Source organism: Enterococcus sp. FR204 (assembly GCF_031143325.1).
Lineage (GTDB): Bacteria > Bacillota > Bacilli > Lactobacillales > Enterococcaceae > Enterococcus_B > Enterococcus_B faecium.
In genome coordinates, this window is sequence record NZ_JAKZIW010000009.1 from 1 (window position 1) to 57671 (window position 57671).

Here is a 57671-nt window from a genome sequence, read left to right on the forward strand (position 1 = left end):
CAAAAATACCTGCCACAAGAGACAATTTCTCTTGTGGCAGGTATTTTTTTGTATGAAAAAGTAAATAAATTTAAGAGGCTATGAAAGAGCCACCTTGTATCAAGGAATAAGAACAAACAAAAATGGCTTCTCATGTTTTTCATTTGTTTTCTCTCATATTCAGGACAAGGTGCTGATTTCATAACCTCTTATTTATTCTTCATCTGGTGTCATTACCATTGGCAAAATCATTGGATGTCTTTCTGTACGTTCGAATAAGAAAGGCTGAAGCGCGCCAGTCATCGCTTCTTTCAATTTATATTCTGAACAGTCAGGTCCATTCAAACATTCTCTTAAAGCGTGGAATAAGATTCGCTGAGCTTCATTGATCATTTCTCCTGATTCTCGCATGTAGACAAATCCACGAGAGAGAATATCTGGACCAGCCAAGATTTCTTTTTTCTTGATATCCACTGTCGCGACAGCTAATACAAGACCTTCTTCTGAAAGCAGGTGACGGTCACGTAAAACGACATTACCAATATCACCGATCCCGCTACCATCGATATACACATCTCCAGCCACAAAATGCCCAGCAGGACGCGCAGAATCGCTAGTTAACGCTAAAACATCGCCATTTTCCATGATGAAGCAGTTTTCTGCAGGAACACCTACATCTTGTGCTAGAGAAGCATGTACTTTCAACATGCGGAATTCTCCGTGGACAGGAATAAAATATTTTGGCTTCATCAAACGAAGCATTAATTTTTGTTCTTCTTGTCCACCGTGACCGGAAGTATGGATGTTATTGATTTTTCCGTGAATCACTTCTGCACCAGCTTCAGACAGCAAATTGATCAAATGATTGACACTTGTTGTATTACCAGGAATAGGTGAACTTGAAAAGATCACTGTATCGTCTGGCTGGATTTGGATTTGACGGTGAGTACCATTCGCGATGCGGCTCAACGCGGCCATCGCTTCTCCTTGAGAACCTGTACATAGGATCATCGTTTCATTGGCAGGCAAGCGATTGATTTCGTGTGCATCTACAAATGTGCCGTCTGGAACTTTGATATATCCTAAACGTTGACCGTTGACGATGGCATTTTCCATGCTTCGTCCGAAAACAGCGATTTTACGACCAGTTGCCACAGCGGCATCTGCTGCTTGCTGCAAACGGAAGATGTTAGAAGCAAAGCTGGCAAAAATGATACGTCCTTCGATTTTTGAAAAGATCTTCAAAATAGAATGCCCAATCGTTTTTTCTGATTTAGTAAATGTTGGAATCTCAGCATTTGTACTATCAGATAAAAGGCACAAGACTCCTTCTTCCCCGATACGAGCCATTTTATGCAAGTTTGCTGGTTCGCCAACAGGAGTGAAATCGAATTTGAAGTCTCCAGTCGCTACGATATTTCCAGAAGGTGTTTTCACCACGATCCCTAATGCATCTGGGATACTATGGGTCGTTCTGAAAAAGCTGACAGAAGTCTTTCTAAAACGGATGATCGTATCTTCATTGATCTCATGGAGCTCTGCATCTCGAAGCAAGCCATGCTCATCTAATTTGTTTGTGATCAACGCTAATGCGAGAGGACCAGCATAGATAGGAATATTTGCTTGTTTCAGCAAGTAGGGTATTCCGCCGATGTGGTCTTCGTGCCCGTGAGTAATCACCAAGGCTTTTATTTTGTGTAAGTTTTGTATGATGTAGCTGTAGTCGGGAATGACATAGTCAATTCCAAGTAAATCGTCTTCCGGGAATTTGATCCCGGCATCAATCAAAATGATTTCATCTTGGAATTGTACCCCATACGTATTTTTCCCGATTTCACCTAATCCACCAATAGCAAAGACGCCTGTCTCGTTATTTTTGATGGAAAGTTTCATATTAAAACTCCACTAATGAGAAATCAGCATTTTCTTTTTCGTACTCTAGATGACTTCCTTCTAGAAGTTGAACGAATTCAATATTGTATGGGGTATTTTCTTCCACACGTTGGCGAGCGTCTACATCGCTTTTTGCCTCAATGTAAAGAGATTTTGTTTCTTCCCGTTTAGGGTTGCGTACTTTTGTTTCTTGATAATAAACTTTATAGATCATTGTTTTGTCTCCTTTATCTGCGTAAAGCAGTGATTTAGCTAGTTGATTTTTTTAGACAACACAAAACGAGGGGACAAGCCACCTGGTTTTTCATATGCTTTGACTAGAATACTGGATTCGAGTCAAAGAGACAAGCCTCGTTTTTGCTTATCTGTTCGGATATTTTTTCAACCGTACCTTCTGTATAAAAAATATACAACAATTAATTGTTATTCTAGCATAAAACAGCAAATAAGTATAGAAATCAACTAGATTGAAAGAAAAAATCAATGTTTATCATCCCGCTATAATCATAATGACTTTTTTATGAGAGAAGTGTTCTATTAATAGGCTCGTTGTGCTATCATTTTTAGTAATGAAAATGTAACAAAAGATTAAAAGGAGATGAGAAAGTGAAACTAATGTGGCATTATACCATGCGTTATAAGAAATTCTTGTTTTTCAATTTCATATGCGTATTTGGTTTTATTTTGATTGAATTAGGACTTCCTACGATTTTAGCACGTATGATCGATGTAGGAATCCGCAATGATGATTTTGATTATGTGAAGCAACAAGGGATATTTATGATCGTTATTACTGTAATCGGTATTATTTTGAATATCTTGTTAGGTTATTTTGGTTCGAGGATTACGACTAATATCGTAGCAGATATTCGAGATGATTTGTTCGAAAAGATCCAAAGTTATTCGCATCAGGAATACGAAAATCTAGGCGTATCTTCATTGATCACTCGTACAACAAACGATGCTTATCAGATCATGTTGTTCCTGCAAAATATTTTACGTATCGGTTTTATGGCACCAATGATGTTCATTGTCAGTTTGTACATGGTCATGCGTACAAGTGTGACACTCAGTTTGTATGTAGTAGGTGCATTACCTTTACTATTATTGGCAGTCGTAGCGATTGCTAAGGTGTCTGAACCGTTATCTAAAAAGCAACAAAAAAACTTAGATAAAATCAACAGTATCTTGCGGGAAAATCTTTCAGGATTGCGTGTGATTCGTGCATTCGTCAATGAAAAGTTTGAAGAAAAACGTTTTGCTGTAGTCAATGAGAATTATGCTTCTAGTTCAAAAAGCTTATTCCGTTTGATGGCTGTTGCACAACCGGGTTTTTATTTCTTATTTAATATCGTAATGGTATTGATCATCTGGAGCGGGGCAGTGCAAATCGATGCAGGCGAGCTTCGTGTAGGAGATTTGATTGCGTTTATCGAGTATATATTCCATGCCTTGTTCTCATTCATGTTATTTGCCAGTGTGTTCATGATGTATCCAAGAGCAGCTGTTTCAGCTGGACGTATCCAAGAAGCCCTAGATGCCAAACCTTCGATTGTAGAAGATCCAAAGGGTATATCTGATACAAAAACTAAAGGGTATATCGAATTTCAAAATGTAACATTTGCTTATCCAGGCCATTCGCAAGAACCAGTGATTCGAAATGTCAGTTTTACAGCCTCTCCAGGAGAAACCGTTGCTTTTATTGGAAGTACCGGTAGCGGAAAATCTACGTTGATCCAATTGATTCCTCGCTTTTATGATGTGAGTGAAGGAAAGATCTTGATCGATGGAGTAGACGTGAGAGATTATCGGCTAAGCAAGTTGCGAGATAAGATTGGGTTTATTCCGCAAAAAGCGTTGCTATTTACTGGAACGATTGCAGATAATTTGCGATACGGGAAAGAAGATGCTACGCAAGAAGAAATGGAACGTGCAGCTGAGATTGCTCAAGCTTCAGAATTCATTTCTCGAAAACCAGATGGATTTAATGAACATTTATCAGAAGGTGGTTCCAATTTTTCAGGTGGACAAAAACAACGATTGGCAATAGCCAGAGCCATCATACGCCGTCCGGAAATCTATATTTTTGATGACAGCTTTTCTGCATTAGATTATCAAACGGATGCGAAGTTACGTGCTCGTCTGAAAAAAGAAACGACAGAATCTACTGTATTGATCGTAGCACAACGTGTGGGAACGATCATGCATGCAGATAAGATCATCGTATTAAATGAAGGAGAAGTCGTCGGTATGGGGACGCATCGGGAGTTGTTGGAAAAATGCCCTATTTATTATGATATTGCCGCTTCTCAATTATCAAAGGAGGAATTAGCATGAAAAAAACCTTTTCTTCCTTAAAACGTTTAGCTCGATATATCAGACCGTATCGTGGGACTTTTCTTTTAGTAATCCTATTTACAGTTCTGACAGTGGCTTTCAACGTGGCTTTGCCATATGTTACAGGACTTCCTACTACAGAAATCAGCCGTAATATTGCCAATGGCGAATCAATCAATTTTTCTTATATATTCAAATGTCTCATTTGGATCACAGTTGTTGGAATAGGGTATTGTATTTCGCAATTACTTTCTGGTGTTTTGATGACAAATGTCGTTCAAAGTGCCATGCATGATTTGAGAAGAGACATAGAAGAAAAAATCAATCGTCTTCCGGTTTCATATTTCGATAAAAACCAGCAAGGAAATATTTTGTCTCGTGTGACGAATGATGTAGATGCAGTCAGCGGTGCTTTACAACAAGCTTCTATTGGTATCGTAAATGCGATATTGGGAATTACGTTGGCTGCAGCAATGATGTTTTATATCCAGCCGATGATGGCGTTGATCTCTATGATCATGATTCCAACATCGATCTGGATCTCAAAACGAGTGATCAATGCTTCGCAGAAATATTTTCAAAGCATGCAGAATTCTCTTGGTGAGCTAAACGGCTACGTCCAAGAAAATATGACAGGTTTTAGTGTATTGAAAGTATATGGACGCGAAAAAGAAACATTGGAAGGATTCAAAAAAGTTAATCACAGCTTGAAATACTTTGGGTTTCGTGCAGCATTCATTTCTGGCTTGATGATGCCTCTAGTTCAATTAACTGCCTATGCTACTTATATTGGTATGGCTGTTCTAGGAAGCTTTTATGTTATTACTGGGGCGATCGTTGTCGGTCAACTACAAGCATTCATCCAATATATTTGGCAAATCAGTCAGCCAATGGGGAACGTGACACAATTGTCTTCAGTTTTGCAAAGTGCATCAGCGGCAACGAAACGTGTATTCGAGATTTTAGATGAGCCAGAAGAAAAAGAAAACAAAGTAGATGCTTCACTGCCAGAAACGATTTTAGGAGATGTGACATTCGATCATGTCGATTTTGCATATGATCCGAAGAAACCATTAATCCAAGATTTGAATTTTGAAGTGAAAGCTGGTCAAACCGTAGCTGTGGTCGGTCCGACCGGTGCCGGCAAGACGACATTGATCAATCTATTGATGCGTTTTTATGACGTAGACAAAGGAGCAATAAGGATTGATGGAATCGACACCAAATCAATGAGTCGCAGTGATGTGCGTTCGCTATTTGGTATGGTCTTGCAAGATGCATGGCTTTATCAAGGAACGATTGCAGATAATATCCGCTTCGGAAAGCTTGATGCAACAGATTATGAAGTAGTTGATGCTGCGAAAACAGCAAACGTAGATCATTTTATCCGAACAATGCCAGATGGATATGATATGGCCATCAATTCTGAGGGAGACAATGTGTCTTTAGGACAAAAACAGTTGCTGACGATTGCCCGAGCAGTGGTCTCCGATCCTAAAATCTTGATTTTAGATGAAGCAACAAGTTCAGTAGACACCCGTTTAGAAGCGTTGATTCAAAAAGCAATGGATCGCGTGATGGAGGGACGGACAAGTTTCGTCATCGCTCACCGTTTATCGACAATCCGTGATGCAGATCTGATTCTAGTGATGGATCAAGGTCAGATCATTGAAAAAGGAACGCATGAGAGTTTATTGGCACAAGGTGGATTTTATGAAAAACTGTATAACAGCCAATTTGCTGAGGAAGCAGAATAAGTCATATAAGAATAAAATAGTTTAAAACTTATTTTTTGTTCTCTATTCTTGATAATGGTAAAGTAAAGTTATCAAGAAAAGTGAGGACACGGAGATGGAACAGTTTTTAAATGAAAAAATTACTGAAGCCAAAAGAGAAGTTGATCGTTTAACGCACGTCTGTCAGACGAAGCCTTTTGATTCAGCTGATTTTTTTGAAAATGAGTTTCAAATCGAACGCTTGGCAGCACAAATAGAAGTGTACGAATTAATTTTAAAAAAAGTAATAGAAGAAAATATAGATGTACAATAAAAACAGGTAAAACGTCAGTTACCAGATACTGTAAATAGACATCTGGCCTGAGCAGGTTTTATCTGTTTTTTTTTCTTATGAAATAAATATATGCTATGATACCTTTATTCAATAGGATTAGTTTCTACAAAAAATGAAAGGAGAAAAATAAATATGGAACGGTTTATAGCATCAAATGCCACAGTGATTGGTGACGTGACATTGTCAGAAGATGTGACGATCTGGTATCAAGCTGTTTTACGCGGGGACAGTAATTGGATAAAAGTAGGACAAAGAACGAATATCCAAGATGGTACAATCATCCATGTCGATCATGATGCACCTGTAGATATTGCGGAGAATGTGACGGTAGGACATCAGTGCATGCTACATGGCTGTACAATCGAAAAAGGGGCGCTGATCGGGATGGGGACCACGATATTGAATCATGCGGTTATTGATGAGAATAGTTTGATTGGTGCTGGATCATTAGTAACAGAAGGAAAAGTTATTCCTCCTAATGTCTTGGCTTTTGGTCGCCCAGCTAAAGTGATCCGTCCTTTGACAAAAGAAGAAATACAAAAAAACAAAGAAAACATCCAGCATTATGTCGAGATAGGTCGGATGCATGCGCAAGGAAAATTCAAGGAGCAAAGATAGGCAGTAGCATCCATAAAATAAAAAAGGATGGTCAGTTTGAGTTGACCATCTTTTTTTATTTGGTTTAGATAAGAGAGCTTAAAAAAGCTTCCTTTGAAACAGATTAATTTAATGAAGAACTGTTTTCCATGACTTCATCGATCAATCCATATGCTTTTGCTTGTTCAGCTGTCATATAGTTGTCACGATCTGTATCTTTTTCAATCACTTCAAGCGGTTGTCCAGTGCGTTCAGCTAAAATTTTGTTTAAGCGTTCGCGTGTTTGCAAAATATGGCGTGCCGCAATTTCGATTTCAGTTGCTTGCCCTTGAGCGCCGCCAAGAGGTTGATGGATCATGATCTCAGCATTTGGTAAAGCAAATCGTTTACCTTTTGTACCAGCTGTCAGCAAGAAGCTTCCCATTGAAGCAGCCATACCCATAACAATTGTTTGGACATCTGCTTTGACAAAGTTCATTGTGTCGTAAATAGCCATACCTGCTGTAACTGAACCACCAGGAGAATTGATATAAAGATAGATATCTTTTTCAGAATCTTGAGCGTCTAAGAAAAGCAATTGGGCGATGATCGAATTAGCAAGATCATCTGTTACTTGGCCGCTTAACATGATGATACGGTCTTTCAATAAACGTGAGTAGATATCGTAAGCTCTTTCACCTCGTGAAGATTGTTCAATGACTGTAGGAATTAAATTCATAATAGAGTTCCTCCTTGATTTCGTTTAGAAATAGTGTACCATAATTTAGTTTCTAATACCTAAAATGTAGTATACATTTTTGGTCAAAAAAGGTCAAATAAAAAACTTAGGCAAATTAGTCGCATAAACCCGCTTTATGGTATGATAAGCAGAGAAACAAAACAAGGAGGAACAACAGATTGATAGTTGGTATTACTGGTCTTATCGGAGTGCTGACAGGTGCTGTAGTTGTCTATATCGGCATGATACTGCAAATGCGTCACTTGGAAAATAAAGAACAGCGTAGACGTGAATTGGAATTGAAAGTCAAAGAAATCGAGACGCTGAATCAATTAAATAAAAAGATCAACGAGATCTTGCAGAAACGGACAACGCTGATGGAAGAATATGTCAGCTTTGATGCATTTGATGATTGTTATATCACGATTGACGATTTTGCGTATCTCCAATCATTTTCAGCGCAAAATAGTTTTTATTTGCCAAATTATATTTTAGACGAGCTATTTAAGAATATCTCCCATCGAAAAGTGATTTTATCTCCAGATGAAACAATGAAGATTGGTGGATATGCTTATAAAGGCGGACGCGTGATTTTAGAGAATTTTACGGATAGTCTGACTGAAATGATCAATGAAAAAAAAGCTCAGTTGAAGACTATGACGCGCCAGCCGATTGGTTTCTTCTCGAAAGATGATGTTTGGAGCTGATATTTTGAAGCATTGCCGTTGCACATGAGAGCGTGGTAATGCTTTCTTTTTTTCTTAATGATACAATAGAACTGAACGGAGTGAAGAAAGATGTTACAAATCTATGCCCATCGCGGAAGCAGTGGCACCCACCCAGAAAATACGCTTCCTGCATTTGCAGAAGCTGTACGAGTAGGTGCAGATGGTATCGAACTAGATGTCCATCTAAGCAAAGATGGTTATTTGATCGTTATGCACGACGAAGAAGTGGACCGGACGACTAACGGTAAAGGGCTGATTCGAGAAAAAACATTGGAAGAACTCAAAAAATTGAATGCAGGAGGAAAATTCAGCAAAGAATTTCCAGCAGCTAAAGTTCCTGAATTGAGAGAAGTGTTAGGACTGCTTCTCCAAAAAAATTACCGAGGGATGCTAATGATTGAAATTAAAACTGATCAGTATGAATATCCCGGTATCGAAGAAAAATTAGCCGAAACATTAAAAAGTAGAGATTGGCCTTTTCAACATGCATATTGCAGCTTTCATTTGGATTCTTTGGAAAAAATCGCGTTACTGGAACCGGAGATACAGCTGGACTTATTGATGAGTACTTCTGATAAAAAGGTCCAACTAGCAGCAGAAACCCCTTATATAGAAGGAGTATATCCAAAAAATACTTGGTTGTTCGAACATCCAGTCCAGGCAGCTGATTTTCCAAAAGCAATTCGTGCATGGACGATTAACGATGAAGAAGAAATGGCCAAATGTCAAGAACTCAAAATAGATGGAATAATAACTGATTTTCCGGAGAAAGCTCTTCGGTGGAAACAATCAACGAAAAGTAGGTAAAATATGGAAAAAGTATTAGTGATCGTCGGTCCGACAGCAGTCGGTAAAACAGCGCTAAGTGTGGAACTCGCACAACTATTTGGAGGAGAGATCATCAGCGGTGATTCATTGCAAATCTATAAAAATCTGGATATCGGTACAGCAAAAATCAAAGAAGAAGAGATGAATAATGTTCCGCATCATTTGATTGATGTGATCGAACCTACTCAACGTTACTCAGCCGCTGATTTTCAGCATTCAGGTCGCCAATTGATTACCGAGATTGCGAACCGAGAGCATCTACCTATCATCGCTGGTGGCACGGGTCTGTATATCCAATCCCTTCTATACGATTACCAGTTAGGGGCGACAGAAGAAGCGAATCCTGAGATTAGAAAAAAATACGAAACGTTAGCTGAAACAATTGGTTCCCAAGCATTATGGAATCAGTTGAAAGAAAAAGACCCGGCAGCTGCTGAGAAAATCCACTGGAACAATCAACGCAAAGTGATAAGAGCTCTGGAAGTTTTAGAGACGACAGGACATAGTATCACGGCACCTAAAGAAGAGCCAAAGCAATTGTATGATTACCTCATGATTGGATTAGATACGAAGCGTAGTATTCTTTATGAACGAATCAATCAAAGAGTCGATTTGATGTTAGCAGAAGGTTTAGTAGCAGAAGCGCGTAAGGTGTATGAGCTTGGAGAAGTCCAGGCCAGTCAAGGTATTGGATATAAAGAATTTTTCCCTTATTTTGAAGGGAAAGAAACATTGGAAGAAGCAACAGAACAAGTCAAACTACATTCGAGAAGATACGCGAAACGTCAGTTGACGTGGTTTCGTAACCGTTTGGATGCACAGTGGTTTGATCTTATAAGTGAGCCAAATCAAAAAAGTCAGATTGAGCAAACAATCAAAAAATGGCTGGAGGCGGAATAAAATGGAAGAAAAAGTGATCATCGTAGGGGTAGAAACCGAAGCAAACCAGCGTTACTTTTCAGAGTCAATGGAAGAGCTAGTTCAGCTGACGAATACCGCATCAGGAGAAGTCGTATTCACAATTACACAAAAGAGACCACAAGTGGATCGGCAAACGATTATCGGTAAAGGGAAATTACAAGAATTAGTTCAACAAGCGGATGCGCATGAAGCGGATTTGATCATCTTTAATCATGAGCTAACTCCGAGACAGAGCCAACTGATTACCGATGCTGTTGGTCTTCCGGTAATTGATCGCGTGCAGCTGATCTTAGATATTTTTGCGATGCGTGCTCGTTCGAAAGAAGGGAAGCTGCAGGTTGAACTTGCTCAGTTAGAATACCTGCTGCCTCGTTTAGTAGGGCAAGGGAAAACATTATCTCGTCTTGGCGGTGGGATCGGAACAAGAGGGCCAGGTGAAACAAAGTTAGAAACAGACCGCCGACATATACGGAATAAAATTTTTGCTGTTAAGAAAGAATTGAAAGAAGTAGAAGCTCATCGAGAGCGCAATCGCCAAAAAAGAAAAAATAGCGAGATTTTTCAGATTGGACTTATTGGCTACACGAATGCCGGGAAGTCAACTATCTTGAATCTATTGACACAAGCGGATACTTATTCGAAAGATCAATTGTTTGCAACGTTAGATCCATTGACTAAGAGATGGCGTTTTGCTGAAGGATTTGAGATTACTGTAACGGATACCGTCGGGTTCATCCAAGACCTGCCTACGCAACTGATCGATGCTTTCCATTCTACATTAGAAGAAAGTCAAAATATGGATCTTTTGCTACATGTAGTCGATGCTAGTTCTCCAGATCGTATTTTACAGGAGCAGACTGTCTTAAAATTGATGGATGAACTGAATATGAAAGAAATGCCGATACTGACTGTTTACAATAAGGCAGACCAGATCGACCCAGCGATGTTCACGCCTACGATATTCCCAAATGTATTGATTTCTACTCAGACGAAAGAAGGTAAGATGGCGTTGATCGAAGCAATCAAACGTCAGCTGATGGAACTAATGACCCCTTATACACTTTCTGTGCCAAGCAACGAAGGACAGAAATTAAGCGAGTTGAGAAGACAAACAATGGTTTTGGACGAAGCGTACATGGAAGAAACAAACGAATATGAAGTTAAAGGGTTTGCAAAAACCAATTCAAAATGGTTAAGAAAAAACCAATAAAATTTTGTTTTTTTAACAATAAAAACACTAATAAAGGATAGTACAGTATAATAAAAAAATAAAAGGTATCTGGTACGAAAATCAACTAGATACCTTTTTTGTGTTCTTATTTTTTGTTATTTTATAAAAAAATAGAGATCTCATGTTAGAAAACCTAACATATGCAGTTGACAATATTTTTTTTAATTGGTACACTTTAGCCAACTTATAAAACGAAAGGGGACGTCTGATGGGAGAAAAGGAATTGCGCCGATCTATGTCCGTATTTCCAATTGGTACAGTTATGAAGCTGACTGATTTGTCTGCTCGGCAAATTCGCTATTATGAAGAACAAGATTTAGTTCATCCGGAACGAAGCGAAGGAAACCGACGTATGTATTCGCTGAATGATATTGATATGCTGCTTGAGATTAAAGACTATCTTTCAGATGGATTGAATATGGCTGGGATCAAACGTGTATACGAAATGGCACAGGCGAAAAAACAAGAAGCAAAAAACAAGAAGCCGTTGACAGATCATGACGTTCGACAAATTTTTCGTGATGAGATTTTGGCGCAAGGTGGGTTAAGCAAAACAGGTCATTATCAGTCGCAAGGATTGCAAAGACAATTCTTTGACTGAATAAATTAAAAAAGGAAGAGGGATACCATGGTAAAGAAACAGATAACAGGTGAAGAAATCAAACGAATCATTGAGGAAGAAAACGTACGATTTTTACGATTGATGTTCACAGACATCTTAGGTACGATCAAAAATGTAGAAGTTCCAGTGAGCCAGATCGACAAAGTATTAGAAAATAAAATGATGTTTGACGGTTCTTCGATTGAAGGATTTGTTCGAATTGAAGAAAGCGATATGTATTTGTATCCAGATCTCTCCACTTGGATGATCTTCCCGTGGGAAAGTGCTCATGGAAAAGTTGCTCGTTTAATTTGTGATATCTATAATCCGGATGGGACACCATTTGCCGGCGATCCTCGCGGGAATTTGAAACGAGCATTGAAAGATATGCGCGACCTTGGTTTTACCTCTTTCAATTTAGGACCTGAACCAGAATTCTTCTTATTTAAATTAGACGAAGACGGTGGGATCACAACGACCTTGAATGATAAAGGTGGTTATTTTGATTTTGCACCAACAGATTTAGGTGAAAATTGCCGCCGTGACATCGTGTTGGAATTAGAAAGTCTAGGCTTTGAAGTGGAAGCTTCACATCATGAAGTAGCGCCAGGACAGCATGAAATTGACTTTAAATATGCAGATGTGGTAGATGCTTGTGATAATATCCAAACCTTCAAGCTCGTTGTCAAAACGATTGCACGCAAGCATGGACTTCACGCGACTTTCATGCCGAAACCGTTATTTGGGATCAATGGTTCTGGTATGCATTGCAATATGTCTTTGTTCAATGATGAAGGAAATGTTTTCTATGATAAAGATGGTGAATTGGAACTAAGTGAAACAGCTTATCATTTCTTAGGTGGTTTGTTGAAACACGCTCGTGCCTACACAGCCGTTTGCAATCCAACAGTCAATTCTTATAAACGTCTCGTTCCAGGTTATGAAGCGCCTGTTTATGTCGCATGGAGCGGTCGTAATCGTTCGCCATTAGTACGTGTACCAGAATCTCGCGGTTTATCCACACGTTTGGAATTGCGGTCAGTTGATCCATCTGCAAACCCATACTTGGCAATGGCAGTATTGTTGCAAGCAGGACTAGACGGTATCCGTAATCAGATCACACCGCCAGCAGCTGTTGACCGTAACATTTATGTAATGGATGAGGAAGAAAGAGAAGCTGCACATATCCAGGACTTACCTTCAACTATCCATAATGCTATCAAAGAATTGCGTAAGGATAATGTAATGATTGACGCATTAGGACAACATATCTTCTCAAATTTTGTTGAAGCAAAACGTCTCGAATGGGCGGCATTCAGACAAACTGTTTCCGAGTGGGAAAGAGGACAATATCTAGAACTTTATTAAAACAGGAATACCGTGAATTAGAGGTTGTGAAATCAGCGTTTTGACCTGAGTATTAGAGAAACTAACGGAAAAATAGTTCCTCATATTTTGCCGTTTTTTGAGCTAATACCGAGGGTCAGCTGATTGAACACCGTTTATCAAGAGGTCGTAAGCCTGCCGTTTAACTCTGAGTCACAAGGAGCAATTTCAAAAACAGCTTCTCATGTTTGATGGATATTGTGACTTGTGACCGAGGAGTTGGCAGGAGAACACCGTTTATTTAGAAATAAGGAGGCACGACTTTTGTCGCATCTCCTTATTTTTTACTTATGTGATTCGTTACCTTCAATGAATCCCTACAAGGCACTTTTGTTGAAAAAAAGGTCATCTTTGAAAAAATTAGTGGAACTGTTTTGTTTTTGATATTATTTAATAGAAAAGATATGCCAAAAATCCGAGAACTGTGGACTACGTTTTTTACGTAAAGGAGGTAAATAAGGGTGAAAGAAAAAGATTGTTTCTACGATAAGCTATATAAACTGTTGCTGCAAGTAGGAAAAAGTAGTTCTTTGTTAGGTGGGATATTATCTATCATAATGTTTGTTTTATTTTTTTATCTATTGTTTCACTTAAAATTTTTCAGTAACGATTTTCTGATTTGCTTAGGTTTAACGTTAGCTATGTTTATATCAAGCTTATTATGTGGGTTAAATTTTTTTTGCACTCATAAAGGACTTAAGAAATAATTTCTCAAAGGATATCGAAAAAGAAAAAATTGTAAGCGGATAGTATTCATTTGAGTACTTGACTTTCCCTTAGTCAGCTTGTATTATACACCTTGGGCACCCTTTTAGAGGGTCAGAAGTTTACAGAAATTTCGGCTCCCTATTCTTATTGAAGAATAGGGAGCTTTGTTTATTTTCTGAGACTTTTCCTGCACATAAATTAAAAAGGAGTTTTTGAACTTATGACAAAATATATTTTTGTGACCGGCGGTGTCGTTTCATCAATCGGAAAAGGGATTGTTGCAGCTTCTTTAGGACGCTTATTGAAAAACCGCGGCTTAAAAGTAACTATCCAAAAATTTGATCCATACATCAACGTGGATCCGGGGACGATGAGCCCATATCAGCACGGAGAAGTATTCGTAACAGATGATGGTGCTGAAACAGATTTGGATCTGGGCCACTACGAACGTTTTATTGACATCAATTTGAACAAATACTCCAACGTGACGACAGGAAAAATCTATTCTGAAGTTTTGCGTAAAGAACGTAAGGGCGAATACTTGGGAGCAACTGTTCAAGTTATTCCTCATATTACAAATGAGATCAAAGAAAAAATTATGCGAGCAGCTAAAATGACTGATTCAGATGTGATCATTACAGAAGTAGGGGGAACAGTAGGGGATATAGAATCTTTGCCATTCCTTGAAGCACTTCGTCAAATGAAAGCAGATGTCGGTACAGATAATGTTATGTATATCCATACAACATTGATTCCTTACTTGAAAGCTGCTGGAGAAATGAAAACTAAACCAACGCAGCACAGTGTAAAAGAGCTACGTGGTTTAGGTATCCAACCGAATATTTTGGTGGTACGTACAGAGCAACCTGTTTCTCAAAGCGTGAAAAATAAATTGGCACAATTTTGTGATGTCGAACCAGAAGCAGTTATCGAGTCGCCAGATGTAGATACACTTTACTCCATCCCATTAGTTTTACAAGCACAAGGAATGGATCAAATTGTTTGCGACCATTTAAAACTAGATACACCAGAAGCAGACATGACAGAATGGAAAGAATTAGAAGAACGTGTCTTGAACTTGAAGAAAAAAGTACGGATTGCACTTGTCGGTAAATATGTCGAGTTACCAGATGCATATATCTCAGTAGTTGAAGCATTGAAACATTCTGGTTTCGCCTATAATTCAGACATCGAGATCGATTGGATCAAAGCACAAGAATTAACGAGAGAAAATGTAGAAGAACGTTTGAAAGACGCAGATGGAATCTTGGTTCCTGGTGGATTTGGTGATCGCGGAGTAGAAGGGAAAATCGAAGCGATTCGTTATGCTCGCGAAAATGACGTTCCGTTTTTAGGTATTTGTCTTGGTATGCAGATGGCTTGTGTCGAATTTGCACGTAACGTCGTTGGATTAGAAGATGCGTCATCAGCTGAAACGAATCCAGATACAGCAAACAATATTATTGATTTAATGGCTGATCAGGAAAACATCGAGAATTTGGGTGGAACTTTACGCCTTGGATTATACCCATGTAAAATCAAAAAAGGAACGAAGACGGCTGAAGCATATGATGGAGCCGATGTTGTGCAAGAACGTCACCGTCACCGCTATGAGTTCAACAACAAATATCGTCAATTGTTTGAAGAACAAGGGCTAGTCTTTTCAGGTGTCTCACCAGATAACCGTTTAGTAGAAATCGTAGAGCTGCCAGAGAAAAAATTCTTTGTGGGATGCCAATTCCACCCAGAATTGATTTCTCGTCCAAATCGCCCGCAAAAATTAATCAAAGCATTTGTCGGAGCATCATTAGCAGATCACGAAACAAAATAATTTTTGAACTTGATAGAAAGAGAAAAGTAGCAAGAGAAGGGGATAAGCAATTTTCTTGTCACTTTTCTCTTTTTCTGATTTGTTATTATTTGTAGGAAAAAAGATAGAAAGCAAAAGACTTTTTTCGATTAAAGCGCTATTGGATATTTTATTTTTTGCAAAAAACTTCTTGAAAATTTTCATTTTCATTGATTTTAGTAGAAAACTACCGAAATGTTTGGTAAAATAGGGTCGTTGGTTAAGAATTGTCTTAACAAATTTAGTTTTACAAAACTTAGGAGGAATTTTATTATGCCAGTAGTATCAGGAGCTGAATTTTTAAAAGCTGCTCGTAAAGGCGGTTACGCTGTCGGCGGATTCAACACAAACAACTTGGAATGGACTCAAGCAATCCTTGAAGCGGCTGAAGCAAAACAAGCACCAGTACTTATCCAAACATCAATGGGTGCAGCTAAATACATGGGTGGTTACAAAATCTGTAAAGATTTAATCACTGATTTAGTTGAAGCAATGAACATCACTGTTCCAGTTGCTATCCACTTAGACCATGGTGACTACGAAGCTGCTTTGGAATGTATCGAATTAGGCTATACTTCAGTAATGTTCGATGGTTCACATCTACCATTTGAAGAAAACTTGAAATTAGCTAAAGACGTTGTTGAAAAAGCACATGCAAAAGGTATCTCAGTTGAATGTGAAGTTGGTTCAATCGGCGGAGAAGAAGACGGAATCATCGGTAACGGCGAATTAGCTGATATTGAAGAATGCAAACAAATGGTTGCTACAGGTATCGACTACTTAGCTTGCGGTATCGGTAACATCCATGGTCAATATCCAGAAAACTGGAAAGGATTAGCTTTTGACCACTTACAAGCAATTGCTGATGCTGTAGGTCCAGACATGCCTTTAGTATTACATGGCGGATCAGGTATTCCTCAAGATCAAATCGAAAAAGCTATCTCAATGGGTATCTCAAAAGTAAATGTTAACACTGAATTCCAATTATCATTTGCTGCAGCTACTCGTAAATATATTGAAGCTGGTAAAGATAAAGAAGGTAAAGGATTCGACCCTCGTAAATTATTAGCTCCAGGTAAAGCAGCAATCGTTGAAGATGCTAAATCTCATATCGACTGGTTCGGTTCAGCTAACAAAGCGTAATTCGTTTTAGTTGCATCAATAGCCCTCAAATACTGTTTATTCGGTTGTGAGAAAAAGAACGGGACATTTTTGTCCCGTTCTTTTTATGTTTTTAAATAACATATTTATTTGGTTTTTTTTAGTAGATGGTATTCGCCTTAGAAAGGCAAAGTTATAATTATCAATAAGAGAGTTATTATTCCAATGTTATAGAAACCTTTTATAAAAGGAATCTTTGTTAAAAAACATCTGTAGGAAAATCATCAGAAAATTTTGAGGGAAAAATGAAGATTACTTATAGTTTATGAGTTAAAATAAATATTGATAACTGAATTCGTATGAGTAGATAGATACATAATGAAAGAATATTGACAATTACATAACGAAAATACGAAGGCAAGTACATTAAATAGCACAATGTTTTTAATAATAGTCGACATGGATATGATATAATTTAGAAAATTTGTTAGTGGTGGTGAAACAATACGATGCCAGATAAAATATTATTGGTAGACGATGAACAGGAAATTGCTGATTTGATCGAAGTCTACCTGAAAAATGACGGATATGAAGTACAGAAATTTTATCTTGGACAAGAAGCGTTGGACTGCATAGAAAGAGAATCATTTGATTTAGCTGTATTAGATGTGATGCTTCCAGACATTGATGGATTTAAAATCGTCCAAAAAATCAGAGAAAATCATTTTTTTCCTGTGATTATGCTGACAGCAAAAATAGAAGACATAGATAAAATAACTGGTCTGACTTTAGGTGCAGATGATTATATCACAAAGCCTTTCAATCCTTTAGAAGTCGTTGCGCGAATCAAAACACAGTTAAGACGTTTTCAGAAATATAACATTCAAGTTGATTATTCGACAGAAGAATCGATAAAAGAAATTGATATACACGGACTAATCATTAACCAAACGCTACATACGTGTACACTTTATGGGGAAACAATCTCTCTAACACCCTTGGAGTTTGCTATCCTATGGTATTTGGCCGAACGAAAGGGCGAGGTCGTTCCAGCAGAACAGCTGTTTGAAGCCGTTTGGGGAGAAAAATTTCTCGACAACAATAATACAGTCATGGTACATATCGGACGCTTGCGTGAAAAACTCAAAGAACCAACACGCAAACCAAAATTTATAAAAACTGTTTGGGGAGTGGGCTATAAAGTTGAATAAAACAGGTGATGCCAAAAATTCTTCACGTTTAAAAAAACGCTTGCTGAAACGATTAGCTACACAATTAAGTATTTTTACTGTAGCAACAATCAGTGCTTTTATGATGTTTTTTTTTGTTAGTCGCTTTTTATTCGGGCTCTATACGTGGGAATGGTCGGATAGATTCTATCAATTTGCGAAAAACCTAGAAAGAAATTATATTTTTGTCGTTTTGATTGCGTTACTAGCTGGAGGATTGGTTATTTTACTTAGAACATGGTCAAGAAGTATGGCAAAGTTGGATGAAGTACTTGAAGCTTCAAGGAAACTTTATCAAAATCAAATAGAACCTCTCAAACTTTCTGAAGATCTACAGGAGTTTGAATGGGAATTGAATCAAATTCGTCAGGAAGTAGTTTTGAGTCAGCATCAAGCCAAAGAAGCGGAGCAACGAAAAAACGACTTAATCGTTTATTTAGCTCATGACTTGAAGACGCCTTTGACTTCAGTGATAGGCTATCTTACACTGTTACGAGATGAACAGGAAATTTCTTCTGAACTAAGAAAACATTATCTATCAATTTCCTTAGATAAGGCAGAAAGACTAGAAGAACTGATCAACGAGTTCTTTGAAATTGCTCGGTTCAATTTATCAAATATCGAATTGATGCCGACAAAAGTCCATCTGAAGATGATGTTAGAACAGCTAAGTTATGAATTTTTGCCTCTTTTGTCTTCCAAGCAGCTGACTCTAGAAAGTGAGTTAGAAGCTGATCTTTCGATTCGTTTTGATGTCGATAAAATGCAGCGCGTTTTTGATAATCTCTTACAAAACGCAATCAACTACAGCTATGAAGGAGCAGTGATCAAACTCTCGGCAAAAACAGATCAAGACAAGAAACGGGTTAAGATTATTTTCTCTAATCAAGGTCCAACTATTCCACCTGAAAAACTATCTAGGATTTTTGAACAATTTTTCCGATTAGACACCGCACGACAAACAAATCGAGGAGGAGCTGGACTGGGATTAGCAATTGCCAAACAAATCATTGAACTTCATGCTGGCCAATTGACTGCACAAAGTAAAGATGAAGAGACAAGCTTCACAATTGATTTGCCGCTTTCGTAGGAAAATCGTAAGAGATTCTTGTTAAATAACAGAAAATTGTCTTTGTTTTACTTGGTAAACTTACTAAGAAAAGCAAAGATTTTTTAGTTGGAGGACAAGAATAATGAAAAGATCGTATAAGACAGTAGCTGTAATCCTATTAATCGTCTTATTAGCAAGTATAGGTCTATTTTTTAGAAAGACACCACAAAAAATCCAAGTATGTGGAGAAGAACGGGATTCATGGAATCTACTACTAGTCAATGCAAAACATAAAATACCTCAAGGATACACAGTGGAGTTACAAAAGCTATCCAACGATCAAGCAGTAGACAAGCGTATATATCCTGACTTACAGCTGATGCTTGATGCAGCAAGAGCAGAAGGAATTTATCCGAAAATCGTTTCAAGTTTTCGAACGACAGAAGATCAAGAAAAAATCATGGAAGATAAAATTGCCGCCTTTCAAGAAAAAGGCTATTCCAATCAAAAAGCAAAAGAAGAAGCAGCAAAATGGGTAGCTGCACCAGACACAAGTGAACATGAATTAGGATTAGCAGTAGATATCAACGCTGAGTCAAGTATTTCTACAGACAAAGAAGTGTATGAATGGTTAGCAGATAACGCGTATCAATATGGTTTTATCTTACGCTATCCATCAAACAAAGTGCATATTACGGGCGTTGGTTACGAACCATGGCATTATCGATACGTTGGTAAAAAAGCAGCAAAAAAAATAACCGAGGCAGGGATAACATTGGAAGAATATTTAGGGAAAACAGAATAAGTACCTCGATTTGAAAAGATCTCGGATCCATCTGCTTCAGTCGGGGATCTTTTTTTTTACTTAAACGGCAGACCATGCTCGTTTCTTTTTTTTATCTATGATAAAATACAAGCATATCCATGAAAAAAGATTAATAAACAAGGTGGAAACAGATGAAAAAAATCGTAATCAAAGGAAACCAACCTTTAGCTGGTGAAGTAACGATCAGCGGTGCAAAAAATAGTGCAGTCGCATTGATTCCAGCTGCAATCTTAGCTGATTCCCCAGTGATCTTGGAAGGCGTGCCGGACATACAAGATGTTCATTCATTAATTGAAATTTTAGAGATCATGGGCGCAACTGTCCATTTTTCCAACAACATACTAGAAATCGATCCTCGAGAAATCGTATCGATTCCGATGCCGCACGGAAAAATCAATAGTTTGCGTGCTTCTTATTATTTTATGGGAACACTGCTTGGTAAATTTGGCGAAGCGGTAGTAGGCCTGCCAGGTGGCTGTTATTTAGGCCCTAGACCGATTGATCTACACGTCAAAGGATTTGAAGCTCTAGGTGCTGAAGTGACAAATGAACATGGTGCCATGTATTTACGGACAGAAAATAAAGGATTGCGTGGCAATCGGATTTTCATGGACGTGGTTTCAGTCGGAGCAACGATCAATGTGATGTTAGCTGCTGTAAAAGCAAAAGGACAGACAGTAATTGAAAACGCTGCACGAGAACCGGAAATCATAGATGTGGCAACTTTACTGAATAATATGGGGGCAAAAGTTCGAGGAGCGGGTACAGATGTGATCCGTATCGAAGGAGTCGAAACATTACATGGCTGTCGGCATTTCATGATTCCTGACCGCATCGAAGCAGGAACCTATCTAGCATTAGCAGCTGCAGTAGGAAATGGTATCAAAGTGAAAAATGTGATCTTTGAACATTTGGAAAGCTTTATAGCAAAATTGCAGGAAATTGGTGTCCATATGAAAATCAGCGAAGATGAAATCGAAGTTTACCCCTCGAAAGAATTAAAACCCGCAAACATCATGACCTATCCTTATCCAGGATTTGCCACAGATCTGCAGCAGCCACTTACTGCGTTAATATTGATGACTACAGGCACTTCAGAAATCATCGATACGATCTATGCGAAACGTGTGAATCATGTGCCGGAACTAGCACGAATGGGCGCTGATATTACCGTGGAAGGAAATATGATCATCGTGAATGGTCCAAATAAACTTCATGGCACAGAAGTCGTGGCTTCTGATCTTCGGGCAGGTGCTTGTTTAGTGATTGCTGGACTATTGGCAGAAGGGACAACGACGATTTACAATGTAGATTATATCTTACGCGGTTATGATCATATTATCGAGAAACTAACAGCCTTAGGGGCATCAATTGAAATGATAGAGGAAGTGGGAGCTGAATGAGCGATTATTTGACAATGGCAGAACTAGAGAACAAAACGTTAAAAGAAGTTTATAGTTATGCCAAAGAATTTAAAATTCCTTATTACAGTAAGATGAACAAAAAGGAATTATCTCTAGCTGTGATTCGTGCACAAGCAGAGAAACAAGGATTTTATTATATGGAAGGAATATTGGATATCGTTGGTCAAGATGGTTACGGTTTTTTACGGCCAATCAATTATGGACCAAGTGCAGAAGATATCTATATTTCTGCCTCACAAATCAGACGATTCAGTTTGAGAAATGGGGACAAAGTGGCAGGAAAAGCCCGTCCACCTAAAGAATCGGAACGTTATTATGGTTTGATGCACGTGGAAAGCGTTAATGGAAAAGATCCGGAAGAAGCAAAAGAACGTCCGCATTTTCCAGCCTTAACACCTCTTTATCCGCAAAGACAGCTTCAACTGGAAACAACACCGCAAAGACTATCTACCCGAATGATCGATATCTTTTCTCCAATCGGTTTTGGTCAGCGTGGATTGATCGTCGCACCGCCAAAAGCAGGGAAAACTTCTGTATTAAAAGAAATCGCGAATGGCATCACAGAAAACTATCCGGAAGTAGAATTGATCGTTCTACTGATTGATGAACGACCGGAAGAAGTAACTGACTTAGAACGAAGCGTGAAAGGCGACGTGGTATCTTCAACATTTGATCTGCAGCCGCAAAACCATACTCGAGTTTCTGAATTAGTATTGGAGCGTGCTATGCGTTTAGTCGAAGATAAACGAGATGTCGTTATCTTGATGGATAGCATTACTAGACTTGCTCGAGCTTATAACTTAGTTGTTCCACCAAGCGGACGTACATTGAGTGGCGGGATTGACCCAGCCGCATTGTATAAACCTAAGAAATTTTTCGGGGCAGCAAGAAACATCGAAGAAGGTGGCAGTTTGACGATTTTAGCGACCGCTTTAGTCGATACAGGAAGCCGTATGGATGACGTGATCTATGAAGAATTCAAGGGAACTGGAAATCTAGAATTACAACTTTCACGCGAGTTATCCGAGCGTCGGATCTTCCCAGCCATCGATATCAAAAAATCAGGTACCCGAAAAGAAGAATTATTGATGCCAAGTGAAGAATTAGAAGAAATTTGGAAACTTCGAAAAAATATGACTGGAGATTCATTAGAATATACGGAACAACTGATCCGCTTTTTGCGTAAAACAAAAAACAATCAGCAATTTTTCAAAGAATTTCAAGATGTCTCCTTTGGTAAAAAAAATCCGATCAGAAATCTGAAAAGATAATTGCAACCTTGACTGAAACATGTTAAGATGTTAATGTTGTAAATCGACAAATCAACTCTGGTTCAGCAAATGGAGCAGGGCAAAGGAGCGAAAAAATCATGAAAGAAAACATCCATCCAGATTACCACCCAGTAGTATTCATGGATTCAACAACTGGTTTCAAATTCTTGTCAGGTTCAACAAAAACTTCACAAGAAACAGTTGAATGGGAAGACGGTAATACATACCCAGTCATCCGTGTCGAAGTAACTTCTGACTCACATCCATTCTACACTGGACGTCAAAAATTCACACAAGCAGACGGACGTGTGGACCGTTTCAACAAAAAATACGGTCTCAAAGACGCAAACGCTGCGGAATAATAAAAACGCTGATAACTCAACGTTTAGCAGACTATCTGATAGGGATAGTCTGTTTTTTTATGTTTTTTTGCCAATTTAAAACTTCCTTTGATGCTGAAAAAGTCGTAGGATCATAATGCACAAAACAATGAAAAAAATAGTATATAGCTTTGACTATCAACATGATAAAGACACCTTTTATTAACGAAATGAAAGAAGGTTATTTCGAAGTAAAAAACCATTTACCTAAAATTAGAAGCTAAGCTTTCCTTTCAAGGAAGGCTTTTTGTTTTGTTATAGACTTGCGATTGTTTGTGAGCTAGATCGTTCATTTTAATGACTTATACACGCGGATAATGGGTCTTTTTCCTCTGTTCATTCATAATATTGAACGGTACAGCTAGCGATGCTATACTGACCTCAGTTCCAAGAAAACGTTAACATTTTTTTGTGGGGGAGAGGTTTTTTATGAGGTTTGATCAATTGATCGAAGAAGAACTGATTGTTTTCGATCCATCGATAGATTCAAAAGGATCATTATTTGAGCGAATAGGGGATGTGTTGAAAAAAACAAATAAGGTAAGAAATGTTCAAAAAGTCGTTAAGGCACTATTCAAACGAGAGGAGGAGATCTCCACAGGAATAGAAGATGGATTTGGGATTCCCCATGCAAAAAGCAAATATGTGAGAAAACCAGCACTGTGTTTTTTTCATACAGCCAAATTAACGGACTATAGCGGGATAGATGAAATGCCAATTGAATATATTTTTGCCATCGTAGTTCCTGAAAAATCAGCAGATATGCATCTAGAGATTCTCAGCACACTCTCCAGACGATTGATGAATGCAGATTTTAGAAAGGGAATAAAAGAAGCCACTACGCCAGCAGATATCATCAGACAGATTAGTCAAGAATGAAAATAGTAGAGTCTTTGTCCGAGTATCGATAGTGAAGAAAAAGGAGGAAAATAATCATGAAAATCGTTGGTGTAACTGCTTGCCCGACTGGAATTGCTCATACTTATATGTCGGCAGAAAAATTAGAAGTAACAGCAAGAAATCTAAACCATCAAGCAAAATTCGAAACACAAGGTGTAAAAACAGAAAATCAGTTATCTGAACAAGAAATCAAAGAGGCAGATGCAATCATTCTTGCAGTAGATAAAGAAATCGAATTGGACCGATTTGCCGGGAAAAAAGTAAAGCGTGTCTCTACAAGCCGAGCAATCAAAGAACCGCAAGTAGTAATAGACGAAGCATTGAGAGATATTGGCGTATTCGTTGTGTCTAATGAAAAAGAACCAGCTGCAAATGAGAAAAAGCCGACAATCTATAATCATTTCATGAATGGTGTGAATTACATGCTTCCATTTGTGATCGCAGGCGGAATCATCATCGCACTGAGTTTTGCCTTTGGGATTACAGCGGCTGATCCCAACTCAGCAGACTATAATGTGTTAGCAGCTGCATTTTCAAGGATCGGAGGAGATACAGCGTTTGCCATGATGGTTCCTGCGTTAGGCGCGGGGATTGCTACATCGATTGCTGGAAAAGCAGGTTTTGCCCCAGGAATTGTTGCCGGATTACTGGCCTCTACAGGTGGTTCAGGTTTTCTTGGCGGAATGATTGGTGGCGTGCTAGCAGGGTATATCTGTGATTTTCTGGCAAATAAAATCAGCGTAAAAAAAGAATTTTCTGCTATTTATCAGCTGATTGTCGTCCCCCTTTTATCGATCTTAATTATTGGGCTTTTGATGGTATTTGTGATTGAACAACCGATCACATGGGTGTTGGATGCTTTGACAAATTGGCTGAATAGCTTGGGAAATACATCCGGGCTATTGTTCGGATTACTTATCGGGATCATGATGGCAGCTGATATGGGTGGGCCGATCAATAAATCGATTTCGACTTTCTCGATCGGTTTGATGTCAGCTGGAGTAAATGCACCGATTGCTGCTTGTATGGCTGCAGGAATGACACCTCCCCTAGGTATTGCTTTAGCCACTTTATTATTCAAACATAAATTTACCAAAGAAGAACGGACTTCAGGTCAATCATGCTGGATTTTAGGCGCTTCGTATATTACAGAAGGTGCTATACCGTTTGCGGTATCTGACCCGATCCGCGTGATACCTAGTTTGATGACAGGTTCAGCAGTCGCTGCAGGGATTTCCATGGCAGTAGGAGTTACTTCAATGGCACCTCATGGAGGGATTTGGGTGATGCTAATTCCAAATGTTATGAACAATTTACCTATGTATGTCTTGGCAATTGCATCAGGTACAGTCACTACAGCCTTTATGCTTGGACTATTGAAAAAAACAGTGAAAGAGAAAAAACAAGACAAGTGGACGAAAAATGAAAATCTAACAAATGAGGTGGAAGCGTAATGTTATATACAATGAAAGAGTTATTGAAAGTGGCTAAAGAGAATCAATTTGCAGTACCAGCCTTCAATATTTGCAGCTATGATATGATGAAAGCAATCATCGAAGAAGCAGAGAGATTAGAAGCACCAGTAATCTTAGAAATTCATCCTGATGAAATCGCCTATTTAAGTGATGAGTTTGTTGCGGCAGTAAGAGCCTATGCTTATACAAGTAAACTGCCGATCGTTATCCACTTGGATCATGGCGGTACGATAGAAGATGTCTTACGGGCGATTCGAAACGGCTATTCTTCCGTGATGATCGATGCGTCTTTGAAATCATTCGACGACAATGTACAGATTACGAAAAAAGTGGTTGCGTTAGCTCATGCGGTAAATGTCTCAGTGGAGGCTGAGCTTGGAACGATTGGGAATAATGGTTCTGCTGAAGGAGGTGCTGAAACAATCATTTATACAGATCCTGATCAAGCGAAGATTTTTGTGAAAGAAACAGGAATCGATACACTTGCTGTAGCAATTGGAACAGCGCATGGCTTGTATCCGAAAAACAGAACTCCAAAATTAAATATCGACTTACTTAAAGAATTGAACCAACAAATCGATCTTCCATTTGTTTTACATGGCGGTTCAGGTAATCCGGACGCAGAAGTCAGCGAAGCAGTAAAATACGGAGTTGCCAAAGTGAATTTGAGCTCAGATCTTAAAAGCGTCTTTTTCAATGCTTTGAGAGAAATATTGAGTGAAAATCCATCGATGTACGAGCCGAATGCAATTTATCCAGCAGCTAATAAAAAGGTACAAGAAGTAGTCAAACATAAAATGGAAATTTTGAACACAGTAGGCAAGGCTAGTTTATACTAAAAATAAAAATGTGTGGTCAAGAGGGTATGACAATAGTCTTGTCATACCCTCTTAACCACACACGATGTTCAGAAGTAGTTTTTTCGAAAAATTTCTTCTTATTTCTCGAAGCCAATCACTTCTGTCACAACCTCTTTTTTCCTGTTACTATATAAAGTAAATGGGGTGATTTTATGTTGAATGAAGTGGAGAATAGACAGCAGGAGATTGTGAATTATCTAAAAAACAACCAATTTGCAAGAGTCACCGATTTGATCGAGTTAGTAAATTATAGCGAAGCCACGATTAAACGTGACCTTGTTTTTCTGGAAAAAAGTGGATTGATCCGTAGAGTTCGCGGTGGCGCCATGCTTATTGACAATCGAAAAATTGACGTGCCTTACCTGATGAAGATCACCAAATTAGAAGAAGAAACAGAAAAACGTAAGATTGCAGATACAGCTTCTTCTTTGATTCGAGATGATATGGTCTTATTCTTGGATTCCAGTACAACCTCTTTACACTTAGTCAGAAACCTAGCAAGATTTGATGGTTTGCAGATCATTACGAATGGCATCGTCACAGCTGGTATGTTGAGTGAATACACAACGGCAAAAGTATCTGTATTGGGAGGGGCAATTGTTCCGAAACGAGCAACAATCAACGGTTCAAAAGCCTATAACGATGCATTGTCATATTATGCGGATTTAGCGATAATGAGTTGTCGCGGGCTAGATTTCAGCCAAGGAGTAACAGAAACTCATGAAGGAGAGGCAATGGTCAAAAAAGCTTTTAGAAAACAATCAGACCGGCTTGCCGTTTTAGTTACACAGCAAAAAATTGCACATAAATTCATGCATCAAGCCATTGCTTTTCATGAAATCGATTATCTGGTGACAAGTAAAGAACTGACAAAAGAACAGTATGCGAAAGTAAAGGAACACCATATCGAATGTCTGTACGGATAAATTATTACGTGAATGTTCTAAGTGGCTTCCTCATTTTTAGATAGGACCTTATCTTTGCTCGCTTCTCTCAGCCGATGGTATAATAATGAAAAGGTTATCTTGTTAGATAATCTTACTTTTTTATCCAGGAGAAAGGAGTGCAGAAAATGAAACATGTGAAGGCGTTGGTAGTGAAGGCAATCATGATCTGGGCGATTCTGTGGGTCGTGCTGACAGGTTTATACGGTGTTAGCTTTATAGATTCAACGATTGTTGGGGTAATTATTGTAGTCATGATCTATGTGCTAGGGGATCTGTTGATCTTACGTAAAGTAGGGAACATCGCAGCGACGATCGCAGATGCTGGTTCAGCTGCAGTTATCTTGTGGCTCTATCTATATTTTATGAATGATACAGTCGATATTTGGATGAAAGTATTGATTCCTGCTCTATTGATCGGTGTGGCAGAATGGTTCTTCCACAAGTGGTTGCTAAGTCAAGGCATCGTACCAGATGAACGGAAAATGGAATAAATCAACAGTTAAACTATTCTTATCGATAAATGAAAGCTTTAAAAATAAATAGATGTTTAATTAAGAATAATCATAAACTATTTTTACTCAAAAAACCGCTCAGATCATTTACAGATCTGAACGGTTTTTTTTATCTATTCATCAAGATCAAATTTCATTTTTCAATGATTCAATCAATTCGCCCTCTGCTTCATGACTATGTTTTCGGCCATTAACAAGATAGAGTGCTGTACATATCAATGGAATGACTCCGGCAATCACATACAATCCTCTAAATGAAGTAAGAGATTTTAGCATCCCCATCAAATAAGGACCAACGCCTAAGCCTAGGTCTAAACCAATAAAATAGGTAGATAAAGCAATACTGATTCGATGTTCGCGGACGATTTTTAAACAAACAGCCTGTCCATTTGACATAAACGTACCATAACCTAGGCCGACTAATGCTCCAGAGATAAGCAATGTCACACTATTCGTCGTTACACTCAGTAAAAATAATCCTGCTGTTAAGAATAAATAGCTAGGATACATCACGTATTGTTCTCCTTTGACATCGAAAATCCTTCCAGTCAATGGACGTGTAAATGTGATGACCAAAGCATATACGACGAAGAAAAATGACCCAGCAGCAACTAAGTGGATTACTTTTGTATAAGAAGATAAAAATGATAAAACACTTGAATAAGAAAGACCCATCAAAAAGGCAATTCCTGTAATGAAAAGTGCTTTCTTTTCAATAAAACTATTGATATTCCATGAGCGAAGAGATATTTTTTGTTCTTCAGATAATGGAATATTTTTTACAGGAAAGACAAGGCAGGCAATCGTAACAAAGAAGACCAGTACAATTGAAAACCAGATAATGAAACGAAAATCAGTCATGTTCAGCAAAATCATTCCTAAAAATGGCCCAACAGCGGCAGCTAAACTAGTACTTAATCCATAATAATTGATGCCTTCCCCTTTTTTAGATGCAGGGATATATGCAGTAACGATAGCATTTGTAGCTGTAGAAACTGTACCGTAGCCGAATCCATTCAAGAATCGAACTAAATACAATGCCCCGATAGTTGGCGTATAAAGATATGCTAATGTTGAAAGGAGATAGAAGATCGCGCCGCCTCTTAAGGTAAACTTCCGACCAAATAGTTCTAACTGTTTCCCCATGAATAAGCGTGCCAGCAATGTTCCGATGATATAGATCCCAGAAGCAAAACCTGCTTGGCTCAAGCTGGCGTGTAAGGTGTCTTGCGCAATGACTGCCATGATGACCATCAACAGATAATAAATCAGGTAGACAATAAAATTGATCAATGTGATTCCGATAAAATATTTATTAAATAATTTCTTTTCCATGTATGTTATACATTCCCCTTAAGCTGAATATGCTTTTAATTTTTGTATTTGAACTTCTACATCGTGATAATTGGATGGATAGCGATCAACAAGTTGGCGAATAAATAAATCTCTTGTAGACATAAACAGATTTAAAAATTCTTCGCATTCGTTTGTTGGATTCTCATCCACTGCTTTGATCAATTCGATCGAGTTTTGATACGCATCATTTAAAAAGACTAAAGAAGCTTTCATATCAAATCTTGTTTGATATGCTGTTTCTAATCGATTAATGATTGTGTTCATCCAGTAATTCATGTTTTTTCCCTCTATTCTTAAAAAATTTTACTTCTGCAGTATAACGAATAAAAGAAAGGAAAAAAATCGCATAAGTGATGGAAAAAGGTACTTAACAAATGTTAATATCATTAGTAAAATACCTTTGGACTTTAAAAAGTTTTAAAGTACTGTATGATCTTTTTAGATGAAAGTTTGGATGGGGGAGCATCATTGGATAGTAGAGTCTTAAAGGAATATTTGGATAAAAATGATTTTCCGATTATACGCAAAGGATATCATAAATATTTGACATTCGAAGGGATGGAAGATTCCCATACGTATATCTTGAAAGAGGGAACGGTAAAAGCAAGTGTTATTTCAAATGATGGGAGAGAATTTAACCTTCGCTATATCAAAGATCTTGAAATCGTCTCTCTTTTAAAAGACGAATATTCACAATTCATCGATTCGCCGTATAATATTCGAGTTGAATCAGAATATGCAGAGTTTTATCGAATCAATCGTGTGCGCTTTTGGCAAAATATCAACCAAGACCCAAAGCTACAACACTATGTAAAAGAGTATTACCGCTATCGTCTGCTTTATTCGATGAAAAAAATGCAGCAAATGCTATTAAATGGAAAGCTGGGAGCTGTTTGTACGCAACTTTACGAATTATATGATTTATTCGGTGTGCGGACAGAAGAAGGGATGCTGATCGATTTTTCGATCACGAATGAAGAAATCGCCAAATTTTGTGGCATCTCAACTGCTAGCAGTGTGAACAGAATTTTAAAGCAGTTGAAAAAAGATGGTATTATCACAGTGAAAGATCATCATATCGTTATTTTGAATATGGACTTGTTAGAAGACAATATTATCTTTTGATGAACAAAGAGGTTGTGAAATCAGCGTTTTGACCTGAGTATTAGAGAAACAAACGGAAAAATAGTTCCTCATATTTTGCCGTTTTTTGAGCTAATACTGAGGGTCAGCTGATTGAACACCGTTTACCAAGAGGTTGTGAGCCTGCCGTTTAACTCTGAGTCACAAGGAACAATTTCAAAAAACAGCTTTTCATGTTTGATGAATATTGTGACTTGTGACCGAGGAGTTGGTAGGAGAACACCGTTTAAGGAAGAGGTTGTGAAAAAGCTGTTCTGCATCAAGTAATAAGAAGAGCCAAGTAAAAACAGTTTCTTATGTTTTTAACTTGGCTGGACTTATCACCGTAGATGTAAGCTTTTGAACGCCGTTTATTTGCAACAAAAGGGGCTGTGACACGATTTTTGTCACAGCCCTTTTTTTGCGAACATTCATTTAGCAATTTTTAGAAACTTCTGCCGCCACCGCCAAAAGTCCCGCCACCGCTAGAATGGGTAGTACTTCCGCCACCGCCGCTTCCAGGAGGTGGGCTTTTGGGGATTCTTCTTGTCGTGACAAAAGAATTTGTCAGACGATCGGTTTTTTCAGTTAATTTGATACTGGATTTTTCTCGGAATGGATATTTGTAGATGCCTGATTTCAATTGATAACGCGAAACAGTCACAAAATAAAAGACAAGACTAAGGATAAGAGCCAAAACAACAGCAATGATGATTTCTACTGTCGTCAAAACCTTATAGCGTGTAATTTTGCCAGTTTCTTCGTCTACACGATAATGTCCTCCTGGAACTCCGTCTTCCACATATGTTGCTGATTTAGACAGGTAAGCTTTTGCAGCATTGTAATAGGCAGCATTTGTCATCTGATCATAAACATCATCTAAGATCGAATCGATTCTGCTGTCAGTCAAATAATCGATCATATTACCAGAAGTCGAAATGTAGATTTCACGCTGTCCCATATCTAATAGCAATACTGAGCCATTTTGATCATTTCCGACTGCGTCTCTTAAGTAATTATCAGCAAAGTCTCTTGGTTCTTCTGAATTAGATGTAGTCGTTACGATCAAGACTCGTCCTTTGATTTTTTCATTCAGCTTTTCTGCCTGTTGTTCCAAAGATTGGATTTGATCTGTTGTAAATAACCCAGCCTCATCATTTACCGTAGCTGTATCTGCATGAGTAGCCACCGGCCAGCCAACACTTACTAGCAAAAGAAAGAATAAAAAAAATTTTTTCATCATATCAAGTAACCTCCGATCAGAAAGAGGATCGCTAGCCCAGCGAAAATCCCAAGAGCGGTCAGTCCCAATTTTTTCTGGCTGATCGGCAGGACACCGCTGACCTTTCCTGTTTGTCCATTCATTGCATAGTAGTAGACTTTTTTACTTGAGTCATTGCTTCGATAAGTAACAAGCCATACCGGCAGTAATACGTAATTATTTACTTCGTTTGTGATTGAAGCAGAAGTTCGCACACCGGTCAATGTTGTATATCCATTTGCGGTATCTTTTAACAGCTTCTCTGAATAGTCTTTTAATTCAGATTGAATCTGTGATTTGATTGCCTCATATTCGATATCTCTTTTTTCTGCTTGGAAACCGGCTAAATACTGGCTTTTAAAATCAATTGCTTTATCTAACGGGAAAGGTTGCACGCCTTCGACCATCTTTTGTTGCGTATTTTTTGATAAGGCATTTTTTACTAGTTCTTTAAAAGAAAGCTTGCCTGCTCTTGAAACAGCAAATTGCTTCGTTTCTGTGTATTCGATGTCACCTATCCGCCATATGCGGATAACTGTACCATTCGCCTGCATGGCACCATCTACTTCAGCATCTGTAGCCCAATAAGGGAAATACACACCTGTCAACTTATCGATTTGATCCTTATTGAAAAAAGCTTTGGGAACAAACCATTTTTTCTTGGTCCAAGCGAGAAATCTGTTGATTGCTTCTTCTTTCTCGACAGCAAAAGGAAGTACTTTATTTGGCAAGAATTCTCCGCTTAAACGTCCCGATAGTACGACGGGATTATGGCAGTAGTAACAATAAGTCGCAGCAGTTGTCGCATCAGTCACGATCTCTGCACCACAGTTGGGACAAAGAAAAAGATCCATCGCTGCGGTATTATCTGCAGATTCGTCCGCTGTATCTGAAAAACCGCCTGCCTCGTCAACCGCTTTGCGCTCGGCTTCATTCATATCGGCAAGTTGTTCTTGGGCTGTAAAAGTAAAATCTTCGGTAGGTGAAGGTTCTTCTTTGCTTTCTTCGCCAGCCATACGCGCTTCTTTTTGCTTTTGCTCATATTGGCTGACTTCTTCTTCTGTATAGATATTCAGGCAGTATTCGCAATGAAATTTTTGGTCTTTGGGATCAAAAGTCAACGGACCGCCGCAATTAGGACATTTATGTGTAAGAACATCCATCAGCTGCACACCTTTCTAAATAAATTAATCAACGGGGATTCCTTTAAACGGTTTACCACAGTTTGGACAGAATTTAGGGATGCCGTTGGAAAGATCCACGATCTCATTGCATTCACTGCATCGCATTTGTAGCTTAGGCTGAACGTTTTCTACAGGTTTGGCAGCTCCGCAGTTGGAACAGAATTTTCCGGAATTTTCTGTCCCGCAAACTAGACATGTCCAAGTATCCGCATTTCCTTGTGCAGTTTGTTGATTTTGTTTTTCTGCTTGTTGTTTGATTTGTTCTTGGTTATTTTGAGCTGCTTGAGAAAGATAAGAACCATTTGCATTCATTCCCATACCTACACCCATAAAGCCGGTCATTGCTCCTGCTTCATTTTTTCCGGCTGCTTCCATACCACGTGCAATGGAACCTTGCACGTATCCTTCACGTACGCTAGGATCACCTAGCATCGCCCCTTCGTTACGCATATTGATCAGTTTCACAGAATCATCGGTGTAAGAAATGCTAGCTACAGCCACAGAAACAATCTCCATCCCACGTAATTCACGCCAAGAATCATCCAATGCAGTATCCATGTATTTGCTTAATTCCAAACTCTTAGATGGTACATAAGAAATCCGTTGACCATCTGCAGACATCTGATTGATTGCTGATTGCAGCGCTGTTAGGAATTCAGCTAAATACTGCTCATTGATATCATTGATTTCCACTTGTGTTTTGTTTTTAGGGATTGCGTTTGTATAAAATAAAATCGGGTCAACGACATGAATAGAATAAGTGCCATGTGCCCGTAAGAATAATTCTGCGTTATAGAAATTGTCAAAGTAGTTCAACGGCGCGCTTGTACCGAATTTGATTCCCTTTATTTCTTGGAGATTGATATAAAAAACTTGTTGTTTCTGCGGTGTGACGCCGCCAAATTTAAATCGGTCAAAAGTTTCAGCAATTGCTTCTTTCAGTGTTCCGTTGAACATGGAAGGAGCTGCGTCATTTTTAATGGTGTAATAACCTTCCTCAGCGGTATAATCGATGATTTTTCCACCATCGACCAAAAGCATCATCATGTTTGGATAGACATGGACGACTGTTCCGTCTGTTAAAACATCTTCTGTTCCTTTACGATTGGAGCCACGTTTGTCATCTTTGCGGACTTTGACACCTTTTGTCATGACCGTTGTATCACTCATATTGTCTGGTTCGATGACTTCTAGCCATTGATCTGCCAGACCGCCGCCAACCATACTTGTTGCTGCTTTGATAAGACCCATAAAAAATTCCTCCTCTGATTCAGCTAATGCCAAACAATTATTGTTTATTTATTATACCATAGGAAGATGTGAAACTTCTCGGACTAGAGACGGAATTGAAATGGAAAATTGCGTATTGTTTAAATACCTGAAAAAGCCGAGAAGGATAGTAGTTTTTTTACCTAATATCACGTATAATAAGAGATAGTGAATTTTTTAAAAAAGGGGGATCCTTATGGCATATCAAGCACTTTATCGAGTCTGGCGTTCGCAGCGTTTCGAAGACATCGTTGGACAAAAAGCTGTGACACAGACACTAAAAAATGCTATTGTTTCCCACAAAACCTCACATGCCTACTTGTTTACAGGACCCAGAGGAACCGGAAAGACGAGTGCAGCAAAGATTTTCGCAAAAGCAATCAACTGTCCGAACAGTAAAGACGGCGAGCCATGCAACGAATGCGAAATGTGTCGATCAATTACTGCTGGTACGCAAGAAGATGTGATCGAAATCGATGCTGCCAGCAACAACGGAGTCGAAGAAATCCGATTTATCCGTGATCGGGCAAATTATGCGCCTACAAAGGCAGCGTACAAAGTGTACATTATTGATGAGGTACATATGCTTTCAACAGGAGCTTTCAATGCCTTGTTGAAAACATTGGAAGAGCCAAAAGAAAGTGTCATATTCATCTTAGCAACGACCGAACCTCACAAAATACCAGCTACGATCATTTCACGGACTCAGCGATTTGATTTTAAACGGATCAATACGGCAGATATTGTCGAACATCTTGAATTTATCTTGAAAGAATCGACTATCAGCTATGAACCAGCTGCATTGAATGTGATTGCCCGTTCTGCAGAAGGCGGGATGCGGGATGCATTGAGTATTCTTGATCAGGCAATCTCGTTTAGTGAAGGAACAATTACTTTAGATGATGCCATGCAAGTGACAGGTAGCTTAACTGACGAAATGATGGACAGTTACTTGAGCGCTTGCGTGAAAAAAGAAGTACCAGAAGCATTGGAAACATTGAACCAAATTCTCGCAGCCGGCAAAGAATCACGTCGCTTTCTAGAGGATATGTTACAATACTGCCGTGACTTGCTGATGTATCAGCAAGCACCTAACCTAGTTGAGGAACAATCGAGTACGATCAGAAGTACATTTACAGAATTGGCACAAACTGTTTCAGCGGATCAGCTGTTTTCAATGATAAAGATTTTGAGCGATACTCAAAATGAAATTCGTTTTACCAATAGTGCCGCTATTTATTTGGAAGTCGCTACAGTCAAACTTGCACAGCTACCGTCTGCTTCTGTTCCTTCAGCAGATGTAGCATTTGCAGATGATCAGATAGTAAAACAGCTACAACAAGAGATTATGGAACTAAGAAACGAAATCAAGGAACTACGCAGTAATACAGGAATTGAGAATACAAAAGTACAGCCGGTACAGCAAACAAATCATAAAAAACAGACAAGTACCTATCGTGTACCGACGGAACGAGTATATAAAGTTCTGCGGGAAGCGACAAGACAGCATCTGAACCAAGTAAAAGAAGTATGGGAAGACTTGCTGATGAGTCTATCTGTCACTCAGCGAGCAATGCTTAAAGCAAGCGAACCAGTTGCAGCTGGACCAACAGGACTAGTGATTGCGTTTGATTATGAGATTGTTTGTCAAAGAGCAGCAAATGACGAAGAATTGCAGCTTTCGGTACACAACAACTTAAGCCGAATGATCAAAGATTATGCGCCTGATCCTGTTTATATTACAAGAGAAAGCTGGCCAGAACTTCGAAGAAATTATTTGACGCAGGCACAAGAAGAGGGAACAGAAAACTCTTTTGCTTCTGAAGACTCAGAAGGAGAAATCGAGTTGCTTCCTCAAGAACAAGAAGTACCAGAAGAAACACTTGTAGTAAAAGCAGAGGAACTGTTTGGCTCCGAAGCTGTTACAGTGGTAGATGATTAATAAAAAGGAGTAGATAATTATGATGCGTGGAATGGGCAATATGCAAGGCATGATGAAACAAGTACAAAAAATGCAAAAAGAAATGGCAGAAGCACAAGAGCTGCTAAATAAAACAGAGTTTACAGGTAAAACCACCAATGAATTGGTCAAAGCGGTTTTTACAGGCGATCGTCGCATGAAAGATATCCAAATCAATGAAGAAGTCGTTGATCCTGATGATATCGAGATGCTTCAGGATCTTGTCGTAATGGCAGTCAATGATGCGATCGCACAAATTGATGTGGAAACTGAGAAAAAATTAGGGAAATACGCAAAAGGTTTGCCAGGATTTTAGTTTTAAACTGAAGGAGTAATGAATATGCAATATCCAGAACCAATTGCGAAACTGATCGACAGCTACATGAAACTTCCAGGAATCGGTCAGAAAACAGCGACAAGACTCGCCTTTTATACGATCGATATGAAAGATGAAGTAGTAAATGAATTTGCTAAATCTTTGTTAAGTGTAAAACGCGATTTGCATTTTTGTAGTATCTGCGGAAACATCACAGAAGAAGATCCCTGCGAAATATGTAGAAATCCTTCACGTGATCGAAGCGTTATCCTAGTGGTCGAAGAGCCGAAAGATGTAATGGCAATGGAAAAAATGCGAGAATATCACGGACTTTATCATGTTCTCCATGGTGTGTTATCACCGATGGAAGGGACAGGTCCAGAAGACATCAATATTTCTTCTCTGTTGCAGCGGCTGCATGATGCAGATGTAAAAGAAGTGATTATCGCAACAAATGCAACAACAGAGGGAGAAGCAACAGCTATGTATCTCTCACGTCTGATCAAACCCGCAGGTATCAAAGTGACTCGTCTAGCACATGGTCTGTCTGTAGGCTCTGATATCGAGTATGCAGATGAAGTTACTTTATTGAAAGCTGTCGAAGGAAGACGTGAGTTATAAATTTCTAATTAAGTGTTTTTTCAGGTACAATATAAAAGCAGCACAAGAGATGGGGGCAACAATGTGAACGGACTATTTATTACAATCGAGGGGCCTGATGGTGCAGGAAAAACCAGCATCTTGAATGAACTTTACCCTCTTTTGAAAGAAGTAGCAAAAACAGAAATCATTCAAACAAGAGAACCAGGAGGCATTCCGATTGCTGAAGAGATCCGAGCAGTGATCCTTGATCCAAAAAATGATCGGATGGATGAACGTACGGAAGCACTGCTTTATGCAGCAGCAAGAAGACAACATCTAGTCGAAAAGGTTCTGCCTGCTCTGGCAAAAGGGAAAATCGTTTTATGCGATAGATTTGTCGACAGTTCTCTTGCTTATCAAGGTGCAGGCCGACGCATCGGCGTTACCGAGATTGCTCGGTTGAATGAGTTTGCTACAGAAGGTACTACGCCGGATTTTACCCTTTATCTTGACGTAGATTCAGACACCGGATTAAGAAGAATCAAGAAAAACAGACAAAATCAAATCGACCGTTTAGATTCGGAAGGTTTGGAATTCCACCAGCGTGTACGACATGCTTACTTAAAGCTGGCAGAAGAGAATCCGGAAAGAATCCACAAAGTTGATGCAAGAAAAGGCTTTGAAGAAGTGCTGCAAACAAGTTATCATACAATTATTGAACAGTATCCGCAATTTTTTGAAAACTAGGAAGGTGAACGTTTATGAAAATTATTTTAGCGATTATCCAAGACAAAGACAGCAACCGTTTATCAAATGAATTGATTGATGCAAATATCCGTGCCACAAAACTATCATCGACAGGCGGCTTCCTTAAGGCTGGAAACAGCACGTTTATCGTGGGTATTGAAGATGACCGTGTAGAAGAAGCATTGGAAATCATCAAAAAAACGTGTGAATCAAGAAAGCAATTTGTATCTACACCTGTTACACTGGATATTTCGATGGATGGGGGCGTCCCTTATCCAGTAGAAGTAGAAGTAGGCGGTGCCACAGTCTTCGTCTTACCTGTTGAAGGATTCCATCAATTTTAGGAGGAGCTGAGCTATGAATCAAGAAATAAACTTGGCTCAAATGCAACCGATCGTGTATCAGCAGCTTCAACGGAGTTTTGAGCATGGGCGTATCGCTCATGCTTATCTTTTTGAAGGGGAGAAAGGAACAGGAAAACATGAAGTAGGTATATGGCTTGCACAGCACCTGTTCTGTACCCAAATGAAAGACAATCTGCCTTGTGGAAAATGCAACAATTGTCAGCGGATCGAAAAGAAAGAACATCCAGATGTTTTGGTTATTGAACCGGAAGGACAAACCATCAAAGTCGATCAGATCAGACGTTTGCAGACGGAATTCAGTCGCAGCGGTTACGAATCAAGAAAAAAAGTTTTTTTGATCAAAGAAGCTGAAAAAATGAATAGCAGTGCGGCAAACAGTTTGTTGAAATTCTTGGAAGAGCCCCCTGGAGATTTTTTGGCGGTGTTAGAAACAGATGCAGTAGGAAGAATTCTCCCTACTATTCAATCTCGTTGTCAAGTTCTGCATTTTCAAGAACTTTCGAAAGAAGCACTGATCCATCGATTGCAAGAAGAGCAGATTCCATTGGAAAAAGCAAAACTTTTGGCTTTCTTAACAAACAGTTTAGGAAAAGCAGTTGAAATCTCTCAAGATGAATGGTTTAATGATGCTAAGGACTTGATTTATCAATGGTTCGTTTACTTGCAAAAGCAAGATACTCAAGCCTTTATCTATGTCCAAAAAAAATTGGTAAAATCATTTAAAGAAAAAACACAACAGTTTACAGGATTATCTGTCTTGATGTTTTATTATCAGGAAGCACAGCGTCAAGCAGTAGCAAACGGCGAATATGGCAAAGTGAAACAGATAAACCAGATAATTGAACGGATATTGATCGCAGAGCAGAAACTACGCAGCAATGTCAGTTTTCAGGCTGTTGCGGAACAGTTCGTTTTGCATACGATTTTTTAGCTTGCCGCAAAGGATGATGATCAAGGAGGATGGAAATGGTAGAAGTAGTAGGTGTCCGATATAGAGATGCAGGTCATATCTATTATTTTGCACCAGGAGACTCTGAATATGTTTATAATGACAAGGTATTAGTCGAATCTCAGCAATCCTTACATATTGCTACTGTTGTCCTTCCTAAAAAAGAGATTGATCCCAATGACCTTCCTGAAGCTATCCGTCCGATCTTGCATAAAGCGTCACAAGCTGAATTAGAAAAAGACAAAAAAAACAAAAAAGATGCTTATGATGCATTGAAAATCGCAAAAGAAAAAGTGCAGTTGCGTGAGTTGGAAATGAAAATGGTCAAAGCCGAATACACATTTGATCGAAATAAATTGATTTTTTCTTTCACAGCGGACGGGCGAATTGACTTTAGAGAATTGGTAAAAGATCTGGCCACTGTATTTCGTACTCGTATTGAGCTTCGACAAATTGGTGTCCGCGATGAAGCAAAGATAATAGGCGGAATTGGTCCATGTGGGCGTCCATTATGCTGTTCTTCTTTTTTAGGCGATTTCGTGCCTGTATCAATCAAAATGGCAAAAGATCAAAGTTTATCTTTGAATCCAACAAAAATTTCCGGTTTATGCGGACGCTTGATGTGCTGTCTGCAATATGAGAGCGAAGAATACGAGACAGCGAAAAAAGAACTCCCTGACTTTGGAAAAGTAATTGCTACACCTGATGGTAAAGGGAAAGTCGTAGGGTTGAATCTGCTTAGCCGTATCGTTAGTATTCGGCTGACTGGACGGGAAAATCCTGTCGAATATGAATGGGATGAATTGAAAGAATTTATCCAAGTAGGTGAGATGAATGGATAAGAGATCATTATACGACGGATTGAATCAATTAGAATCAGAGTTGAGAAATACATTAACAGAACTTGTTGAAATGAAGCATGCTTTGCATGAGATCGTAGAAAAAAATACAACTTTGGAGATGGAAAATCAACGTCTGCGGGAACACCTGCGGGAATTGAACCAAGTTGCACAAGCTCCAGCTGAAAATGTGAAGCAGGAACTTTCTAAGTCTCGTATGAATCTTGAAAAAATTTATGAAGAAGGATTCCATGTCTGCTACGATTTATATGGATCAAGAAGGGACAATGACGAGCCTTGTGCGTTTTGTCTAGAAGTGATCTATCGCGAAAGCGGTCGATGACCAATAACAAGAGGAGACTGGAGCGGAGAAATACTGCTCCAGTCTTTTTATTAAGGAGATTGTGACAGATGTATAATCAAAAAAGTTTCAAGGGAAATCCGGTATATGGGGATTTATATCTTGTACCGACGCCAATTGGAAATTTAGAAGATATGAGCTACAGAAGTGTTCGTATGCTGCAAGAATCCGATCTTATCGCAAGTGAGGATACGCGTAATACACAAAAGTTATTGAATCATTTTGAAATCCATACACCCCAAAAAAGTTTACATGAACATAATTATAAAGAACGTGTCCCTCAATTGATTGCTTTGTTAAAAGAAGGAAAAACGATTGCTCAAGTCAGTGACGCAGGAATGCCTTCCATCAGCGATCCTGGACATGAGCTAGTTTTAGCCTGCATAAAAGAAGGGATTTCTGTGATCTCTATCCCAGGACCTACAGCTGGGATGACGGCTTTGATTGCTTCAGGGCTAGTGCCTCAACCATTTTTATTTTATGGCTTCCTTCCACGTAAGAAAAAAGAACAGAAAGAAACATTGAAAAAGCTAAAAGAACAGACAGCTACGCTGATTTTTTATGAGTCACCTTATCGGATCACTGCTACATTGACAAATTTCTTAGAAATTTTTGGAAATCGCCAAGTCGTTTTGTGTCGAGAATTGACAAAAGTCCATGAAGAATACCTTAGAGGAAGTACGGAAGAGCTACTCGCTTATATCGAAGAACATCCAGTAAAGGGTGAATGTTGTCTGCTTGTAGAAGGGAATTTGTTTGAAACGCCAGTGACGGAAGTTGATGAAGAGTTGGGAACGTTAAAGGAACAAGTAGAAGCAAAGATCGCTTCAGGCGAAAAACCAAATGCTGCTATCAAAGCAGTAGCGCTGAAAAATGGGCTGAAAAAACAAGAAGTCTACCGTCAGTACCATGAATTAGACTGAGATAGTATAAGTTGTCTATAATGAAAGACTAATGGGGAAATCAGCTACTAACTTTTCAAATCTCTTGAACGCGAACGAATGTTCTTGTATAATAAATAAGAGGTGAGGATGATGGAGCTGCAATTTCCTTTACATAATGATACATCAAGAAAAATCATTCATATTGATATGGATGCTTTTTTCGCTTCGGTTGAAGAACGAGATCATCCTGAGTTTCGCGGACATCCATTAGTAATTGCCAGACACCCCAGTGACACTGGTGGGCGTGGAGTAGTGACTACAGCAAATTATGAAGCAAGAAAATTCGGAATTCATTCAGCAATGAGTGCACAAAAAGCGTATGAGCTTTGTCCGCAAGCCATCTTTAAGCCTGGCGACCATCATAAATACAGCGATATTTCCAAACAAGTACGGGAAGTATTCTATCGTTATACAGATATTGTGGAACCAGTTAGTATCGATGAAGCGTATCTTGATGTGACCGAAAATAAAATCAATTGCAAGTCAGCCATCAAAATCGCCCGAATGATCCAAGCAAATATTTGGGAGAGTGTCCAGCTAACATGTTCTGCGGGAGTAAGTTACAATAAGTTTTTGGCCAAATTAGCATCAGACTATCAAAAACCTAGAGGAATCACGGTAGTTGCCCCTCAAGACGCTGTGCCATTTTTAAAAGCTTTGCCAATTGAAAAATTTCATGGGGTAGGGAAGAAAACTGTACCTAGAATGCATGAGCTAGGGATTTATACAGGAAAAGACCTATATGAATGCACAGAAATGATGTTGATTCGAAATTTTGGAAAAATGGGCTATTCTCTTTATCGTAAAGTCAGAGGAATCCATGATTCTCCAGTAAACGTTACAAGAGAGCGAAAATCTGTGGGAAAAGAGCATACTTATGGGCAGCCGTTGCAAACGGAAGAAGCAGTGCTGACTCAGTTGCGCCAACTAGCTGAAAAAGTAGAAGAAGCACTGAGAAGAGTCCAAAAACATGGGAAAACAGTAGTTTTGAAGGTCAGGTACACGGACTATTCTACTGTGACCAAAAGAGTGACATTGCCAGAATATATCTATAAAAAAGAAGCACTCTTTTATCAAGCAAGCCTTATATGGGAGGAAATCTTGGGAGTAGAAAAAGGGATCCGATTGTTAGGGATTACTTTGACGAATCTGGACCCGATGACTTATGAAAACATCGTCCTTCCATTATGGGAAAATCAAGAAATATAAAAACAGCTTTGAGAGTTGAAACCGGAAATCCGTTTTCTCTCCCAAAGCTGTTTTTATATCAAGTCTTGCTTTTTGATTTGTTCATAGGTTTCTGTTGCATCCGTACATTTTTCCCAAATCACAACTTGATTGGATTCTAAAGATTTTTGGACGTCAATGATCCGCTGGTTGCTACTTCCGCGAAATTGTAGTTTTAGGTCACGTTTGCTTAATTCAAAGCGTCCGTCAACAAGGATATCGATTTGCGAAAGGAGTTCTAATTTATCTTCTGAATCTTGTAGCAATTCATCAAAGGTATAGCCTGTCCATGACCAGATATCTTTTGTCGTACCGAACTCTTTTCGGATACGTCGTACGACTTGCAGACAAACATCTGTATTCAAAAAAGGCTCGCCACCAAGTAAAGTTAATCCTTGCACGTAATCGTTGCGCAAGTCAGAAATGATTTGTTCTTCTAATTCAGGTGTGAATGGTTTGCCATATCGGAAATTTTGTGCAGCTTTGTTGAAGCAGCCTTCGCAGGCAAATAAGCAGCCGCTAACGTAAAGACTGTTGCGGACACCTTCACCATCGACAAAATTAAACGGTTTGTAGTCAGCAATATAGTTTTGGCTGTAGTCTTTTGCTAACCATTCTTTTGGTGTTGGATTTCTCATAAAAAAACTTCTTTCATTTAAGGTTCAAAGATATAGCTATTGAAGATAAAATCTACTCGACCACATAAATAAGAACAAACTGACCTAAATCCATTGTTCAAGAAAGCTTGTTCTTATTTTGATAGAGGGCGTTCAAAGATACAAAGCCATCGAAAGAGGGTGGTGAAAAAAGACTTGTCATAGCCTCTTATTCTGAATAAACGGTGTTCAAAAGCTTGCATCTGCGGTAATAAGCCCAACTAACGAAAAATATGAGGAGCTATTTTTGTTTAGCTGTTCTTATTACTTGATGCAGAACAGCTTTTTCACAACCTCTCCACTAAACGGTGTTCAAAAGCTTGCATCTGCGGTAATAAGCCCAACTAAACGAAAAATATGAGGAGCTATTTTTGTTTAGCTATTCTTATTACTTGATGCAGGACAGCTTTTTCACAACCTCATTTCATGTGTTTCACACGTGAGGAAATTTCTTTATGGCGACCATGTACCATCGGACGAGCTTGCGGATTTCCTAAATAGCCACAAGTACGTTTGACTACATCACATGTTTTTGGATCATGATTTCCACATTCTGGACATTCGAATCCTCGTTCTGTCGGTTTGAAATCACCTTCGAAACCACATTGATAGCAATGATCGATTGGCGTATTCGTACCAAGATACCCGATTTTGTCATATGCAAAATCCCATACAGCTTCTAAAGCTTTCGGATTTTGTTGGAGCATAGGGTATTCACAGTAGTGGATGAATCCACCTGAACAATATTTTGGATAATCCTTCTCAAATTCCAATTTTTCAAATGGCGTTGGGTTTTTACGCACATCATAGTGGAAACTGTTTGTATAATATTCTTTATCTGTGATATTTTCGATGATGCCGAATTTTTCTGTATCCAAACGGCAGAAACGGTCAGTTAGACTTTCACTTGGAGTTGAATAGACACTGAAATGATAACCATATTCATCCCCCCATGCATCTGCATTAGCTTTTAATTCTTTGACGATATCAAGTGTGAAAGCTTTTGCTTCTGGGTTTGTTTCCCATTCGCCACCGAAGAAAGCTGAAGCAACTTCATACAATCCAATGTAGCCTAATGATACAGTAGCTCGACGGTTTTTGAATAATTCATTGACAGAATCGGTACGTGAAAGACGTTTCCCGAAAGCACCATACATATATATAATTGGCGCATTTGCTGGAATGGCTTCTTTACAACGTTCTACACGATAGAGAAGCGCATCTTTCATGATTTCCAAACGGTCAGACAGTAACTGCCAGAATTTATTCTGATCTCCTTTTGATTCGATCGCGATTCTTGGCAAATTCAATGTAACAACACCTAAATTCATTCGTCCGACATTTACTTCTTGACCATTTTCGTCTTTCCACCCTTGCAAGAATGAACGACAGCCCATAGGTACTTTGAAACTTCCAGTTAATTCAACGATTTTATCGTAATTCAGAATATCAGGATACATTCTTTTCGTTGCACATTCCAATGCTAGTTGTTTGATGTCGTAATTAGGATCTTCAGGGTTTAAGTTCACACCTTTTTTCAAAGTGAAGATCAGTTTAGGGAAGATAGCTGTCCGCTTTTCACTCCCTAATCCATTGATTCGAATCTGTAAAATTGCTTTTTGAATTTCTCTTTCAAACCAGTTTTCTCCTAGTCCAAATCCTAATGAAGTGAAAGGAGTTTGTCCATTTGAAGTAAATAAGGTATTGATTTCATATTCCAAACTTTGCATAGCATCGAAGATATCTTTTTTGGTTTTTGCTTTTGCATATTCTTTTTGTCGTTCTGGCGAATCGATCCATTCTTCCGCATCTTTTAGATGTTTTTTATAGTTCAATTCTGCAAAAGGAGCAAGCAATTCATCTGTTCGGTCGGCAGAACAGCCACCATATTGACTTGACGCTACATTGGCAATAATCTGTGAGATTTGTGCTGTGGCGGTCTGGATAGATTTTGGCGATTCGACTTCGGCATTGCCGATTTTGAACCCATTGTTCAGCATGCCTTTGAAATCAATCAAGCAGCAATTCGTCATCGGTGTATAAGGATGATAATCCAAATCATGGTAATGGATATCGCCTTTTTGATGCGCATTTGCTATATGTGGTGGCAACATTTTCAGTCCGATTGATTTTCCAACGATCCCGGCTGTCAGATCTCGCTGTGTATTGAAAACATTACTGTCTTTATTTGCGTTTTCGTTCACGACAGTTTGGTCCTTGTTGATTAGCTTTTCAATCGAAAAGTTGATATCTGTTGCTTTACTGCGAGCAAAATCTCGTTTGGTACGATAATTGATGTACTCTTCTGCTAATTCATATTCGTTTTTTTCTAGTAATATATGTTCCACGATGTTTTGAATCTCATAGATTTTGACATTTTCAGCAAACCGGCTTTTGATTTCTTGGACAACCAAGTCTGCAATCATTTGAATTTTTTCGTAAGTAAGTGGTGATAATGAGCCGTGAATTTTCTTTTCTGCTTTGATCAGTGCTTCATTGATCTTTTGTTCATCGAAATCAACATGGCGGCCATCGCGTTTGATGACTTTCATCTGGGATGTCTCTGGCTGCTGAGTAACGACAGTTTTTTCTTCATAATTTACTTTCATTATCTTCAACTCCTGCTAAATTGTTCTTGTCTATCATAAAACAAAATCTGGGAAGGAGCAACTAAATATCGGCTATATATAGTATTCAATGTGCTGTATAATTGGATTTCTATACTATATGTAGTGTATATTTTATTGTGAAAAAAGGTGAAAACTTGTAGCTGGTGGATTTGTTTTTTGCATATTTAATTTTGCTGAATAAAATAATTGAATAAAATTTTTTATTCAGTCCAAGTAAAAATGACAAAAACATAAGAGCAAATTATTCGTAGATATGCTACTATGCAAATAAATAGAAATGAAAAATGAAAGAGGAGGAGAAGAATTGGAAAAGATGATCGAAGTGAAACATCTAAGTAAAAGCTACGGCAGCAAACTTTCTCCCGTCAAAGCCTTAGATAATATCTCATTCACAGTAGAAGAAGGCGAGTTTGTTGGGATTATGGGCCCAAGTGGTGCAGGAAAGACAACGCTGATGAATATCTTGTCCACGATCAATTTGCCTACGATGGGCAGTGTCTCGATCCAAGGAAAAGAAATCACAAAAATGAAAAATAGTGAGCTCAGTGACTTTCGTCGAAAAAAACTAGGATTCATTTTTCAAGAGTTCAATTTGATCGATACCCTAAATGCAAAAGACAATATCCTATTGCCCCTAGCAGTTGAACGGATGACTAAAGAGGAAATGGAAAAGAGAGTAAGACATGTAGCTCAATTGTTGAATATAGAAGAACTGCTCAAACGGTATCCCGATGAACTTTCTGTCGGACAGAGACAACGAATTGCAGCTGCTAGAGCACTTGTTGTTCAGCCACAAGTGATTTTTGCAGATGAACCAACTGGCTCTTTGGACTCGAAGTCGGCTACAGAATTGTTGAACTACTTGAAGACCATGAATCAAAAAGAAAAAGCAACGATACTGTTAGTCACCCATGATCCATATACAGCAAGCTACTGCGATAGAATTTTATTTATTAAAGATGGTGTGATTTTTTCTGAAGTTGTCAGAAGAGGGACAAGAAGAGAGTTCTTTGAGAAAGTAATAGACATGCAGGCGACGATTGGCGGAGGAGGAAAAATGAATGCTGTATAAACTAGCCGTTAAAAGTTTTTTTCGGCAGTCACGAGGCTATCTTGTTTATTTTTTCAGTTTGACTTTATCCGTAATGATCTATTATTCCTTCAGCGCAATGACCTACGATCAATTTTTAGTCAGAAGAGCAAGTCAAGATACTTCGATAGATGGTGGATTGAGTTTTGGCGGATTTATCATTACTGTTGTTTTGCTTTTTTTCGTATTCAGTGCCAACCGATTTTTCTTGAATAGAAGGCAAAAGGAAATAGGCATCTATCAGCTTTTTGGTATGAATAAACTGCAGATATCAGGTATATATGTGTTAGAAATCATGATAATTGGATTGTTCGCCTGCATTTCTGGGATATTACTCGGTATTATTTTTTCCAAACTCTTTTCAATGATTTTGGTTCGAATGATGGATATGGATCTTACTAGTCCATTTTTTATCTCCATTCCATCAGTAGTAGATACTTTATTTGCTTTTTTCATCATCCTTTTAGCAGTATCTGTATATTCAATATGGAAAATATGGCGCTATCCAATGATTCGAAGTTTTGGAGAAAAAGAACAAGCAGATAGTTCAACAATGCGCTTCAGGACAAGGCACCGATTACTCGCAGTCATCGGGTTACTGCTTTTAATGAGCGGATATTTTGGAGCTAGTCATTTTAGGGAAATCACTTCATGGATGATCAGTTATCATTATCTTGATACATTAGTTTTCTTTTTTTCTTTTTTAATTTTTTTCGTTTGTGTGGTCGGTACTTATTTGTTTTTCTGTTATACATTTCGGTTATTTTTGATCATATTGAGTAAATGGAAGATTTATTACTATGGTATCAATTTTTTGATAATGGGTAACACGCAAGTTCATTTGCTCAAAAGTTGGCGTACAAATTCTCTGATTACAGTCATTCTCGGAATTTCTTTAATGACAATTGGCGGCACGGCTAGTATCTCTACTATTTTATCCTACCAGGAGAAAGTTTCCTCCCCGATGGACTATCAGTTTGATGTTGAGACAGAGAAAAAAATCAAGCCGATTCTAGCAGAGGAAGGGCAGAAGATAACTAAAGAAATCACCTTGCATTATAAAGTCATTGGGAGTATCTATAGTCAAAATCTCGAAGAACCTATGTTTCAAACTGCTAATCTGATCACGGAAACACAATATCAAGCCTTCAGAAAAGTTAATCCAGATTTGCCGAACATTTCTTTGAAATCACCTGGTCATACTGTTTTGCTTGATCAAATGCAAACTCTTTTTCGGAATATTTCATTATATGGATCTAGTATTGGACTGCCAGATAATCAAGAATTGAAGATTCAACAAATGCTTCCAAGTGTATTAGGTGACGAAACAATCGTATATCTAAGTCCTGTACTGATTGTAGATGATACCGTTTTTGAAAAAGCAAAAGGTGTGGATTATCAAGTAGTCAATGTAGATGTATCAGGTGGAAATAATGAAAAAATAGATGAACGACTGAGCAATGACCTGTCGATAAAGTGGCTCAATGCTGTTTATTATTCTTATGATATCGTAAATGGAAGTCTACAAGGAGAAATTAGCACAAAGAAACTTCCGGATGACCAAATGAAGGAAGCACAATTTAGCCAAGAAAGCTCTCGTTTGAATTTCTCTTCCAGCTATTCGAAATTGCGTGCAGTCAATCGGCGAATCGGTATCAATATTTTTGTCACACTATTTGTCGGGATGATCGTGATTATTGCTACTGGTAGTATTTTGACAGTCCGGCAATTAGCAGAAGCAGAGGAAGAAAAAGAAAATTATCACCTATTGACTAAGCTGGGGATTCCACAAAGAAGGATCAGACGGATGATCTTCGAGCAAAACGCACTTACCTTCTTTCCACCCATGATATTAGGGATCACTCACGCAGTATTTGCAATCAATGTCTTCACTCAGTATATAAAAACTGCCGATTACTGGTTGGCTTATCTTGTGAGTGGCTTATTGATCCTTATCTATCTTTTGCTTTATGTCATTACGAGTCAGTTATATTGTCGGATTATCGAGGAATGATATACGGAATAAGACAAGATAATAAATAGAACTAAATTTTGAATACCATTTATTTGGAATAAGAGGTTGTGACACGATTTTTGTCACAACCTCTTTATTTTTTATATTTTTTAAAAGTACGAGAAATTATAAAGAAAAAAGCAGTGATTTGATGTGCTATTTTTATAAAAGCTATGTGACAAAACTGTTAGTAAAAAAACGGTTTCTGTAAGCTAGACACATGTTTCTTTTTGTCAAAATTAGTTACACTTTGTGTGAGGTTATATGAGGAGGGAATCCAATGAACAAATGGCGTTCTAATCCAAAATTGAATTATTGGGGAAAATTCATCATTCGAACAATTTTTTATAGTGCAGTACTGCTGTTCCTGATTTATCTGTATAACTATAAAAATATTCAAGGAGGAACTTTTATCTATAACGAATTTTAGGAGGAAGAGTATGGAAATCAAAACGATTATTGAAGCAATCGATGATTGGGGAATAAATGAACCTGATCGAGTTGCTTATCAGGCGGATGAGACGCATACTTTTGGTGAATTGAAACAAGCATCAGACGCACTTGCTTATTATTTAGAAAAAAAGGTAGAAGGCGATGGACCAATTGTCGTTTTTGGCAATTTGGAGTTTGAAATGATTGTCTCATTTCTAGGGGTTGTCAAATCTGGCCATGCCTATTTGCCGATTGAAGAGCATACACCCAAGGAGCGTATCCTGTCGATCTTTCGGGTGGCTAAACCATCTATGGTCATCAGTATCGGGGACTGGATAGAAGATATTCCTTCGGTTCCTGTCATAACAAAAAAAGAATTTCAAGAAATCAAGAAGATACCAGTAGGATTTTATCCCAGAAATAGCGTAAAAGGTACAGAAAATTTTTATATTATTTTTACTTCTGGTACTACTGGAGAACCAAAAGGCGTACAAATCAGTCATGATAATCTAGTCAGCTTTGTTCAATGGACGATGGAAGACTTTGGGATCAAGCCTGGTATGCATTTCTTAGCCCAAGCGCCATTTTCTTTTGATTTATCGGTATTTTCTATTTATCCTGCATTAGTTTCTGGCGGAATGCTGAAGCCGTTAAATAAAGCAGTTGTTCAAGACTTTCGTCAATTATTCGCGACATTGCCAGCCTTGAAGTTGAATGTGTGGGTTTCTACTCCATCATTTATGGATATTTGCTTGATGGAACCTACATTCAATGGAGAAAATGTGCCGGAATTGGACATGTTTTTATTTTGCGGAGAAGAATTGACGAAAAAAACTGCAGAAAGTCTATTTGATCGATTCCCAAATGCACGGATATATAATACTTACGGTCCAACAGAAGCAACTGTAGCTATTTCAAGTATTCAGATTGACCAGCATGTACTAGATAGTTATGACCGACTACCGATTGGCTACGTAAAAAAAGACACGAAAGTTTCTATTGTCCAAGAAGGCAAACCTGTTTCAAAAGGAGAAACGGGTGAAATCATTATTGCAGGACCAAGCGTATCAAAAGGTTACCTGAACAATCCCGAAAAGACAGCTGCTGCGTTCTTTTGTCAAAATGACTTAGCAAGTTACCATACAGGGGATGCAGGTAGACTAGATGAAGATGGGCTTTTATTTTATGAAGGACGTATGGATCAGCAGGTCAAATTACATGGATACCGGATTGAACTCGGGGATATCGAACATTATCTGCTCCAAGACAACCGAATCAAACAAGCTGTCGTCGTACCAAAATACCAAGGAACAAAAGTACAGCAGCTGGTTGCTTTTGTCGTATTAGAAAACAAAACGAAACAGCCGGATTTTCAGTTGACTAAATCTATCAAAGAACAACTACTAGAAGTTGTGATGGATTATATGATTCCTCAGAAGTTCCATTATGTCGATCTGCTGCCTCAGACAGTTAATGGAAAAATCGATCGAAAAAAATTAACAGCTGAGGTGAATCCTGAATGATGTTACCTCATATGATCCCTTATGCAGAGCCGTTTTATTTTTTTCTTTTAGCCATTGCGCTTGTACCGATCGTTCTATCTTTATTGATATGGGAAAAAAGATTACCAGTTTATCAATCAGCAGTGACACTTTTCTTTTTATTTGTCAGCTTTGGAGGTAATTATTGGCAACAGGGAGCGGCGCTGATTGGGTATGTTTTGTGGCAGACGATACTTGTATGGGGCTATTTTGTTTATCGGCAAAGGAAAAATCAGACAGGATGTTTTTTTGCCGCCGTTATTTTAGCGATAATTCCACTGTTTTTAACGAAAGTGACTCCTTTTTTTGAACATGGAAAAGCATCGTTACTTGGTTTTTTAGGAATCTCTTATTTAACCTTTAAATCTGTACAAATGATCATGGAAATAAGAGATGGCATGATCAAAACATATAAGCCATTTCGTTATATCCAGTTTCTGCTGTTCTTTCCAACAATCTCTTCTGGACCAATCGATCGCTATAGGAGATTTGAAAAAGATCAGCTCCATCCGCCTGTTCGTGATAAATATGTTGATCTTTTGGGAAAAGGCGTCCAAAATATTTTTGTCGGTTTTTTATATAAATTCATTATCGGTTATTATTTTGGTCAAGTACTGCTTCCTGTAGTGGGACGCATTGCCTTACAGCATGGTGGTATTTCATGGGCATTAGTAGGTTATATGTACGTGTACAGTATGTATTTGTTTTTTGATTTTGCTGGCTATAGCTTATTTGCAGTCGGTACAAGCTACATGATGGGGTATCAGACACCAATCAATTTCAATAAACCTTTTTTATCATGGAATATCAAAGAATTCTGGAATCGTTGGCATATGACGCTGTCCTTTTGGTTCCGTGATTATGTATATATGCGATTGATGTTCTTCATGATGAAGAAAAAATTTTTTAAAAGCAAGATCGTAATGTCAAATATCGGTTATTTTGCTTTGTTTCTTCTAATGGGTATATGGCATGGATTGACGTGGTACTACATCGTATATGGACTGTATCATGCTTGTCTGATCTGTCTGACAGATGCATGGATCCGATTTAAGAAGAAGCATAAAGAGCAGTTGCCTTCTAACAAATTTACGCATGGCTTAGCCGTATTTTTGACATTTCAAGCAGTATGTTTTAGCTTCCTGATTTTTTCAGGATTTTTAGATAAACTTTTTTTTAGCTAACGAATAGTGACATATTAATTTATATAACAAAGGAGAAAAGGAAAATGGAAGAACAAATTTTATCAATCTTAGAAGAAATAACAGGAACAGATGAAGTAAGAAAAAATCGTGATATTGATCTATTTGATGAAGGGTTGCTTGATTCTTTAGCATCTGTTCAATTATTAGTCGAGCTAGACGGAGAGCTGGATATCCAAGTCCCTGTATCTGAATTCGAGCGAGAGGATTGGAGCACACCGAATAAAATCATTCAACAAGCAACTGCATTGAAGGGTTGAGTATGAAAAAGAAACTTTTTGCTATTTTCGGCCCGGTTGTTTTAGCTGTTGGCTTACTGTTTGTGTTTTTTACCTCCTCCTATCAAGTAGATATCTCTAATCCAGAAACGATTAGACGTGCCTCTTCTTCCATGTCAGTGAACGTGTTGAAAGGAGATGCGATAAAAAATTATGCATTATCTGAAAAACAATATATTCCTTTTTTTGGCTCAAGTGAATTAAGCAGAATCAGTCCATTTCATCCGTCTGTTCTGGCAGAAAAATACCAGCGAAACTATCGTCCATTTTTGCTGGGAGCACCCGGGACACAATCGTTAAGCCAATATATGATGATGCGCTCTGCAGGAGATGCTATGAAAAACAAGAAAGTCGTCTTTATTATTTCTCCTCAGTGGTTCGTTAAAAACGGTGTAAAAACTGATTACTTTAATACGTATTATTCTGAACTTCAAACATACGACTGGTTGTTTTCAATGAAGAAAGTAACGCCTGCTGATCGCTATTTAGCTAGAAGATTATTAACTTTCTCAAAAGTAAAAGAGAATGATACGTTGACGGTGATTCTGCAAACGATCAAAAAAGGGAAGCTACCTTTACCTGAATCTTTGAATCAGCTGCGCAGCCAATGGAACATGCTGAAGAGAGAGGATGAAGTATTCAGCAATATTGGGTTGAAAGATCGACAGCAAAAAATCGATCATGAGTCAAAACGATTACCAAAACAATACCAAGAAACAGAATTATCCATTTTAGCAAATCAAATTGGAGAACGAGAAACGACGAATAATCCATTCGGGTTGAAAAACGATTTTTATACGCATCGTATCCGAGCCCACGAGCCAGAGCTCAAACAGTCACAAAAAAATTGGGATTATCGTTTTTCGCCAGAATTTTCTGATTTTCAGCTGGTCTTGGATCAATTAGCAAAAAACCATAACGAAGTATTGTTCATCATCCCACCGGTTAACGAGAAATGGAGCGATTATACCGGACTATCTCAAGAAATGTTACAAGGATTTGCCAAAAAGATCAAATTTCAATTAAATAGCCAAGGATTCAATCGAATAGCTGATTTTGTCAATCAAGCGGGTACCAACTATTTTATGGAAGACACGATCCATCTAGGCTGGAAAGGCTGGTTGGCTGCAGATCAACAGATCAGACCGTTTTTAGAAGAAAATCATATTACTGCTAGTAAGTATCATCTTGACGATGCTTTTTTTAGCAAATCTTGGCAACATCAAATACCAGATAAACTACAATTAAAATAAAGAAAACAGGCGAGTGTTGCTCGCTTGTTTTCTTTATTTTTGAATATTCTGAATAAAAGATAAAAATACCAAGTTTGCCTGAACAAAAATCATAAGCAATGGTATAATCACAATATGAATATAGAAATGGGGGAAAACATTTGGATACAAAAGAAGAACAGCTACTTATTGATTTAACTTCTGCAAAAGGAGTACCTGGAAATGAAGAAGAGGTAAGAGAAGTATTCAGAGAATATGCCAAACCATTCGCTGATGATATTTTTTATGACGGTTTAGGCAGTGTGATTGCCAAACATGGTGCTGGCGGAGGCCCCAAGGTCTTTATTTCTGGACATATGGACGAAGTTGGTTTTATGGTAACAAAAATAACCGAAAAAGGATTCTTGGAATTCCAAACTCTTGGAGGTTGGTGGGGGCAAGTCATGCTTGCTCAGCAAGTTGAAATCAAAACACGTGAAGGGAAAATCGTCCACGGTGTGATTGGTTCCAAACCACCACATGTTTTAACACCTCAAGTAAGAAATAAACCTTATGAAATAAAGGATATGTTCATTGATATTGGCGCATCAAGCCAAGAAGAAGCCAAAGAGTGGGGCATACGTCCTGGAGATATGGTCACTCCATATATTGAATACAAACGAATGAATGGCAGTAAATATTTACTGGCAAAAGCATGGGATAATCGTATCGGGACAGCTGTTTCTCTGCGAGTATTAGAGAATCTATCTAAAGAAGCACACCCAAATGTTTTATTCGCAGGAAGCGATGTGCAAGAAGAAGTAGGCTTGCGAGGTGCTCGAACAAGTACACACCTTGTAAATCCCGATATTGCTTTTGCTTTAGATACTGGTACAGCAGGAGACACTCCAGGAATGACACCAAAAGAAGCAGATTCGATTTTAGGAAAAGGCCCACAGATTTTGATTTTTGATGCATCTATGATCCCGCATAAAAAATTATTGAATTTTGTTATTGATGTAGCAGAGGAAATGGATATTCCATTCCAATATACAGTGATTTCTGGCGGAGGAACTGATGCAGGACAAATGCATTTGACAAGAGATGGTGTTCCGTCTGTAGCCATTACCGTTCCTGTTCGTTATCTGCATTCCCATACATCAGTGATTCATGAAGATGATTATTTGAATACAGTGAAACTAGTCACAGAATTAGTGAAACGGCTTGATAGTGAAACAGTTGAAAAAATTCGGAGTTATGAATAATGAATAATAGAATACCTATTTCTGAATATCGGAAAAAAGCACGAGTTTCTTTGGAAAATCAATGGGGAATCAATACTTGGCTTGTTTTCTTATCTATAATATTTACGAGCGTCATCCAGAACTTTTTTGACGGTTTCAGTCCTTTTCCGGAAGAAAGCATGCAGCAGCACTTATTGAGTTTTCTAGTCGATAATTTACTTTTATTCGCATTCAACTATGCATTGTTTTACATTGCGCTAGTAGTTGTACGGGGTGGCAGACCAAAAAGTAACCTTTTATTTTCAGTTTTCCAAAGAAAGTATTTTGGTTCGATACTTGGCATCAATTTGATCAATTCAGTCATCAACTGGCTACTCAACAGTTTAATCTTTCTGCCCATGTTTTTAATCAGCGGAGTGAGTACTTATATGCAGCTGCTTTTCAGTTCAAATGCGGTACCTACGGGTGTCATGCCAGAAGATTTTCTTGATATCAGCTTTGTTTTATCGATGATAGGGATGATTTTTGTTTCAGCACTCATCATGAGTATTGTTGGCGGTTTATTCCAATTTGCTGCATGGACAAAGTTCGACTATCCTGATTTGTCGGTTATTCAATGTTTGAAATATGGCTGGTTTTTATTGAAAGATAGAATTGGTACGTATATTTTGTTGCAGCTGTCTTTTATCGGCTGGTATTTGCTAGGAGCAATCGCTTTGTTCATCGGTCTTTTGTGGGTCATTGTTTATGTGAATGTGTCAGTTGCAGAATTTTATGAACAAGCACGGATTGAAAAAGGAGGTCCAGACGCCTATTTTACTTAGCATGTAAGCAGTTTATTCATCAAAAAAATAACTTTTGTGGTAGGATAAATCTTTGAGGGGGAATGTACGATGAAATTAACTGTTTTAGGATGCTTAGGAGCGTATCCTTATAAAAATCAAGGGACAACAGGTTATTTGCTTCAATCTGACGGGTTCAATTTGTTGATCGATGCAGGTAGTGCTACGCTGATCAAATTACAAGAACACCTTGATCCACTTGATCTAGATGCTGTGATCCTTAGCCATTATCATCATGATCATATTGCTGACCTTGGTGTATTACAGTATTACTGGCAACTTCATCCTAAGAGAAATCCGGAGACATTGCTTTCAATTTATGGACACACAAAAGATTCCATTCACTTTGAAGAATTGACGATGGAAAATGTCTCAAAAGGACATCCTTATTTTGAAGCTGAAGAATTAAAAATTGGTCCTTTTCTGATTACTTTTATGGAAACAATCCATCCAGTAGTATGTTACGCCATGCGTATCGTAGAAGAAACAACGGGGAAAGTATTCGTATTTACAGGTGATTCAGGTTATTTGGAAAGTTTCGCTGATTTTGCGAAAGATGCTGATTTGTTTCTAGCAGATACCTATCTTTTTGAAGGAAATGAACATCATCATGCCCATTTCACTTCAAAAGAAGCTGGAGAACTTGCGAAATCAGCTAACGTAAAGAAACTTGTACTTACACACCTACCTCAGTTTGGTGATTTAGAACAATTGAAAAATGAAGCGCAAAAGGCAGCAGGCAAAGGAATTGATGTAGAACTTGCTGCAGTTGACAAAGTGTTTAACATTTAGGAGGAAGAACATGATTTTTGTACCAAATGAAAACCACGACCCAAGAATCAATTTAGCAATTGAACAATATTTGCTGCAAGAAATGCCTTTAGATGAACCTATTTTGCTCTTTTATATCAATAAACCTTCAATCATCATCGGCAGAAACCAAAATACGCTTGAAGAAATCAATCGAGATTATGTGGAAGAAAATGGCATTCATGTTGTCCGTCGCTTAAGTGGAGGCGGAGCTGTCTACCATGATTTTGGAAACCTGAACTTTAGTTTTATCATGCCTGATGATGGGGATTCATTCCGTGACTTTGCGAAAGTAACACAACCAATCATCCAAGCACTTCATGAATTGGGTGTTGCTGGGGCGGAATTGAAAGGCCGAAATGATCTAGTCATTGATGGCATGAAATTTTCTGGCAACGCGATGTATGCTACCAACGGTCGGATGTTTGCTCATGGAACAATTATGTTCGACTCTGATATCAATGAAGTAGTCAATGCATTAAAAGTAAAAAAAGACAAAATCGAATCAAAAGGAATCAAATCGATCCGTTCTCGTGTAACGAATATCAAACCATTTCTTCCAGAAGAGAAGCAAAAAATGACAACAGAAGAATTTCGTCAAGAAATCTTGTTGAAAATTTTCGGCGTAGAGTCAGTAGAAGAAGTAAAAACGTACGAATTGACTGATGAAGATTGGAAAAAAATCAATCGAATCTCTGAGGAATATTATCGAAATTGGGATTGGAATTACGGGAAGTCTCCAGATTTCAATTTCTCTCGCCAAAAACGTTTTTCTATCGGTTCGATTGAAGTCCATTTGAATGTCTCAGAAGGAATGATCAAAGAAGCAAAAATCTTTGGCGATTTCTTCGGACTAGGAGATATCTCTGACGTGGAAAAAAAATTGGTTGGACAGAAATATGATAAAGCATCTCTATCAAAAATAGTCAGCCAAATTGATGTGAAGAAATATTTTGGTGCGATAGAACCAGAAGAATTGCTTACCTTACTTTATTGAAAATAAAAAATAGCGGAATCCACATATATGGATTCCGCTATTTTTTATACAGGATTCGGGTAATTTCGAGAGAGTTGAACAGTGATCCGATCAATGAAAGTATCTTTTTCCTGCGTTAGTGTTCCTGTGTAACGATCCGCTACGTCTTTCATCATCATTAAGTCAAAACGTTCCTGATCATCTAATTCTTCTGTGATGCCTCGACTAAATAGATTTGTATCGTAATGTGCACTATGTTCGCAACAAATGACGAAATGTTCCTCTTGTTCGTGTATCGACAAATAAATTTTTCGATACAGTGGATTTTCGATGGCATGAGTTTCTCTAAAGGAATGCTCTAAAGCGTGGATCAAAAGTTGAGCCAGATCGTCATCGTTGATAGGAAGTTCTTCGAGAAGATCTGCTTGGAAGGTTATCTGA

The 57671-nt window shown here is 38.3% G+C and carries 58 protein-coding genes (1 of these 58 running past the window's edge); 46 read left to right on the forward strand and 12 right to left on the reverse strand.

All coding sequences use genetic code 11. From position 1 onward, the window contains the following. Nucleotides 1-192: 192 nt before the first annotated feature. Nucleotides 193-1872: a ribonuclease J1 gene (gene rnjA / locus RG571_RS03755; protein WP_002327197.1), complete on the reverse strand. Its 1680-nt coding sequence runs from the start codon at nt 1870-1872 to the stop codon at nt 193-195. A gap of 1 nt (nt 1873) precedes the next feature. Next, on the reverse strand, nt 1874-2086 hold the full coding sequence (locus RG571_RS03760; protein WP_002287947.1) for a DNA-directed RNA polymerase subunit epsilon: 213 nt from the start codon (nt 2084-2086) through the stop codon (nt 1874-1876). Between the two features lie 392 nt (nt 2087-2478). On the opposite strand from RG571_RS03760, the gene efrA reads away from it, so the two are divergent. From efrA to RG571_RS03780, 4 genes are all read left to right on the forward strand, one after another. After that, entirely contained in the window at nt 2479-4209 is a 1731-nt protein-coding gene (gene efrA, locus RG571_RS03765) for a multidrug efflux ABC transporter subunit EfrA (RefSeq protein WP_002299664.1), read from the forward strand. Next, the gene (efrB, locus tag RG571_RS03770) at nt 4206-5966 is read left to right on the forward strand and encodes a multidrug efflux ABC transporter subunit EfrB (protein ID WP_308947505.1); all 1761 of its coding nucleotides are present in this window, start codon (nt 4206-4208) and stop codon (nt 5964-5966) included. Before efrA ends, efrB begins: the two co-directional genes overlap by 4 nt. Nucleotides 5967-6060: 94 nt before the next feature. After that, nucleotides 6061-6258 carry a hypothetical protein gene (locus RG571_RS03775; RefSeq protein ID WP_002296291.1) on the forward strand — a complete coding sequence of 66 codons (198 nt, stop codon included), beginning with the start codon at nt 6061-6063 and terminating at the stop codon, nt 6256-6258. 153 nt (nt 6259-6411) lie between these two features. Next, nucleotides 6412-6897, forward strand: a complete 486-nt coding sequence (locus RG571_RS03780; RefSeq protein ID WP_002339591.1) for a gamma carbonic anhydrase family protein — start codon at nt 6412-6414, stop codon at nt 6895-6897. Between the two features lie 103 nt (nt 6898-7000). Here RG571_RS03780 and clpP read toward each other — a convergent pair whose 3' ends face one another. Continuing rightward, the gene (gene clpP / locus RG571_RS03785; protein ID WP_002289402.1) at nt 7001-7594 is read right to left on the reverse strand and encodes an ATP-dependent Clp endopeptidase proteolytic subunit ClpP; all 594 of its coding nucleotides are present in this window, start codon (nt 7592-7594) and stop codon (nt 7001-7003) included. A gap of 179 nt (nt 7595-7773) precedes the next feature. Between clpP and RG571_RS03790 the strand changes: the two genes are divergently transcribed. The 8 genes from RG571_RS03790 to RG571_RS03825 all read left to right on the forward strand — a co-directional run bounded on the left by RG571_RS03790 (nt 7774) and on the right by RG571_RS03825 (nt 15828). Further along, complete coding sequence (locus RG571_RS03790) at nt 7774-8301, forward strand: hypothetical protein (protein ID WP_002289403.1); 528 nt, start codon at nt 7774-7776, stop codon at nt 8299-8301. A gap of 90 nt (nt 8302-8391) precedes the next feature. Next, nucleotides 8392-9129 (forward strand): glycerophosphodiester phosphodiesterase, encoded by a 738-nt coding sequence (locus tag RG571_RS03795; protein WP_002339592.1) that lies wholly within the window; start codon nt 8392-8394, stop codon nt 9127-9129. A gap of 3 nt (nt 9130-9132) precedes the next feature. Continuing rightward, nucleotides 9133-10050 carry a tRNA (adenosine(37)-N6)-dimethylallyltransferase MiaA gene (gene miaA, locus RG571_RS03800; RefSeq protein ID WP_002339593.1) on the forward strand — a complete coding sequence of 306 codons (918 nt, stop codon included), beginning with the start codon at nt 9133-9135 and terminating at the stop codon, nt 10048-10050. A gap of 1 nt (nt 10051) precedes the next feature. After that, the gene (gene hflX / locus RG571_RS03805; RefSeq protein WP_002339594.1) at nt 10052-11281 is read left to right on the forward strand and encodes a GTPase HflX; all 1230 of its coding nucleotides are present in this window, start codon (nt 10052-10054) and stop codon (nt 11279-11281) included. A 229-nt stretch (nt 11282-11510) separates the two neighbouring features. Then, nucleotides 11511-11903 (forward strand): MerR family transcriptional regulator, encoded by a 393-nt coding sequence (locus RG571_RS03810; RefSeq protein WP_002299672.1) that lies wholly within the window; start codon nt 11511-11513, stop codon nt 11901-11903. 27 nt (nt 11904-11930) lie between these two features. Beyond that, nucleotides 11931-13271 carry a type I glutamate--ammonia ligase gene (glnA, locus tag RG571_RS03815; protein ID WP_002339595.1) on the forward strand — a complete coding sequence of 447 codons (1341 nt, stop codon included), beginning with the start codon at nt 11931-11933 and terminating at the stop codon, nt 13269-13271. Between the two features lie 479 nt (nt 13272-13750). After that, nucleotides 13751-13996, forward strand: coding sequence for a hypothetical protein (locus tag RG571_RS03820; RefSeq protein ID WP_002326505.1), 246 nt, complete (start codon nt 13751-13753; stop codon nt 13994-13996). 221 nt (nt 13997-14217) lie between these two features. Then, nucleotides 14218-15828, forward strand: coding sequence for a CTP synthase (locus RG571_RS03825; RefSeq protein ID WP_002286999.1), 1611 nt, complete (start codon nt 14218-14220; stop codon nt 15826-15828). Here the strand turns inward: RG571_RS03825 and RG571_RS03830 are convergent. Beyond that, nucleotides 15805-16017 (reverse strand): hypothetical protein, encoded by a 213-nt coding sequence (locus RG571_RS03830; RefSeq protein WP_002294058.1) that lies wholly within the window; start codon nt 16015-16017, stop codon nt 15805-15807. The genes RG571_RS03825 and RG571_RS03830 overlap by 24 nt on opposite strands. A 102-nt stretch (nt 16018-16119) precedes the next feature. On the opposite strand from RG571_RS03830, the gene RG571_RS03835 reads away from it, so the two are divergent. The 12 genes from RG571_RS03835 (at nt 16120) to RG571_RS03890 (ending at nt 27801) form a co-directional block, all read left to right on the forward strand. Then, the gene (locus tag RG571_RS03835; RefSeq protein WP_002294057.1) at nt 16120-16989 is read left to right on the forward strand and encodes a class II fructose-bisphosphate aldolase; all 870 of its coding nucleotides are present in this window, start codon (nt 16120-16122) and stop codon (nt 16987-16989) included. 467 nt (nt 16990-17456) lie between these two features. Further along, nucleotides 17457-18158 carry a VanR-ABDEGLN family response regulator transcription factor gene (vanR, locus tag RG571_RS03840; protein ID WP_002339596.1) on the forward strand — a complete coding sequence of 234 codons (702 nt, stop codon included), beginning with the start codon at nt 17457-17459 and terminating at the stop codon, nt 18156-18158. Next, nucleotides 18151-19266: a cell wall metabolism sensor histidine kinase WalK gene (locus tag RG571_RS03845; RefSeq protein ID WP_258430267.1), complete on the forward strand. Its 1116-nt coding sequence runs from the start codon at nt 18151-18153 to the stop codon at nt 19264-19266. Before vanR ends, RG571_RS03845 begins: the two co-directional genes overlap by 8 nt. 103 nt (nt 19267-19369) lie before the next feature. Then, complete coding sequence (gene ddcY / locus RG571_RS03850) at nt 19370-20032, forward strand: D-alanyl-D-alanine carboxypeptidase DdcY (protein ID WP_002339597.1); 663 nt, start codon at nt 19370-19372, stop codon at nt 20030-20032. A 152-nt stretch (nt 20033-20184) separates the two neighbouring features. Then, nucleotides 20185-21456: a UDP-N-acetylglucosamine 1-carboxyvinyltransferase gene (locus RG571_RS03855; protein WP_308947774.1), complete on the forward strand. Its 1272-nt coding sequence runs from the start codon at nt 20185-20187 to the stop codon at nt 21454-21456. Continuing rightward, nucleotides 21453-22748: a transcription termination factor Rho gene (gene rho, locus RG571_RS03860; protein WP_131774301.1), complete on the forward strand. Its 1296-nt coding sequence runs from the start codon at nt 21453-21455 to the stop codon at nt 22746-22748. The genes RG571_RS03855 and rho overlap by 4 nt, the downstream gene beginning before the upstream one ends. A gap of 98 nt (nt 22749-22846) precedes the next feature. Then, entirely contained in the window at nt 22847-23110 is a 264-nt protein-coding gene (locus tag RG571_RS03865; RefSeq protein WP_002290330.1) for a type B 50S ribosomal protein L31, read from the forward strand. 447 nt (nt 23111-23557) lie between these two features. Next, nucleotides 23558-24007 carry a PTS sugar transporter subunit IIA gene (locus RG571_RS03870; RefSeq protein ID WP_002332112.1) on the forward strand — a complete coding sequence of 150 codons (450 nt, stop codon included), beginning with the start codon at nt 23558-23560 and terminating at the stop codon, nt 24005-24007. A 56-nt stretch (nt 24008-24063) separates the two neighbouring features. Next, a complete protein-coding gene (locus RG571_RS03875) occupies nt 24064-25482 on the forward strand; it encodes a PTS fructose transporter subunit IIC (protein ID WP_002294052.1) in 1419 nt (472 codons plus the stop codon). Continuing rightward, the gene (locus tag RG571_RS03880; protein WP_002289226.1) at nt 25482-26342 is read left to right on the forward strand and encodes a ketose-bisphosphate aldolase; all 861 of its coding nucleotides are present in this window, start codon (nt 25482-25484) and stop codon (nt 26340-26342) included. Before RG571_RS03875 ends, RG571_RS03880 begins: the two co-directional genes overlap by 1 nt. Before the next feature lie 173 nt (nt 26343-26515). Then, entirely contained in the window at nt 26516-27289 is a 774-nt protein-coding gene (locus tag RG571_RS03885) for a DeoR/GlpR family DNA-binding transcription regulator (RefSeq protein ID WP_025478853.1), read from the forward strand. A gap of 146 nt (nt 27290-27435) precedes the next feature. Further along, entirely contained in the window at nt 27436-27801 is a 366-nt protein-coding gene (locus RG571_RS03890) for a DUF2512 family protein (RefSeq protein ID WP_016628025.1), read from the forward strand. Nucleotides 27802-27948: 147 nt separating this feature from the next. Here the strand turns inward: RG571_RS03890 and RG571_RS03895 are convergent, their stop codons facing one another. Together RG571_RS03895 and RG571_RS03900 are read right to left on the reverse strand one after the other, a co-directional pair. Beyond that, a complete protein-coding gene (locus RG571_RS03895; RefSeq protein WP_002294047.1) occupies nt 27949-29157 on the reverse strand; it encodes an MFS transporter in 1209 nt (402 codons plus the stop codon). An 18-nt stretch (nt 29158-29175) separates the two neighbouring features. Then, on the reverse strand, nt 29176-29454 hold the full coding sequence (locus RG571_RS03900) for a hypothetical protein (RefSeq protein ID WP_002289230.1): 279 nt from the start codon (nt 29452-29454) through the stop codon (nt 29176-29178). Nucleotides 29455-29646: 192 nt separating this feature from the next. On the opposite strand from RG571_RS03900, the gene RG571_RS03905 reads away from it, so the two are divergent. After that, nucleotides 29647-30303 (forward strand): Crp/Fnr family transcriptional regulator, encoded by a 657-nt coding sequence (locus RG571_RS03905; protein ID WP_002289231.1) that lies wholly within the window; start codon nt 29647-29649, stop codon nt 30301-30303. A gap of 442 nt (nt 30304-30745) precedes the next feature. Here the strand turns inward: RG571_RS03905 and RG571_RS03910 are convergent, their stop codons facing one another. From RG571_RS03910 to RG571_RS03920, 3 genes are read right to left on the reverse strand one after another with little or no spacing between them, the layout of a single operon-like run. Continuing rightward, entirely contained in the window at nt 30746-31543 is a 798-nt protein-coding gene (locus tag RG571_RS03910) for a TPM domain-containing protein (RefSeq protein WP_002289232.1), read from the reverse strand. Continuing rightward, nucleotides 31540-32724: a hypothetical protein gene (locus RG571_RS03915; protein ID WP_002298878.1), complete on the reverse strand. Its 1185-nt coding sequence runs from the start codon at nt 32722-32724 to the stop codon at nt 31540-31542. Before RG571_RS03915 ends, RG571_RS03910 begins: the two co-directional genes overlap by 4 nt. Nucleotides 32725-32748: 24 nt before the next feature. After that, nucleotides 32749-33996, reverse strand: coding sequence for an SPFH domain-containing protein (locus RG571_RS03920; protein ID WP_002339599.1), 1248 nt, complete (start codon nt 33994-33996; stop codon nt 32749-32751). Between the two features lie 214 nt (nt 33997-34210). Between RG571_RS03920 and dnaX the strand changes: the two genes are divergently transcribed. From dnaX to dinB, 10 genes are all read left to right on the forward strand, one after another. Next, nucleotides 34211-35956, forward strand: coding sequence for a DNA polymerase III subunit gamma/tau (gene dnaX, locus RG571_RS03925; RefSeq protein WP_002339600.1), 1746 nt, complete (start codon nt 34211-34213; stop codon nt 35954-35956). 19 nt (nt 35957-35975) lie between these two features. Beyond that, nucleotides 35976-36290 carry a YbaB/EbfC family nucleoid-associated protein gene (locus RG571_RS03930; protein WP_002339601.1) on the forward strand — a complete coding sequence of 105 codons (315 nt, stop codon included), beginning with the start codon at nt 35976-35978 and terminating at the stop codon, nt 36288-36290. A gap of 24 nt (nt 36291-36314) precedes the next feature. After that, nucleotides 36315-36911: a recombination mediator RecR gene (recR, locus tag RG571_RS03935; protein WP_002296223.1), complete on the forward strand. Its 597-nt coding sequence runs from the start codon at nt 36315-36317 to the stop codon at nt 36909-36911. A 63-nt stretch (nt 36912-36974) separates the two neighbouring features. Then, the gene (gene tmk / locus RG571_RS03940) at nt 36975-37619 is read left to right on the forward strand and encodes a dTMP kinase (protein ID WP_002318294.1); all 645 of its coding nucleotides are present in this window, start codon (nt 36975-36977) and stop codon (nt 37617-37619) included. A gap of 14 nt (nt 37620-37633) precedes the next feature. Then, nucleotides 37634-37963 carry a cyclic-di-AMP receptor gene (locus RG571_RS03945; protein ID WP_002292340.1) on the forward strand — a complete coding sequence of 110 codons (330 nt, stop codon included), beginning with the start codon at nt 37634-37636 and terminating at the stop codon, nt 37961-37963. A gap of 13 nt (nt 37964-37976) precedes the next feature. After that, nucleotides 37977-38915, forward strand: coding sequence for a DNA polymerase III subunit delta' (gene holB / locus RG571_RS03950; protein ID WP_002288071.1), 939 nt, complete (start codon nt 37977-37979; stop codon nt 38913-38915). A 35-nt stretch (nt 38916-38950) separates the two neighbouring features. After that, nucleotides 38951-39775 (forward strand): stage 0 sporulation family protein, encoded by an 825-nt coding sequence (locus tag RG571_RS03955; protein WP_002332104.1) that lies wholly within the window; start codon nt 38951-38953, stop codon nt 39773-39775. Beyond that, nucleotides 39768-40115, forward strand: a complete 348-nt coding sequence (locus RG571_RS03960; RefSeq protein WP_002288076.1) for a DNA replication initiation control protein YabA — start codon at nt 39768-39770, stop codon at nt 40113-40115. Before RG571_RS03955 ends, RG571_RS03960 begins: the two co-directional genes overlap by 8 nt. 68 nt (nt 40116-40183) lie before the next feature. Next, on the forward strand, nt 40184-41056 hold the full coding sequence (rsmI, locus tag RG571_RS03965) for a 16S rRNA (cytidine(1402)-2'-O)-methyltransferase (RefSeq protein ID WP_002318291.1): 873 nt from the start codon (nt 40184-40186) through the stop codon (nt 41054-41056). Between the two features lie 108 nt (nt 41057-41164). Further along, nucleotides 41165-42286 carry a DNA polymerase IV gene (gene dinB, locus RG571_RS03970; RefSeq protein ID WP_002318290.1) on the forward strand — a complete coding sequence of 374 codons (1122 nt, stop codon included), beginning with the start codon at nt 41165-41167 and terminating at the stop codon, nt 42284-42286. 53 nt (nt 42287-42339) lie between these two features. Here the strand turns inward: dinB and nrdG are convergent, their stop codons facing one another. Continuing rightward, on the reverse strand, nt 42340-42942 hold the full coding sequence (gene nrdG / locus RG571_RS03975) for an anaerobic ribonucleoside-triphosphate reductase activating protein (protein ID WP_002318289.1): 603 nt from the start codon (nt 42940-42942) through the stop codon (nt 42340-42342). A 437-nt stretch (nt 42943-43379) separates the two neighbouring features. Further along, nucleotides 43380-45569: an anaerobic ribonucleoside-triphosphate reductase gene (nrdD, locus tag RG571_RS03980; RefSeq protein ID WP_002339602.1), complete on the reverse strand. Its 2190-nt coding sequence runs from the start codon at nt 45567-45569 to the stop codon at nt 43380-43382. 325 nt (nt 45570-45894) lie between these two features. On the opposite strand from nrdD, the gene RG571_RS03985 reads away from it, so the two are divergent. The 11 genes from RG571_RS03985 to RG571_RS04035 all read left to right on the forward strand — a co-directional run bounded on the left by RG571_RS03985 (nt 45895) and on the right by RG571_RS04035 (nt 57251). After that, nucleotides 45895-46662, forward strand: a complete 768-nt coding sequence (locus RG571_RS03985; RefSeq protein ID WP_002304285.1) for an ABC transporter ATP-binding protein — start codon at nt 45895-45897, stop codon at nt 46660-46662. After that, nucleotides 46652-48694, forward strand: a complete 2043-nt coding sequence (locus RG571_RS03990) for an ABC transporter permease (protein WP_002339603.1) — start codon at nt 46652-46654, stop codon at nt 48692-48694. The genes RG571_RS03985 and RG571_RS03990 overlap by 11 nt, the downstream gene beginning before the upstream one ends. Before the next feature lie 280 nt (nt 48695-48974). Beyond that, the gene (locus RG571_RS03995; protein ID WP_308947775.1) at nt 48975-49124 is read left to right on the forward strand and encodes a teichoic acid D-Ala incorporation-associated protein DltX; all 150 of its coding nucleotides are present in this window, start codon (nt 48975-48977) and stop codon (nt 49122-49124) included. Between the two features lie 10 nt (nt 49125-49134). Then, nucleotides 49135-50649: a D-alanine--poly(phosphoribitol) ligase subunit DltA gene (dltA, locus tag RG571_RS04000; protein ID WP_002339604.1), complete on the forward strand. Its 1515-nt coding sequence runs from the start codon at nt 49135-49137 to the stop codon at nt 50647-50649. Next, nucleotides 50646-51851 (forward strand): D-alanyl-lipoteichoic acid biosynthesis protein DltB, encoded by a 1206-nt coding sequence (dltB, locus tag RG571_RS04005; protein WP_002332099.1) that lies wholly within the window; start codon nt 50646-50648, stop codon nt 51849-51851. Before dltA ends, dltB begins: the two co-directional genes overlap by 4 nt. A gap of 44 nt (nt 51852-51895) precedes the next feature. Next, nucleotides 51896-52129, forward strand: a complete 234-nt coding sequence (gene dltC, locus RG571_RS04010; protein ID WP_002288092.1) for a D-alanine--poly(phosphoribitol) ligase subunit DltC — start codon at nt 51896-51898, stop codon at nt 52127-52129. A gap of 2 nt (nt 52130-52131) precedes the next feature. Next, on the forward strand, nt 52132-53400 hold the full coding sequence (gene dltD / locus RG571_RS04015) for a D-alanyl-lipoteichoic acid biosynthesis protein DltD (protein WP_002339605.1): 1269 nt from the start codon (nt 52132-52134) through the stop codon (nt 53398-53400). A 140-nt stretch (nt 53401-53540) separates the two neighbouring features. Further along, on the forward strand, nt 53541-54623 hold the full coding sequence (locus RG571_RS04020; RefSeq protein ID WP_002288096.1) for a M42 family metallopeptidase: 1083 nt from the start codon (nt 53541-53543) through the stop codon (nt 54621-54623). Then, nucleotides 54623-55426 (forward strand): DUF975 family protein, encoded by an 804-nt coding sequence (locus RG571_RS04025; protein WP_002288098.1) that lies wholly within the window; start codon nt 54623-54625, stop codon nt 55424-55426. Before RG571_RS04020 ends, RG571_RS04025 begins: the two co-directional genes overlap by 1 nt. 69 nt (nt 55427-55495) lie before the next feature. Continuing rightward, on the forward strand, nt 55496-56236 hold the full coding sequence (locus tag RG571_RS04030; RefSeq protein ID WP_002299607.1) for an MBL fold metallo-hydrolase: 741 nt from the start codon (nt 55496-55498) through the stop codon (nt 56234-56236). Nucleotides 56237-56246: 10 nt separating this feature from the next. Next, on the forward strand, nt 56247-57251 hold the full coding sequence (locus RG571_RS04035) for a lipoate--protein ligase (protein ID WP_002339606.1): 1005 nt from the start codon (nt 56247-56249) through the stop codon (nt 57249-57251). A 44-nt stretch (nt 57252-57295) separates the two neighbouring features. On the opposite strand, the gene RG571_RS04040 is transcribed toward RG571_RS04035, so the two are convergent. Then, on the reverse strand, nt 57296-57671 hold the 3' end of the coding sequence (locus tag RG571_RS04040; RefSeq protein ID WP_308947507.1) for a hypothetical protein. It continues 1469 nt past the right edge of the window; only the last 376 of its 1845 coding nucleotides appear in the window; its start codon lies off the right edge, out of view; the stop codon is at nt 57296-57298.

What these genes read in the sequence shown, in the direction of transcription:
- rnjA (WP_002327197.1), bottom strand. Translation starts at nt 1,872, where the DNA reads ATGAAACTTTCCATCAAAAATAACGAGACAGGCGTCTTTGCTATTGGT.
- RG571_RS03760 (WP_002287947.1), bottom strand. Translation starts at nt 2,086, where the DNA reads ATGATCTATAAAGTTTATTATCAAGAAACAAAAGTACGCAACCCTAAA.
- efrB (WP_308947505.1), top strand. Translation starts at nt 4,206, where the DNA reads ATGAAAAAAACCTTTTCTTCCTTAAAACGTTTAGCTCGATATATCAGA.
- RG571_RS03775 (WP_002296291.1), top strand. Translation starts at nt 6,061, where the DNA reads ATGGAACAGTTTTTAAATGAAAAAATTACTGAAGCCAAAAGAGAAGTT.
- RG571_RS03780 (WP_002339591.1), top strand. Translation starts at nt 6,412, where the DNA reads ATGGAACGGTTTATAGCATCAAATGCCACAGTGATTGGTGACGTGACA.
- clpP (WP_002289402.1), bottom strand. Translation starts at nt 7,594, where the DNA reads ATGAATTTAATTCCTACAGTCATTGAACAATCTTCACGAGGTGAAAGA.
- RG571_RS03795 (WP_002339592.1), top strand. Translation starts at nt 8,392, where the DNA reads ATGTTACAAATCTATGCCCATCGCGGAAGCAGTGGCACCCACCCAGAA.
- miaA (WP_002339593.1), top strand. Translation starts at nt 9,133, where the DNA reads ATGGAAAAAGTATTAGTGATCGTCGGTCCGACAGCAGTCGGTAAAACA.
- hflX (WP_002339594.1), top strand. Translation starts at nt 10,052, where the DNA reads ATGGAAGAAAAAGTGATCATCGTAGGGGTAGAAACCGAAGCAAACCAG.
- RG571_RS03810 (WP_002299672.1), top strand. Translation starts at nt 11,511, where the DNA reads ATGGGAGAAAAGGAATTGCGCCGATCTATGTCCGTATTTCCAATTGGT.
- glnA (WP_002339595.1), top strand. Translation starts at nt 11,931, where the DNA reads ATGGTAAAGAAACAGATAACAGGTGAAGAAATCAAACGAATCATTGAG.
- RG571_RS03825 (WP_002286999.1), top strand. Translation starts at nt 14,218, where the DNA reads ATGACAAAATATATTTTTGTGACCGGCGGTGTCGTTTCATCAATCGGA.
- RG571_RS03830 (WP_002294058.1), bottom strand. Translation starts at nt 16,017, where the DNA reads ATGAAAATGAAAATTTTCAAGAAGTTTTTTGCAAAAAATAAAATATCC.
- RG571_RS03835 (WP_002294057.1), top strand. Translation starts at nt 16,120, where the DNA reads ATGCCAGTAGTATCAGGAGCTGAATTTTTAAAAGCTGCTCGTAAAGGC.
- vanR (WP_002339596.1), top strand. Translation starts at nt 17,457, where the DNA reads ATGCCAGATAAAATATTATTGGTAGACGATGAACAGGAAATTGCTGAT.
- ddcY (WP_002339597.1), top strand. Translation starts at nt 19,370, where the DNA reads ATGAAAAGATCGTATAAGACAGTAGCTGTAATCCTATTAATCGTCTTA.
- RG571_RS03855 (WP_308947774.1), top strand. Translation starts at nt 20,185, where the DNA reads ATGAAAAAAATCGTAATCAAAGGAAACCAACCTTTAGCTGGTGAAGTA.
- rho (WP_131774301.1), top strand. Translation starts at nt 21,453, where the DNA reads ATGAGCGATTATTTGACAATGGCAGAACTAGAGAACAAAACGTTAAAA.
- RG571_RS03865 (WP_002290330.1), top strand. Translation starts at nt 22,847, where the DNA reads ATGAAAGAAAACATCCATCCAGATTACCACCCAGTAGTATTCATGGAT.
- RG571_RS03870 (WP_002332112.1), top strand. Translation starts at nt 23,558, where the DNA reads ATGAGGTTTGATCAATTGATCGAAGAAGAACTGATTGTTTTCGATCCA.
- RG571_RS03875 (WP_002294052.1), top strand. Translation starts at nt 24,064, where the DNA reads ATGAAAATCGTTGGTGTAACTGCTTGCCCGACTGGAATTGCTCATACT.
- RG571_RS03880 (WP_002289226.1), top strand. Translation starts at nt 25,482, where the DNA reads ATGTTATATACAATGAAAGAGTTATTGAAAGTGGCTAAAGAGAATCAA.
- RG571_RS03885 (WP_025478853.1), top strand. Translation starts at nt 26,516, where the DNA reads ATGTTGAATGAAGTGGAGAATAGACAGCAGGAGATTGTGAATTATCTA.
- RG571_RS03890 (WP_016628025.1), top strand. Translation starts at nt 27,436, where the DNA reads ATGAAACATGTGAAGGCGTTGGTAGTGAAGGCAATCATGATCTGGGCG.
- RG571_RS03895 (WP_002294047.1), bottom strand. Translation starts at nt 29,157, where the DNA reads ATGGAAAAGAAATTATTTAATAAATATTTTATCGGAATCACATTGATC.
- RG571_RS03900 (WP_002289230.1), bottom strand. Translation starts at nt 29,454, where the DNA reads ATGAATTACTGGATGAACACAATCATTAATCGATTAGAAACAGCATAT.
- RG571_RS03910 (WP_002289232.1), bottom strand. Translation starts at nt 31,543, where the DNA reads ATGATGAAAAAATTTTTTTTATTCTTTCTTTTGCTAGTAAGTGTTGGC.
- RG571_RS03915 (WP_002298878.1), bottom strand. Translation starts at nt 32,724, where the DNA reads ATGGATGTTCTTACACATAAATGTCCTAATTGCGGCGGTCCGTTGACT.
- RG571_RS03920 (WP_002339599.1), bottom strand. Translation starts at nt 33,996, where the DNA reads ATGGGTCTTATCAAAGCAGCAACAAGTATGGTTGGCGGCGGTCTGGCA.
- dnaX (WP_002339600.1), top strand. Translation starts at nt 34,211, where the DNA reads ATGGCATATCAAGCACTTTATCGAGTCTGGCGTTCGCAGCGTTTCGAA.
- RG571_RS03930 (WP_002339601.1), top strand. Translation starts at nt 35,976, where the DNA reads ATGATGCGTGGAATGGGCAATATGCAAGGCATGATGAAACAAGTACAA.
- recR (WP_002296223.1), top strand. Translation starts at nt 36,315, where the DNA reads ATGCAATATCCAGAACCAATTGCGAAACTGATCGACAGCTACATGAAA.
- RG571_RS03945 (WP_002292340.1), top strand. Translation starts at nt 37,634, where the DNA reads ATGAAAATTATTTTAGCGATTATCCAAGACAAAGACAGCAACCGTTTA.
- holB (WP_002288071.1), top strand. Translation starts at nt 37,977, where the DNA reads ATGAATCAAGAAATAAACTTGGCTCAAATGCAACCGATCGTGTATCAG.
- RG571_RS03955 (WP_002332104.1), top strand. Translation starts at nt 38,951, where the DNA reads ATGGTAGAAGTAGTAGGTGTCCGATATAGAGATGCAGGTCATATCTAT.
- RG571_RS03960 (WP_002288076.1), top strand. Translation starts at nt 39,768, where the DNA reads ATGGATAAGAGATCATTATACGACGGATTGAATCAATTAGAATCAGAG.
- rsmI (WP_002318291.1), top strand. Translation starts at nt 40,184, where the DNA reads ATGTATAATCAAAAAAGTTTCAAGGGAAATCCGGTATATGGGGATTTA.
- dinB (WP_002318290.1), top strand. Translation starts at nt 41,165, where the DNA reads ATGATGGAGCTGCAATTTCCTTTACATAATGATACATCAAGAAAAATC.
- nrdG (WP_002318289.1), bottom strand. Translation starts at nt 42,942, where the DNA reads ATGAGAAATCCAACACCAAAAGAATGGTTAGCAAAAGACTACAGCCAA.
- nrdD (WP_002339602.1), bottom strand. Translation starts at nt 45,569, where the DNA reads ATGAAAGTAAATTATGAAGAAAAAACTGTCGTTACTCAGCAGCCAGAG.
- RG571_RS03990 (WP_002339603.1), top strand. Translation starts at nt 46,652, where the DNA reads ATGCTGTATAAACTAGCCGTTAAAAGTTTTTTTCGGCAGTCACGAGGC.
- RG571_RS03995 (WP_308947775.1), top strand. Translation starts at nt 48,975, where the DNA reads ATGAACAAATGGCGTTCTAATCCAAAATTGAATTATTGGGGAAAATTC.
- dltA (WP_002339604.1), top strand. Translation starts at nt 49,135, where the DNA reads ATGGAAATCAAAACGATTATTGAAGCAATCGATGATTGGGGAATAAAT.
- dltB (WP_002332099.1), top strand. Translation starts at nt 50,646, where the DNA reads ATGATGTTACCTCATATGATCCCTTATGCAGAGCCGTTTTATTTTTTT.
- dltC (WP_002288092.1), top strand. Translation starts at nt 51,896, where the DNA reads ATGGAAGAACAAATTTTATCAATCTTAGAAGAAATAACAGGAACAGAT.
- dltD (WP_002339605.1), top strand. Translation starts at nt 52,132, where the DNA reads ATGAAAAAGAAACTTTTTGCTATTTTCGGCCCGGTTGTTTTAGCTGTT.
- RG571_RS04025 (WP_002288098.1), top strand. Translation starts at nt 54,623, where the DNA reads ATGAATAATAGAATACCTATTTCTGAATATCGGAAAAAAGCACGAGTT.
- RG571_RS04030 (WP_002299607.1), top strand. Translation starts at nt 55,496, where the DNA reads ATGAAATTAACTGTTTTAGGATGCTTAGGAGCGTATCCTTATAAAAAT.
- RG571_RS04035 (WP_002339606.1), top strand. Translation starts at nt 56,247, where the DNA reads ATGATTTTTGTACCAAATGAAAACCACGACCCAAGAATCAATTTAGCA.